48 protein-coding genes and 4 pseudogenes are annotated in these 53,802 nt (G+C 60.2%); 29 read left to right on the forward strand and 23 right to left on the reverse strand.

From position 1 onward, the window contains the following. Positions 1-1,237: 1,237 nt before the first annotated feature. Positions 1,238-1,423 (forward strand): hypothetical protein, encoded by a 186-nt coding sequence (locus tag GV035_RS26655; protein WP_159838735.1) that lies wholly within the window; start codon positions 1,238-1,240, stop codon positions 1,421-1,423. Positions 1,424-3,613: 2,190 nt separating this feature from the next. Here the strand turns inward: GV035_RS26655 and GV035_RS26660 are convergent. The 5 genes from GV035_RS26660 to GV035_RS26680 all read right to left on the reverse strand — a co-directional run bounded on the left by GV035_RS26660 (position 3,614) and on the right by GV035_RS26680 (position 7,757). Beyond that, complete coding sequence (locus tag GV035_RS26660) at positions 3,614-3,985, reverse strand: DUF2471 domain-containing protein (protein WP_159838737.1); 372 nt, start codon at positions 3,983-3,985, stop codon at positions 3,614-3,616. A 376-nt stretch (positions 3,986-4,361) separates the two neighbouring features. Continuing rightward, positions 4,362-4,643, reverse strand: coding sequence for an RNA chaperone Hfq (locus GV035_RS26665; RefSeq protein ID WP_159838739.1), 282 nt, complete (start codon positions 4,641-4,643; stop codon positions 4,362-4,364). Between the two features lie 77 nt (positions 4,644-4,720). Next, a complete protein-coding gene (locus tag GV035_RS26670) occupies positions 4,721-6,709 on the reverse strand; it encodes a phage integrase family protein (protein WP_159838813.1) in 1,989 nt (662 codons plus the stop codon). Positions 6,710-6,799: 90 nt separating this feature from the next. After that, complete coding sequence (locus tag GV035_RS26675) at positions 6,800-7,276, reverse strand: RES family NAD+ phosphorylase (RefSeq protein ID WP_159838741.1); 477 nt, start codon at positions 7,274-7,276, stop codon at positions 6,800-6,802. 52 nt (positions 7,277-7,328) lie between these two features. Continuing rightward, positions 7,329-7,757, reverse strand: coding sequence for an antitoxin Xre/MbcA/ParS toxin-binding domain-containing protein (locus GV035_RS26680; protein WP_159838815.1), 429 nt, complete (start codon positions 7,755-7,757; stop codon positions 7,329-7,331). 242 nt (positions 7,758-7,999) lie between these two features. On the opposite strand from GV035_RS26680, the pseudogene GV035_RS29620 reads away from it, so the two are divergent. Then, positions 8,000-8,466, forward strand: a pseudogene (locus GV035_RS29620) (IS21 family transposase); the annotation flags it as partial. A 443-nt stretch (positions 8,467-8,909) separates the two neighbouring features. Here the strand turns inward: GV035_RS29620 and GV035_RS26685 are convergent. The 3 genes and pseudogenes from GV035_RS26685 to GV035_RS26695 all read right to left on the reverse strand — a co-directional run. Further along, a pseudogene (locus GV035_RS26685) lies at positions 8,910-9,179 on the reverse strand (dihydropyrimidinase); the annotation flags it as partial. A gap of 175 nt (positions 9,180-9,354) precedes the next feature. Continuing rightward, positions 9,355-9,633, reverse strand: a pseudogene (locus tag GV035_RS26690) (amidohydrolase family protein); the annotation flags it as partial. A 463-nt stretch (positions 9,634-10,096) separates the two neighbouring features. Next, a complete protein-coding gene (locus GV035_RS26695) occupies positions 10,097-10,987 on the reverse strand; it encodes a hypothetical protein (protein ID WP_159838743.1) in 891 nt (296 codons plus the stop codon). Between the two features lie 1,111 nt (positions 10,988-12,098). Here GV035_RS26695 and GV035_RS26700 point away from each other — a divergent pair. From GV035_RS26700 to GV035_RS26780, 17 genes and pseudogenes are all read left to right on the forward strand, one after another. Beyond that, positions 12,099-13,313, forward strand: coding sequence for a ParA family protein (locus tag GV035_RS26700; protein ID WP_159838745.1), 1,215 nt, complete (start codon positions 12,099-12,101; stop codon positions 13,311-13,313). After that, complete coding sequence (locus tag GV035_RS26705) at positions 13,306-14,349, forward strand: ParB/RepB/Spo0J family partition protein (protein ID WP_236572853.1); 1,044 nt, start codon at positions 13,306-13,308, stop codon at positions 14,347-14,349. The genes GV035_RS26700 and GV035_RS26705 overlap by 8 nt, the downstream gene beginning before the upstream one ends. Positions 14,350-14,588: 239 nt before the next feature. Next, positions 14,589-15,740 carry a hypothetical protein gene (locus GV035_RS26710; protein ID WP_159838747.1) on the forward strand — a complete coding sequence of 384 codons (1,152 nt, stop codon included), beginning with the start codon at positions 14,589-14,591 and terminating at the stop codon, positions 15,738-15,740. A 911-nt stretch (positions 15,741-16,651) separates the two neighbouring features. Further along, entirely contained in the window at positions 16,652-17,356 is a 705-nt protein-coding gene (locus GV035_RS26715) for a type IV secretion system protein (protein WP_159838749.1), read from the forward strand. 2 nt (positions 17,357-17,358) lie between these two features. Beyond that, entirely contained in the window at positions 17,359-18,231 is an 873-nt protein-coding gene (locus GV035_RS26720; RefSeq protein WP_159838751.1) for a TrbG/VirB9 family P-type conjugative transfer protein, read from the forward strand. A 2-nt stretch (positions 18,232-18,233) separates the two neighbouring features. Further along, positions 18,234-19,484: a TrbI/VirB10 family protein gene (locus GV035_RS26725; RefSeq protein ID WP_159838753.1), complete on the forward strand. Its 1,251-nt coding sequence runs from the start codon at positions 18,234-18,236 to the stop codon at positions 19,482-19,484. Further along, positions 19,477-20,277: a transglycosylase SLT domain-containing protein gene (locus GV035_RS26730; protein WP_159838755.1), complete on the forward strand. Its 801-nt coding sequence runs from the start codon at positions 19,477-19,479 to the stop codon at positions 20,275-20,277. The genes GV035_RS26725 and GV035_RS26730 overlap by 8 nt, the downstream gene beginning before the upstream one ends. Then, positions 20,274-21,536, forward strand: a complete 1,263-nt coding sequence (locus GV035_RS26735; RefSeq protein WP_159838757.1) for a hypothetical protein — start codon at positions 20,274-20,276, stop codon at positions 21,534-21,536. Before GV035_RS26730 ends, GV035_RS26735 begins: the two co-directional genes overlap by 4 nt. Next, positions 21,533-21,955, forward strand: a complete 423-nt coding sequence (locus GV035_RS26740; RefSeq protein ID WP_159838759.1) for a lytic transglycosylase domain-containing protein — start codon at positions 21,533-21,535, stop codon at positions 21,953-21,955. The genes GV035_RS26735 and GV035_RS26740 overlap by 4 nt, the downstream gene beginning before the upstream one ends. A 5-nt stretch (positions 21,956-21,960) precedes the next feature. Further along, entirely contained in the window at positions 21,961-22,629 is a 669-nt protein-coding gene (locus tag GV035_RS26745; protein WP_236572855.1) for a toxin co-regulated pilus biosynthesis Q family protein, read from the forward strand. Positions 22,630-22,634: 5 nt separating this feature from the next. Beyond that, positions 22,635-24,264, forward strand: a pseudogene (locus GV035_RS26750) (type II secretory pathway protein). A 19-nt stretch (positions 24,265-24,283) separates the two neighbouring features. Continuing rightward, positions 24,284-25,564: a hypothetical protein gene (locus GV035_RS26755; RefSeq protein ID WP_159838761.1), complete on the forward strand. Its 1,281-nt coding sequence runs from the start codon at positions 24,284-24,286 to the stop codon at positions 25,562-25,564. Beyond that, positions 25,551-26,159 carry a hypothetical protein gene (locus GV035_RS26760; RefSeq protein ID WP_159838763.1) on the forward strand — a complete coding sequence of 203 codons (609 nt, stop codon included), beginning with the start codon at positions 25,551-25,553 and terminating at the stop codon, positions 26,157-26,159. The genes GV035_RS26755 and GV035_RS26760 overlap by 14 nt, the downstream gene beginning before the upstream one ends. A gap of 3 nt (positions 26,160-26,162) precedes the next feature. Further along, positions 26,163-28,598 (forward strand): ATPase, T2SS/T4P/T4SS family, encoded by a 2,436-nt coding sequence (locus GV035_RS26765; RefSeq protein WP_159838765.1) that lies wholly within the window; start codon positions 26,163-26,165, stop codon positions 28,596-28,598. Between the two features lie 12 nt (positions 28,599-28,610). Beyond that, positions 28,611-29,729, forward strand: a complete 1,119-nt coding sequence (locus GV035_RS26770; RefSeq protein WP_159838767.1) for a type II secretion system protein — start codon at positions 28,611-28,613, stop codon at positions 29,727-29,729. Between the two features lie 12 nt (positions 29,730-29,741). After that, complete coding sequence (locus tag GV035_RS26775; RefSeq protein WP_159838769.1) at positions 29,742-30,386, forward strand: type 4 pilus major pilin; 645 nt, start codon at positions 29,742-29,744, stop codon at positions 30,384-30,386. 15 nt (positions 30,387-30,401) lie between these two features. Then, a complete protein-coding gene (locus GV035_RS26780; RefSeq protein ID WP_159838771.1) occupies positions 30,402-31,718 on the forward strand; it encodes a hypothetical protein in 1,317 nt (438 codons plus the stop codon). Between the two features lie 793 nt (positions 31,719-32,511). On the opposite strand, the gene GV035_RS26785 is transcribed toward GV035_RS26780, so the two are convergent. From GV035_RS26785 to GV035_RS26800, 5 genes are all read right to left on the reverse strand, one after another. Beyond that, positions 32,512-33,345, reverse strand: coding sequence for a CAP domain-containing protein (locus GV035_RS26785; protein WP_442859608.1), 834 nt, complete (start codon positions 33,343-33,345; stop codon positions 32,512-32,514). Between the two features lie 750 nt (positions 33,346-34,095). Further along, positions 34,096-34,266, reverse strand: coding sequence for a hypothetical protein (locus GV035_RS29200; protein WP_201304074.1), 171 nt, complete (start codon positions 34,264-34,266; stop codon positions 34,096-34,098). Positions 34,267-34,286: 20 nt separating this feature from the next. Continuing rightward, a complete protein-coding gene (locus tag GV035_RS26790) occupies positions 34,287-35,486 on the reverse strand; it encodes a FlhC family transcriptional regulator (protein ID WP_159838775.1) in 1,200 nt (399 codons plus the stop codon). Positions 35,487-35,557: 71 nt separating this feature from the next. Then, a complete protein-coding gene (locus tag GV035_RS26795; RefSeq protein ID WP_159838777.1) occupies positions 35,558-36,793 on the reverse strand; it encodes a hypothetical protein in 1,236 nt (411 codons plus the stop codon). 331 nt (positions 36,794-37,124) lie between these two features. Continuing rightward, positions 37,125-37,856, reverse strand: coding sequence for a nuclease-related domain-containing protein (locus GV035_RS26800; RefSeq protein ID WP_159838779.1), 732 nt, complete (start codon positions 37,854-37,856; stop codon positions 37,125-37,127). 386 nt (positions 37,857-38,242) lie between these two features. Here GV035_RS26800 and GV035_RS26805 point away from each other — a divergent pair, with 386 nt between their 5' ends. The 6 genes from GV035_RS26805 to GV035_RS26830 all read left to right on the forward strand — a co-directional run bounded on the left by GV035_RS26805 (position 38,243) and on the right by GV035_RS26830 (position 42,095). Continuing rightward, positions 38,243-38,542 (forward strand): hypothetical protein, encoded by a 300-nt coding sequence (locus tag GV035_RS26805; RefSeq protein WP_159838781.1) that lies wholly within the window; start codon positions 38,243-38,245, stop codon positions 38,540-38,542. A 107-nt stretch (positions 38,543-38,649) separates the two neighbouring features. Beyond that, positions 38,650-39,084, forward strand: coding sequence for a hypothetical protein (locus GV035_RS26810; protein ID WP_201304075.1), 435 nt, complete (start codon positions 38,650-38,652; stop codon positions 39,082-39,084). A gap of 9 nt (positions 39,085-39,093) precedes the next feature. Next, a complete protein-coding gene (locus GV035_RS26815) occupies positions 39,094-39,876 on the forward strand; it encodes a hypothetical protein (RefSeq protein WP_159838783.1) in 783 nt (260 codons plus the stop codon). 11 nt (positions 39,877-39,887) lie between these two features. Beyond that, positions 39,888-40,394, forward strand: coding sequence for a single-stranded DNA-binding protein (locus tag GV035_RS26820; protein WP_159838785.1), 507 nt, complete (start codon positions 39,888-39,890; stop codon positions 40,392-40,394). A 291-nt stretch (positions 40,395-40,685) separates the two neighbouring features. Continuing rightward, a complete protein-coding gene (locus GV035_RS26825; RefSeq protein WP_159838787.1) occupies positions 40,686-41,768 on the forward strand; it encodes a DUF7146 domain-containing protein in 1,083 nt (360 codons plus the stop codon). Positions 41,769-41,870: 102 nt separating this feature from the next. Then, entirely contained in the window at positions 41,871-42,095 is a 225-nt protein-coding gene (locus tag GV035_RS26830; protein ID WP_159838789.1) for a hypothetical protein, read from the forward strand. Positions 42,096-42,164: 69 nt separating this feature from the next. Here GV035_RS26830 and GV035_RS26835 read toward each other — a convergent pair whose 3' ends face one another. The 3 genes from GV035_RS26835 to GV035_RS26845 all read right to left on the reverse strand — a co-directional run bounded on the left by GV035_RS26835 (position 42,165) and on the right by GV035_RS26845 (position 44,072). Beyond that, positions 42,165-42,383, reverse strand: coding sequence for a hypothetical protein (locus tag GV035_RS26835; RefSeq protein WP_159838791.1), 219 nt, complete (start codon positions 42,381-42,383; stop codon positions 42,165-42,167). A gap of 301 nt (positions 42,384-42,684) precedes the next feature. Further along, positions 42,685-43,047 (reverse strand): hypothetical protein, encoded by a 363-nt coding sequence (locus GV035_RS26840; RefSeq protein ID WP_159838793.1) that lies wholly within the window; start codon positions 43,045-43,047, stop codon positions 42,685-42,687. After that, on the reverse strand, positions 43,044-44,072 hold the full coding sequence (locus tag GV035_RS26845) for a PRTRC system protein D (RefSeq protein WP_159838795.1): 1,029 nt from the start codon (positions 44,070-44,072) through the stop codon (positions 43,044-43,046). Before GV035_RS26845 ends, GV035_RS26840 begins: the two co-directional genes overlap by 4 nt. Before the next feature lie 1,371 nt (positions 44,073-45,443). Here GV035_RS26845 and GV035_RS29625 point away from each other — a divergent pair. Both GV035_RS29625 and GV035_RS26850 read left to right on the forward strand, forming a co-directional pair. Then, positions 45,444-45,827 (forward strand): hypothetical protein, encoded by a 384-nt coding sequence (locus GV035_RS29625; RefSeq protein WP_236572857.1) that lies wholly within the window; start codon positions 45,444-45,446, stop codon positions 45,825-45,827. Then, entirely contained in the window at positions 45,824-46,969 is a 1,146-nt protein-coding gene (locus tag GV035_RS26850; RefSeq protein WP_159838797.1) for an integrase domain-containing protein, read from the forward strand. Before GV035_RS29625 ends, GV035_RS26850 begins: the two co-directional genes overlap by 4 nt. Before the next feature lie 117 nt (positions 46,970-47,086). Here GV035_RS26850 and GV035_RS26855 read toward each other — a convergent pair whose 3' ends face one another. From GV035_RS26855 to GV035_RS26885, 7 genes are all read right to left on the reverse strand, one after another. Then, complete coding sequence (locus tag GV035_RS26855; protein ID WP_159838799.1) at positions 47,087-47,227, reverse strand: hypothetical protein; 141 nt, start codon at positions 47,225-47,227, stop codon at positions 47,087-47,089. A gap of 74 nt (positions 47,228-47,301) precedes the next feature. After that, positions 47,302-47,967, reverse strand: a complete 666-nt coding sequence (locus GV035_RS26860; RefSeq protein ID WP_159838801.1) for a Lar family restriction alleviation protein — start codon at positions 47,965-47,967, stop codon at positions 47,302-47,304. Between the two features lie 121 nt (positions 47,968-48,088). Next, positions 48,089-48,481, reverse strand: a complete 393-nt coding sequence (locus GV035_RS26865) for a DUF7682 family zinc-binding protein (RefSeq protein WP_159838803.1) — start codon at positions 48,479-48,481, stop codon at positions 48,089-48,091. A 54-nt stretch (positions 48,482-48,535) separates the two neighbouring features. Further along, a complete protein-coding gene (locus tag GV035_RS26870; protein WP_159838805.1) occupies positions 48,536-48,853 on the reverse strand; it encodes a hypothetical protein in 318 nt (105 codons plus the stop codon). Beyond that, the gene (locus tag GV035_RS26875; protein WP_236572858.1) at positions 48,850-49,338 is read right to left on the reverse strand and encodes a hypothetical protein; all 489 of its coding nucleotides are present in this window, start codon (positions 49,336-49,338) and stop codon (positions 48,850-48,852) included. Before GV035_RS26875 ends, GV035_RS26870 begins: the two co-directional genes overlap by 4 nt. 55 nt (positions 49,339-49,393) lie before the next feature. Beyond that, positions 49,394-50,605, reverse strand: coding sequence for a DUF1173 family protein (locus tag GV035_RS26880; protein ID WP_159838807.1), 1,212 nt, complete (start codon positions 50,603-50,605; stop codon positions 49,394-49,396). Between the two features lie 383 nt (positions 50,606-50,988). Continuing rightward, a complete protein-coding gene (locus GV035_RS26885; RefSeq protein ID WP_159838809.1) occupies positions 50,989-51,426 on the reverse strand; it encodes a hypothetical protein in 438 nt (145 codons plus the stop codon). Positions 51,427-51,953: 527 nt separating this feature from the next. Between GV035_RS26885 and GV035_RS26890 the strand changes: the two genes are divergently transcribed. Together GV035_RS26890 and GV035_RS26895 are read left to right on the forward strand one after the other, a co-directional pair. Continuing rightward, entirely contained in the window at positions 51,954-52,748 is a 795-nt protein-coding gene (locus tag GV035_RS26890; RefSeq protein ID WP_159838811.1) for a hypothetical protein, read from the forward strand. A 62-nt stretch (positions 52,749-52,810) separates the two neighbouring features. Beyond that, complete coding sequence (locus tag GV035_RS26895; RefSeq protein ID WP_236572860.1) at positions 52,811-53,731, forward strand: methyltransferase domain-containing protein; 921 nt, start codon at positions 52,811-52,813, stop codon at positions 53,729-53,731. The last annotated feature ends 71 nt before the right edge of the window (positions 53,732-53,802 follow it).

The following is a 53,802-nucleotide window of genomic DNA, read 5'->3' on the forward strand; positions in this document are numbered from 1 at the left end:
GAAACGTGGCTGGAGGACAGCCGCTATCTGAACATGGCCCTGCTGGCCGAGCAGAAGAAGGAGTTCTTGCGCGCTGCTGCATAGCGGCGTGCGGCGTTCGGCGCTGCGGGCTACGCCCTTCGCACCGCACGCCGCACAGAAGATCAACTGAAACCACCGGCATCCGGTTTCTGCACAACTTGACGCACACAACTCACGTCTGTCCTGCTCGGCGCTGTTCTAGTTGGCCTGTTCGCCTACAGCCTCCTAAGCATCCTTTTCTTTGTGTTACTTACCTTGCATGGCGGGACGGCCTGACCAATGACTCTAGGCGGTCCCCCGCGTTGCGAGAGTTCTTTGTGGATGGTGCGCCGATCTGCTGCGGTCGGTCCCTTGCCATAACGACGCTGTGTCGATCGCCCGATAGGGACGACTTAGTGCCCCATTCCGCCGGGCAGCGCGATTTCGGCGACTGCGGCAACTGGCCCGTTTGGTCATTGAAGGCGGCTCCCCGGAGCGGGGACAGTTCGCCGGTGTTTGTCTCAACTGGCAAATGTTCGATCGCTTGAACTTTTTCCACCCTCGGCCCACGTGTAGGTGGGCGAGTTACATGCATGCGGCAATAACCGACGCGAGCTCAACTGCTGTAACGCCCCTCGGCATCTCATTCTTCGCGCACACGTGGATTGGCTCGTCCTTGCTCAGGCGGGGCGGTTTTTCTTTTGTATTTGTCGTTCGCGGACTAAGCTTCGATTGTGCCCCACTTCGCGTTGCGCGTTGTCTATCACCTTCATCCACACCGCACTGGACGAGCTTGCTTTGGCCTTGTCCGTCGCTATCCCGTGCCCGCCCCACGGCCACGCGGCATCGCGACTTGCGCCCGTTCGTGTTTTGCTTGCGCCGGGAGCTCACGACACACAAACTGAAGCACGCCGCCGCGCTGCGGTCGGTCCATAGCTGCCGGCTGTTTGCATGCTTGAAGTCTTGGGACGGCCGCGGAAGTGGTCTTCAAACAATCGAGCAGGTCTGGCCCGCAATGGACGCTAAACCGGCGCATCGAGCCAATTCCAAGGCGCTGCGGCAGCGGGTTGAGCCGACCATGGCCGAGGAAACGGAGCGAAGGGACCGTTGATCGACTGGCAAGCCATCAGTGCACAGGGTCGAGGCGCTACGGTTCAAGTTCGTGCCGAACCGCAAGGCATATTGTTCGTTTGGTTGACAGGCGTGGTGTACTCCGTGCCACGCTCGAGGAATTTATATGGATCACGACACAGGCGCGGACATCACCCTGCGCATCTACCGCATGCTATCCGGCCAGTGGGCGGGCCGTCTGTTTCTCGGCGAGAAGGAGCTTAGCGGGATAGCGGCCTGCAATAGCCCAGAGGCCGTAGAACAAGCCGCGCGGGAAACGGGCATGTACCCGGACCATATCGAGGTTTACTAGGCCGCTTCGATCCGCCCCTAAGGTTCACTGCGGTAGGGCCGTTGAACAGCCGTCTCTCCCGAACACGTACGTTGTAGACATGGTTCGGTTCATGCCGCTTTCCTACGGGCGGCCTTATTCGTTCTAGTCGCTAGACCCGCCCGCGTAACGGTGTTAACCGCACCGCCGCCGTGCAATAGTGTAGTCGTACCATCTATTCACACCGTGTCTTCGATGGACGCCCTGCTGCGGCCCATCAAAGGGTGCGCCTGCTGCCCGCGCCCATAGCCGCGCCCACCTGCCAGCCTCGGCTTTCTCCATCGGCGTAGTGGCCACAATCAATCGATTCACCGCCTTGTCGAGATGGCGCAACGCGTAGGCTTGTTGCGGGTGTGGAACGCGTCTATGCATGAGCGCCTCTCGATCTGAGTTGCAGGGTTACCAAATCCTTCAAGTTGCTCCGAGTCGTTCCGTCAATGTTCCGCGCTGTCCCCGTCGTTCCAGTTCGAACTGGGCAAGACACGGGAAAGTGAGCCAACGCTACGCTTGCCGCCCGATTCGCGCTACGCGCTCAAGTCAGCTACAGTGTCCAAATGGACAGTCATTCAGCGCAGCCCTTGGAAGCCATCAGGGAACAGATAGCCCGACTAGAAGCGAAGATTGCAACGCTTCACCTGTTGATCGCAAACCGGTCCATGTCCTTAGAGGACTTGCTAAGAGCTTCCGATCTGCTGGGGCTGCTCGGGCATGAGCTGGACCACTGGAGAGACCTTGAGGAGCTTGTCCGTCGTTCTACGCCATAACGCCGCCCTGCCCTTCGATTGGCGGCGCCCTAGCGCAAAAGCGACCAAAAGGAGGATACGATGAAATCTGCGATATGTGGGCGAGGCGGCCCGCCTAAATCACGCACGCCAACTTAGTTACGGATTGGTACTCGATAAACTCGTTCCGGCCAATGCTCATTGAGGTAGCAGTATTCGTCAGTTTCGAAACCGAGGACGTGAAGTAGATATGGCGTCGTTACGCACTCGATAGCACCGCTCAAACCGTACCGCCAATGCGACAAAAAGCTGCGCTCGTCGTGGAACGCATTTCCGCAGGCTACGCATTTAACGAAACGCTCCCGATACTCCGGCACCAGAGCCTTTGAGGCCCTATGGATACGGTCTAGCTCGGCCACCTCTCTGAACAGGGTGGCGCTGGCCGTGCGTTGCATTCCGCCCCCGCTGCGCCATTCTTCGGCGCGCTTTCTTGCCGCCGCTATCCGAGTTCGTACAGCTTCCTCTCGATCCGTTATGTAGCCCATGCCTTGCTCCCTAGGTGATTGTACCGTTTTGCGCATGCGCAGCGCGCGTGAGGCTTGGGCGACACGGAATGGATCCCGGCTACGTACCCATTCGCTCGGTTCCGGGATCACCCTCTAACTCTAAACGGAGCGGCATTCGGAACGCTTCGGTAATGCAGCGGCCTCACAATTTCTCTGCATTCCCTCGACGTGCAACTCCACTATCGTTTTACGCCTTCTGCTCGACGCTAGATAGCGGCCATTCGGCCCGATAGAGCCATACCACCAAGCGCGTTGCGCATCGACCGCCCGGGCCAAGCGGAATCCCTCTCGCAGCTAGGGCAGACGTTGTTAGCGGTAGAGTGGTGCACGGCTAGAACAGGCGCGGCAAACCTGAGATTCTCCCGACTCTCACGAACAAGAACCCTAACGCTCGTGAAAGCGCGGCGGGATCGGCTGCTCGGGATGGAACCTGTTAGGCGGCTAATCTCCCCGTGTTCTGACACGCGGATCGGTCACGCTGCCGTTTTAGTCACAGGCAGCGTCGCAACGTAAACCCCGTCTGCCGTGCGGCCCGCCAGCGCCAATGAGGCCGTCTCGTGTTGTACAGATCGAAACAGTCGCCGATTGAGCGTCGCGCACGGCGGACCGATTCGTAGGCGCGCAGGTAGACTTCTTCCTACTTGATGCTGCGCCACACGCGCTTGACGAACCAGGCGGTCGCCCCAAGGCACCCTAGCCGTCCATCGAAAGACGGACGGCCAACTTAGCACGGCCTCGGTGAATGCACTCGCCGAGAACTGCATGCCCTGATCGTGTAAGACGGAGGACAGGCCGTAACGTGAAAACGCTTAATCCTGCGCATTAACGGCATGCACCGCTTCCGGCCTAGAATGCTTCGCTCTTCCCGTTCACCGATGGACCCGCTACGCGTGACGCGCGCTTCGGTTCTCGTTCGCCGCACTATCCGATGAACTTCGTTCGATGAACGGCAGCGCCGATCCTTTCTCGTCCTCGGCGAGACGCCACGCTTGTTCGATCGCCTGCTGCACGATCGACCCAGCGCAGCACCCCTTAATGGCAGGGTCGTCGTTCTCGCCGTAGTCTGACCGGGGAGTCGTACGGACAAGGTCAAGAACCCGCTTGCTATGCTGACCGGTGAGCGCCAACTGCTTGAGCACATCCGCTTCGATTTGTTGTAGCAAAGACCCCGTCAGGACGCTCGCGGCCCTGTACCGCGCAACGGTAGCTGGAAGCACGTCACGGATCGCTGCGTCAAGCGCGATCAAAGCGTCCATGGCCCCCCAAACCCTGGCGGAGTTTCACCGGACTCAATGATTTGTGAACGGCATAGGCAGAGCGCTTCGCGGTATCTGTCCGGCGTGCGCATTAACGCCAGTGCTGCGGCACCTTCCGCATTGGTCCGAAGCCTGCGTCGCCAGCGGCCAATTCCAACGTAGGCGAGGATGATTGCTGCTAGACCGATTGGGACTAGAGCAATGAAGTAGGACCCTGGCTGTCGAATCGCCTCACTGCCTACGGAAAAGGAAACAGGGAAGATCTGTCTTTTCTCTTCGATGCACTACGTGCGCTCTTAGCAACGAGTGAGCCAAGGTGGCGCATTGTGCAGCGGCGCCGTTGGTGAGTTTTATCATCCTCGGCGATCTACCCCGTTCAACGCTCGTTTCGCCTGGCGAGCGGACGCTCTTGGGACGTCGTCAAACGATCTCGCGTTCGGGGGTGCTCGACTGAGTGCGCTTCGCAGACGGTCGAGACGGCGCTTTTGAACACCGTCTGAATGCCCGTCGGCGACTGCAGCGCAAGGACATATTGGTCGAACGCCACAAGCTGGCCGGTCAATTTGATGCCGTTGACCAGAAATACCCAAACGGCTTTCTGTTCGCGCGTCAGGGCGTTCAAAAAATCCCCTTGAATGTCACTCGCATTGATGGACATGGTGACTACCCGCTGTTTGATTGACAGAACGGGCCGTTTTCGTTCGCGCCGTTCGACGACACTACCCCGACGCGACCCTATCCCGCATCTTCGTCATAGTAGCGCGCAGCGGCTTCGAGCATGCGCCGTCGCTCCGCCCGCACGTAAATCGACGTGGTCTGCAACGAGGCATGTCCGAGGATGGCCTGTACGACGTCGGTCGGCATCTCGCGTGCCACCGCGCGTGTACCGAACGTGTGCCTAAAAGCATGTGCCGACGTGTTCGCCAGCTGCACCAGGTCGTCCGTGCTGAAGTCCGCCAACGCGGCGCTTTCGTTAGCCAGCCGTTGTGCGGCCATGCGAACGAGCCGTCCCAACGCACCGACGGTATAGGGTGCATCGTCGGCGTCCGGGTCATGCCGCTCGAACGCCGCGCGCGTGGCCGGGATCCACTGCGGTGCGATCAGCGGCCCCTGCGCTTGCGGCGCATCAAAGTCGCGGCCCCGATCGTGCCAATGCGCGCGCAGCGCGGCGATGGTGGCGCCGCTCACAGGTACCGTGCGTTGTTTGCGACGCTTGCCAACGATGCTCAACGTCCATACGGCTGAAGCGCCATGGCTAGCGTCAGTCCTGTTACCCGGCTCGACCGGGGTCGTCGTTTCCGAGGTCGTCTTCGCCGTCGGACCCGGCGCGGTGCGGCGCGACGCACGGCGACCCTCGGGAACCTCGGCGATGCGCAAGTCTTCGCGCCGCGCAAGCGCGGCTTCTGCCCGCCGCAGCCCGGAATCGCCCATCAGCAAGATCGCCGCCCGTGCGGCGCGCCACTGCCGCGCCTCCGCATCGGAATCGCCATCAGGAGCGGCATCCGGCTCGCCCGCCTGCTGTCCCTCGCATCGTGCGTCCAGGGCCTGGCGCACCTGCGCCCAGAGTTTCGCCGGCAGCGCCCGGTGCACCTGCACCGATAGTTCCCGGGTGATGGTCGCCGGTTCGTGGACCGCACTCCACGGATTGCCCGCGAGATAGCGAACCTCGACCAGCCACGCAAACGCGGCGCGCAGCACGCGCACTGCATAGGCCTGACTGTCCGCGGACAACCCTTCCGGGGCGAATGGCCGCCAGCGACCGCTTGTGCGCGGGCGCTTGGGTCCGGTGAACGACGCCAACGGCGCCTTCAAAAAATCCTTGTACGCCTCGCAGTCCTCAACGCTGAGCGATGACAGCGCCTTCTTTCGAACCACTACGCTCCACAGGATCAGCCGCTCGAGTTCGCGGGTATAAGCCCGCAAGGTCGTCGGCCGGTCCCGATAGCGATGCAGGTATGCGTGTACCGCCGCCAGATCGTGCTCGGCGCGAATGAACGCGAAACTGATGGCCCGGTTGAAACCGGCTGCGCCCGACAACTCGGCCGGCACCGCGAGGTGCTCGAACGGCGCCAGGCGCGGCGCGCTCGGATCGCCGCCAACCACAATCACGCGATCGTCGCCCTTCCCGGCGCTCGCGCTTGCCGGCACCAGAGAGGCTGTGTCGACGTCGGCCGCGACCTTGGCGCCGAGCGTCGCTTCATGCCGCCGCAGCCAGGCAACGATCGTCCGGGCGCGCAGCGCGCCGATGCGTGGCACCGAGCGCCACCAACTGCCGCCGCGCGCGTTGCAGTACTCAATCAGCGCGCCGAGCGTGCCGATGCCCTCCCCGCTCAGACGCTGGGCGATCAGCGGCCGAAACCACAGGTGTACCGGGTGGGTCGAGAGTGGCACGGCGGCCGCGAGCGTCGACGCCTGCTCGACCATCCGCAACGTCATCGCGGTGAGCTTCGCGCTGCCATGCTGCTTAATCGATGCCTTTAGATGGTCCGCCAGCACCGAGGAGCCGTGCAGCAGCGCGAGCTGGACGAGGTCATCGCGCATCGTGCGCAGAAACCGCTCCATCGCATCGGCGCTCGCCGCGTGCGGCGCGTGTTCCGGATCGTAGTAGAGCCGCGCGATGGTGGCCGCGGGCAGGCGTTGCACGAACGCGCGCAGCGCGGTGAAGTCGGTGCGCGTGTAGGTGCGCGGCGGCGGTAGCGTCAGCTGTTGCGGTTGATTGGCCATCGCGATGTGCTGATTGGTTCGTCCATGGAAGCCAACGGCTCCCCACATGCGGCTCGTTCGGTGAGTCTTTCCAAGGAAACGACGGTGAGCTTATTTGGGCGACGCGTCCCATCCGACTGTGAACAACCGCTGGTCCCAGACGACGGGCTGCGGCGCCGACACGACCAGCCGCCCCGCATCCCGATGTGCAGGATTGACCACGGCATTGCATTCCGCCCGCGCGACCACCGACGGCACGACCAAAATAGCCGAGCGCCCTTCCTCAATCCACCGGTCGCCGAAGCGCCGCGCGACCTGCGCATCGGGGGCATCCCACCCCGCCGGAAGCGCAGCGACGTCCACACGCTCAACGGCTACGTCGCCCGGTACCTCGGCTTCCACCCACACGTGATGCTTCGGGACTTTGCCGATCCGGGCGTGCACCAGCACCTCGAGCATCGCCCCCGCAAAATTCAGCGCCCCATAGATCACCGGCCGTCCCGGACTGTTGAAACGGCCACCGACTAGCATCGCGCCGGTGCCGCTCCAGATCGGGTGACGCCGGTCCGCAATCCGAAAGATCCGCATCAGGCCGGAGCCCGAGCTTCATGCGCGCGCTCACCCTCGTCTACATGGAGCCTCATGCCGGCAGCCCATAAAACAGCTTCCACAACAACTCCTCGACGCGCCGCGCGCCGAGTTCGGTCAACGCGACGTCGACTGGCGTGCGGCCTTCGAGCAGCGGGTGCGCGGTGTTCAGAAACTCCCGCGTATCGGCCTCGTCGTCCCACACGTAGCGGGCGGTCGCGACGATGCGCGCGAGCCGTTCGGTTTTTTCGGACTCGTCGGGGCTGAGCTTGTCGCGGCGGCGTTTAAACGTCGCTTCCGGCACGATGCGCGCGAGCAGCGCGCGGCGCTCCTCGGCGCTGCGCGTCGCGTGTTCAACGCCTTCCTTCAGCGCCGACTTCGGCAAGCCTTCGCGCACCTGCGCATCGAGTTCGGCGACCGTGTGCGGCACGCGGGGCAGCGCCATCACCGCCGCAATCTGTTCGGGCGACACCAGCAACATGGCGGCCTCCATAGGATCATTTGAACTGTCATTATAGTCCAAATGAACCTGCGCCCCGCTCTGCACTGAGCGTAGAGCACAGTACCCGACATTATAGGGATTAAATCCTTCGCTGCTAATAACAACTATCAGACAGACAAGTCGATAGGTCGGCAGAGGACGGCCTTGGCGGCCTGGCACATTGCTGACGGCGCTTCGACGCCGCAAGTGCATGCCAATAGGCACTCAGGCGCGATCCGCTCATGCGGCCGCGTTTGACACGAAGACCGCCTTCGTGCCCGAACGCGGGAAGTCAGCGCAAGATCCACCAGCTCATAGAGATCGACCGTAAGACGATCCGCCGTTGTCAGTCGATCTTCGAACCGCAGCGAGTCTCGGACGAGGCAAATCGCGAGTGGATCGACCAGCACATACGACTGAAGCGCAATGCTCAAGCGATTTACCAGGGATCTGGTCGAACCAGTCCTGCTTTAGTGCGAGCTACGACAGCGTCAAACGCTTTGTGCGCGCCCTCCGGCACGTCGATGCGGAGCAGTTTGACCTTTTGAGCGCGCTCCGGCTGAGGAAGCCCAAGTTAATTATGGTGATGGCGCGCCGAGGCGTGATCCCAGGGACGGGCCGTTATCGGCGCTCGCGCTTGTTCAACATGACGCTACGCTATTCGCGGCGCAGCTTCGGGCAAATGGTCTCGAAGTCCAGCAAGCAGGTTCGGCACAACTAACCGATGGCTTCAACAGGATTCAAGCGATGGCACTCCGGAAATTGCGAGCGCGCCCGGCGCCTAGGTTAGCCTCACCAGTGCCAATTTTGCAATGACGCGATGACGGGGTGACGCGGTGAGACCCGCTGTAGACAGAAAACAGCGACAGCGATTCTTAATGGGCCCGTGCAGTTTATCGGAGTTTAGCGGCACAGACCATTAGTTGCGTTTTATCGCTGCTGAATTGCTCGCGTTCGTTCGGTCCTGGTCACATTAATTTCGCCATAACGCGAGCAAAGCGTACGACGCCAATCGATGGCGCACTGCACTTTCCGCCTCGCGACACTCCCAGAAGAATCACTTGCGTCCATGGGTGATACGTCGCGGTATCAGATCGAAGCGACGAAGCCCCCGCGCAGTCTCGGCGCGGGGGCTTCGTGATCGCATCCGAATCAGACCTTTATGGCGCGCTCCACGGGATGCGGTTCCTTCAGCTTGTTCGCCACGCGTGCGGCCGCGAAATTCGATGGGTTCGGCGGACGCTTCAGATATTGCCCCGCACCGCGCACCGCGCGAAGATCGCCATCGGTCCAAGCGAGCGCGCCGCGTGTGCGCGTGTGCGTCGCCACGCCCTGCACGGTCATGCCCTCGAAGACATTGAAGTCCACCTGCTGATGATGCGTCTTCACCGAAATCGTGCGCGACGCCTGCGGATCCCAGACGATCCCCGTTGCCGCTGAAAAGTTGAGGCACGCCAGCCCAAGCGCGCGGCGGCAATATTGTGTCGGGCGGCCGAGGGAAAAGAACGTGGTTCTCTTAAATCGTGATGCCCGCGCATTCGCCGCCTGGCTCGCGCCATGCTGCTTCGCGTCGGTGGAAAGTGCTCGCCCTCGACGCAACCAGGTCCGCATGGGCGCCGAACCGCACTGCGCCGTTGCGCGGATACAGGTTGAAGATCTGCGCCGCGTTCGTCGAGGTTACGCGCACGAACTCGTTCGGCGTAAGACGTCCCATGTTCACGCCGTGATGCCACAGCACGGCCATGCGATCTTCCACGCCGCCGCAGCCGTTCGGGATCTTGGTGAAGTCCTCGCGTCCCATCGCTTTCTGCGACGCGCAGAAGACGCAGTGATCAGTCGCCGTGGTAAGTTGCAGCCTGCGCGTCAGCCCATGCCGCTGGATCGTTACTTAAAGACCCGACATGTGTGCGATACGAATAGGCGAGATGTGTTGCTGGCAGAGGCGCATGGCGAGAGCCAACGACGCCAGCATGCTCGGTCCTTGTCGGTCGGCGACGATGTTCAGGACAGCTTGTGGCTATCGTCGCGGTCCTCGCCTTTCGAAACTGCGCGTGATCAGCGCGGTCGCGGGGTTCCAAACTCGATGAACAACTGACCGACGTACTGCCAGCAAATGACGTTGAGCCTTTGATGCATCGAGTGTTTTCCGGTCCCTCAGTGAACGACGTCCTCGTGCCTGACCGAAGCACGTGCCCTAACACGACCATTGACCCGGCATAAATGTCCCGCCAGGTAGCAGTGTGGATAACATCCGTTCGTCCTTTAGTCGAAGATAGCGTTCCCTTGTTCGCCGAGGGAGCCAAATCGACTGTATCGCTTTTTGGCGAGGATTCGTCTGTTCAGCGTCGTTTCCTGAGAGATACCGTGCCGATCTGACGCTTGAACCTGACGTTCATCACCGCCACTTGGACGAGAGCGGCTATCTGGTTGGCACTTAGCAGCAGATCGTCAGTCTCCCGCAGATCGACCTTGAATTCGAAGATCATTTTATTGTCCTTCCGCCTTACTGCTAAATCGACTCCCTGCTCCGGCCGAACGTCGAGCAGCGTTGCAATCATTTCATCGATAGTTCGACGCCGCGGGGCGTTCAACATTTTGCTCGCGCGCACGGCCATCTCAGTCTCGCCAATCGACTTTCGGATTTTAAGTAGCGTCGCCCCGAGCTCCCATGTGAAGTGCTTTAGCTCGAATAGTTGCAGGACCGAGGGCGGGAGCTTTGATATTGCTACAGCCCTTGTCAGTCGGTTCAATCCCCATGCAGGCGACGCGGCGACCGCGCTTACCATCGTCGTCCATCGTCCCTGTTGCAACCCTCGTTGATAGTCAGCGGCGAGCGCCAACGGCGAAATGTTCGATACGGTACGCCGCGCCTCATGCGGGCCGTTGCCGTCGAGAAGGTTAGCTATTTCTGACCACGACCGGCCAAGGGGATCTATTTCTAAAGCGCGTAGACAAAGTGCGTCTAATCCGTGCTTGCGTGCCAGTCGTATCAATTCCCGGGCCGTCGACGGCCATACGCCAGCCGTCTCGAATAGCGCCAAGATCTGCGGCGGCAACTTGCACACGGCGATAGCACGGCTCAGTGCTTCAGCAGTGACCTTTGGAGAGAATCGCGCGAACGCAGCTATCGCCTCGCGCTGATTGTTCCAGGTACTCCCGAGTCCCGCATGGTACAGCGCTGCCAACGCAAGAGGATCACGTGCAATAGGGATTCCAGCCAAAGCGGTCATTCTTTTACTTCTCCGTCAGAGGCCCAATTATCCTGCTCACTGGTGTGCCGCGAAACGTCGAAACGCAGTGTTTTTGGGGCCCTTTTCCTCTTTAGCGGATTGGCGGAATGTGCAATTGGTAGCCGGCGCTAACCGCGCGATAACTGCGAAGCGCATCGCGATTTAGACGAAGGGTTGTCGGTCCGTGGCCGACGCGTGACTAAGTGTCGCCGACTTAGAGCCGCACCCCTCCTTTCACGTGATCTCTGAGCGCGGTGGTGCATCTGTGGCGCATAGCACCTAGGCCTGGCGACCGGCGTCATCCCGGTCTCATGATTCCCGCGCCCACCAACCGAATGAGGAGACGCGCATCGCGATCTTGAAAACCGTCACGGTCGAGCACAGCGGCGCGGATCACCGGCCTCAGAAAGAATGGTACCGTCACGCGAAGCAGGGACCTCTCGATCGCTAGCCTTCTGCAGTTGATTATTCATTCGGACCAAACGGCTGAGCACTGTTTCCGCAACGCGCGGGGGCACTGCGGCCCGGGTCGTACATCGTCGATGATCCCATGCCGGTGCCCCTAGATGCGTCGTCGGGCCTTCTTTGCTTGCCCAGGGGTACACGACTGGCCCATGGCGACGTGGTGACATATTCGCTCGGACAAACGCCGACCTGCAGCGAAATCGACGACGTAACACCACAAGCCGTACTTGAATCCAGCAAGACAAGACGCACGCACTATTGCGTGCGATCAACGCTCATCACCGATAGCGTGCTCAATCCGTCGCGACCACGCCCTATTGCGATGGTCTATCAGCAGACGCATTCGCGACGATTCGGGCAAAGCACCCGTGCGCTGGAAGTCAATGGCGCGTTCATTCAACTGCAAGTCCGAAGACCTGTCGCACAAGGTCGGCCGGGCGCAACGTCAGTGACCGATGCTTATGCGCAGGGGCGGGCGTGTGCGTTCAGCAGTGCTTCCAAGACGGGGGAGCCGTGCAAAGTTCACTCCTAAGAGTTTACTTGAAGTAAACCGCGTTTACGAATATGCTCCGTCTGAACCGAATCACCCTTTTTTTGATCGTCTTCATCTCAAAAGCGGGTGACACCCAAAGTTTAGGGGAAACCAATGTCCGAAAGCGACGTCCTTATTTCGAAAACTTTGGCGATCGACGACGCGCCGACCACCATCGCCGATCTGCTATCTATCAAGGAGCGTAGTCAGCGCGCCTTCAGTCATAGGCGCGACTTGCTGCTTGAACCATACCCACGAAAGAAGGCGCCCGTCTTCACATCGAGCGACATCATCTCCCTCTGTGGTCTGTCTCGCGACCAGTTTAAGTATCTGACAAAAAAGGGAGAGCTGCCAACCGGTCATCAGCTGGCACACAAGCGCGCAAAAGAGTACTCGCTGGCCGACGCTATTGCTTGGGTGCGAGGCACGTCCAAGCGCTCGCCGCGTCCTGAAGGCGTTCGAGGCCGGATCATTGCCGTGGCGAACTTCAAGGGCGGTGTCGCGAAGACCTCGACTGCGGTGGCACTTGGCCAGGCCCTGTCGCTCGCTGGCCGCCGAGTTTTGGTGATCGATTGTGATCCGCAAGGGTCCGCAACTCAGCTATGCGGCTACGCGCCGGACGCAGAGATAGAGGAGAAGCACACGATTCTTCCGCTCATATATCGGGAGCATTCGACCCTTGACTACGCCATCAAAGAGACGTACTGGCAGGACTTGGATTTAATTCCCGCGTCGACGATGCTATTCGACGCGGAGTTTGAGATTCCGAAACAGATCGCCGATGCGTTGGAGAAGCGGGTGCATTTCAAGTGGTGGGACATCCTGCGGATTGGGCTAGAACCGGTCGCCGAGGCGTACGACGCGGTCATTATTGATACGCCGCCGTCGCTGAGTTACATCACGCTCAATTCCTTGGTCGCCGCGGATGCAATCTTAATGCCCTGCCCACCCGAGGGATTGGATTTTGCGAGCTCTACGCAATTTTGGGATTTGGCGGCCGAGACATTATCGGGCGTGCCAGGTTTCGAAGAGTCAAAGACTTACGACTTCGTAAGTATTCTGCTCACTAAAGCGCGCAATACGGATCTTTCTAGGAAAGTGCGGCAATGGCTAGCCGATGCATACGGCGAGCGCTTGCTCCCCTTCGTGGTTCCGGAATCTTCTGTCCAAGCTACGGTGGCCGCGGGGCTCTGCACCATCTATGACACGACGAAGTCCGATTGGAGTAGTGGGACCTACGCGCGTATTCGTGAGCCGCTGGATCAGCTAACCGAGTTTGTGAATTCTCATCTCGAGCGCGCTTGGAAACGGGAGGCCCGCAGTGAGTAGGTTCAAGGATCGACTGTTTGAAAAGATGACAGTGCCGGAGACAAAGCCGCAGGCGGCTGCGAGCGATTCGCCTGCTTTTGCCGCAGCTTCCGAACAACCGCGAACCTCGCCTGGGCGACTCCTGGATGCCCAAAATCGGATACTCGAATCTGATTCACGCAGAGTTGTAGCCGAAAGCAAACTTTCGGAAGCGCTGGTGCGCATTCAGAGCCTCGAGGCCGCAAAGGCAACCGGCGAGGCCCTCGAGTTGCCAACAGAGAGACTCCACGAAGTAGCCGGCCGACGCCGATACATGTCGGCGGAGAAGTACGCGGAGCTTCGGGAAAATCTTCGCCACAATAAACTTGTGCACCCGGTGGTGGTCTTGCCACGAGCCGACGGCGAATGGGATATCTGGTCCGGACACCATCGTTGGGATGCACACAAAGATCTTGGTAAGACGATGATCCGCTGTGTTCTCGGCACCGTCGACAACGAGATCGAGGCTCAAGACGGCGCGTTCTTCGCCAACCTGATGCAGTCGGACCTGACGGACTATGAAAAATACGTGGGTTTGAAGCGATTCCATCAAGGCCACCCTGGACTTTCGCAAACGGACGTCGCAGAGCGAACGGGGCTTAGCAAACAGTTCGTCAGCGAACTCTTCGCGTTCGATCGCCTACCGGCGGAGGCGTTGACGATCATCGAGGCTAACAAGGGGATGATCGGTAGTCGCACCGCATCGGAACTTGCGAGCGTCACTGAATCCGGCAAGGCTCGGCGAGTGATTGAAGCGATCCGCCTCCTTTCCGAAAAGAAGCTAGACCAAGGCCAGAGCGTGAAGTTTGCGCGCGCAGTCGAGTCCCCTGCTCGAACCTCCTCCACACCGGAAACGTTCAAGGTCAAAGCAGGCAAGGCTACTTGGTGCAACGTGCGCCGCGTGAAGAACGTGATGCGCCTGGAGTTCAAAGATGAAGCCGAGGCCGCTCAGGCGCAAGAGGCGATACGCCAGCATTTGGAGCAAGTGGCGCAGTCGCGAGCCGGGACAAAAAACTAAGTCTTTGATTTGATTGCTGTCTGCTTTTCGGACAGCAACGGAGGAACTTGGATGTAGACCGTATAAAAGACAAAAGCCTTCGGCGCCAACCGAAGGCTTTTGAATGAGGGCTTGGCTGGAACCGTGCCCCGCGACACTCACCGACTGGAATCGGCAAGAGCCTCAACAACTCCGAGTGTAGCGGATCGCGGCAGTCAGTCAAGAAAAACCAATCCATTTTTTGCGAATGGACGACTGACATGCGCATCGCGCTCGCACCCTGTGCGGCTGGCGAGGGTGAGACTCACCCCTCCGGATTACCGCTCTTTTCTACAGACACCACGAACCTGCCTTGGATCATCCTTCGAGCCGTCCATCGCGCCGCTCGGCTCGAAGGCGTCTCCCCGCGCGCACGGGCGGTTCTCTGCGCCCTCGCCCGCACCGTCGACGCGGCGAATCCCTTTGGGGAGATTTACGCGCGTCGAACACTGCTTACCGAACGCGCTATGCAGTCAGAGCGCACCTTTTATCGAAGCCTGGCCGACCTAGATTCAGCCGGCCTCATCGCGCGAGCGCCCCAACGCCGCTATGTCGAAGCTGGACTGTTTGGGCGCGCCTACCTGCACCTCACTCGTAAAGCGGCTTTGCTGCTGGGTCTGATTGACGAACCGGGCCAACCTGCGGTTAGCAACGAAGGAAAGCAGGGCGGTTGTACAGACGCTCAAGCTTTTCAAAGGCCGTATGCCAAAGTGGCAGACGGTGCTAATACTAAGGATCTAAGCCCTCTAACTTCTCAAGAGAGACAACCGGGGCAAGTTCCGCAGGACCTGCAGCGCCTACGCACCCTAGGTTTTTTGGATTTCCTGATTTTCAAACTGATGCGCCAGGCTCGTGAGGCCGGCAAGCGCCTCTCGGATGTTGTCGAGGTCTGCTGGCAGCACCTGCGTCAAGCTAAACGGCCCATCAACTACCTGCGCGCATTGCTGGCAAGCACCACCGACTTTGGTCATCAACTGAGCGTCAAAATGAACGCGATCACCGCCGTGCAGACTGCAACCCATAAGCGCAACGAGGCCGAGACGCTTGTACGAAAGCTCGACGGGCGGACATTCGCCGACGCTGACGGGACAACGCGCTACACAGTCGCTGATGGGGGCACTGCGCTTCTAGTCTGTCGCGTCGCAGAGCGCGTAACCCGCCGGTCTGCTGGGCATTGGGCTGAAGCGTTTGCAGCAGCTCTTAAAAAGGGGCAGATCGTTCCGGCGGAGCAAGAGGACTTTGCTGCTCGCACGCCCGAGACCGGTCACGACGTCGGGGCAGCCGGACACGTTAAGCCCCACCAGCCGCGTGAACTGACACGTCCAGTCAGTGAACATCTAATTCGACTGCGCGCACTGTGCCGACGCGCGTGAAACATCGGCAAGCGCAGTGGCAATCGCGCAATCCCGTACTAGGCGGCGAGCTGAGGCGGAGTAGCTATGAATGTTTCACGAAAGCGCAGCCACTTTCGGGAGATTTTTTGCCAAAAGGCCGCGGCGGGGCGAAAAGTAACAGCTCTCGTGGACCGCACGGAGTTCGCGTATCGTCCGCTACGGAAAGTGTAGATACCAATATCCTCCCTAGTGGGCGCGTTCATTAGACAGACGAGCGAGACAAGGATCGCGGCCGGATCTTGCATCCATAGGGGGACTTGAAGTCAGGGACGCCATGCGCCCCCTCTGGTAATGGAGTTCGCCTAGAAACGGTCGCCGGCACGCGTCTGCCAGCCAGCGCTGGCGATCATCAACGATCGCGACTCGTGTGCGGCCGCTCTAAGCGAGAAATGATTCACCGACGTTGCGCGGGTGCCTGCCCGCAAAGTGTGTCCGTCGCCAATGAGCGATTGCTTCGGTGGTCTCGTTATTAGCTGTTCAGCCAACACGCGGCCGGACGCGGAGCGCATTCATGCGCTGCTTGATTCAGTGATTGATTCGGTCGCTGACCAAGTAACAGCGCGGTGATTAGCGATGGTCACCGGCAGCAGAGCTTCGGACGCCCGGTATCAACGCTATCCGGATAGCGTTGCAGGATGGACGACAGAATCTGCAAGTGTCTGTTATCAATGCGAAAAGGCCTTGTTACACAGTTTGCCGTTTGTGTTATCCCGCTCCGTTGGCAAAGTTCTCATTTCAAAAAACTGAGACTCAGCTTGTCCGGATATATGACGCCTGGTCGAACGCGGCTGGTCTGTGGATGGTAGTCAAAGACGCACGAAATCGAGCATCTTTCGGAAAAACGGAAGTCGGTCGGTTTGTTCCAATGGTGACCATTTCAAAGGGTTGCCATGCGTCTTTTTAAGAACAAGCGTCGGGCCGCGCTGTCCACGGCCCCCGGCTCGTATGCCGAGGAAGATCCGAGCAAGGTGATTTTCGAGACGAGCACGAGGCTCACGCTCGAAGCTAACCGCTGGATGCTCATCTCGTTCGGCTTGGCCTTGACCGCGGTCGGCGCTGTATGGACGCGCCAGCCGCCGCCTTCGGTAACGCGCGTCGTTGGCGTGTCCGCCGACACCGGCGGCCATCCGATCGTCAGCGAGCTTGTCGCGTACAAGCCCGACTCGCAAGCCGTTCGGACGACGGTCAAGGACATGGCTGTTCGCTGGTTCACCATCGAGCCGGTGCTGTCGGACCGGCTTGAGACGTCGCGCATGACCGCCAACATCAACTCGGTGAAGGCGCAAATGATCGGCGCCGCGACTGGTCAGTTCCGCGACTGGTTGAAGGCTGACGCACCGTTCCAAGCGATCACGGCAAATCCCAAGCTGATCCGTGAAGTGGATGTACGCAACATCGCGCTGCTCCAAGACAACACTGTGCTCGTCGAATTTACGACGACCACCTCGCAAGCTGGCGCGACGGGTAAGCCCGACGTGAAGTCGTACGCACTGACGTTGCGCTACCAGATCGTTGCGCCGACGGCCGAACAGGCACTCACCACGAATCCGTTCGGCATTTTCATTCCGTTCTTCCGCCTCGAGCGGACTGCATAAGCATGACCGCAACCATTCTCAACAAACGGCCGGTCATCGGCATGTGCGTCCTCGCTGCGTGTGCAGCATTGCTTGCCCAACCTGCTATGGCGAAGAAAGCGTCGAGCGACTCGGGCTTTAACGCGGCAATGGTCGCTGGCGACCCGATGAGCCCCATCAACCCGTTCAACGGTGGAGCCGATCCTCTGACCATGCCGGGTGATGCGCGGATCGGCGTGTTCCCGTACAGCCGCGACCAGATCTACCGCGTCCTGACTGCACCGCTGAAGCTCACGACCATCGAGTTGGAGAAGGGCGAGAAGTTGATCGCTGACCCGGCTATGGGAGATAGCGTCCAGTGGGAAATCGACGACGACAAGATGAACCACGTGTTCATCAAGCCGCACAAGGCTGACCTCGTCAACACGTTGCACCTGACGACGAACCTGCGGGAGTACGACTTCACGCTCATCGCGTCACCGGCGGGCGGCATGTTCTATCAGACCGTGCGCTTTCAATATCCACGCGCGCCGATGGCACGCGTTAGTGCGCGCGAGGATGCATCGGCGAGCGGCGACCGTGGTGGTGCGGACTCTGGAAGCATCAGCGTCGCACCGGACAAGCTGAACTGGGATTACAGCGTCGACGGCCGCGCCGAATTCACGCCGGAAACGGTCTTCGATGATGGCCATGCTGTGTGGATGCGAATGCCTGCCAAAGCCCAGGAGTGGCCGGTTCCGTTCGTTCTCGACCACGGTGATCGCGTTGTCGCGAACTTCATCCGCCGCGGCGACTTCCTCGTGCTTCAGCGTCTGGCCGACGAGATCGTGCTGCGTTCTGGCAAGGACGAGGTCACCGTGACGCGCGGCCGTCGGCGCATGTTCGGAGTGTTCTGACCGTGGCGAAGAAACCGGACGCAGCCACGCCGAGCGCGGAACAAGAGGCGCTCGTGAAGGGCAAGACGCCGCGCAACGCGATCATGAGCATCGGCATTATGGCCGCTGTAGTGATCGGCGGGCTCGGCTTCTACTACGAACTGCAAGCCACGAACAAGGCGGACGAAGAGGCGCGCGTGAAAAAGGCGAGCGCACTAAAGTCGAGCACCGAAGCGCCTGCGGCCGCGAACAACAACGACATCGATCAGATGATCCGGCAGCAGCAGGAAGCTGCGGCGTCGGAGGCAGCCGCGCAGGCCGCATCATCAGCGGCAGTCCCCAAGCCTGCCGTCAAGCCGATGCTGACTGGCGCCGATTTCCAAGAAGAGGTCAGGGGCTCTGGCACAGACACGCGCGAGCTCTCCAAGCAAGCCGCGCAGGATGCCATCTATACATCGTCCATCTTCAAGCAGGCCGGCGCGTCACGTTCCGCGAATCAAGCGACCGGTGCACTGCCCGTTGGCGTTCCTTCGTTGGAAGAGGTGAGGGCTGCTCGAGCCGCTGCCAGAGCTAACACCCCCGATGCTATGGCGCTCGCCTTGGCAAAGCAGGGACAGGCTCCTGAAGACCGCGATCGCGCTTTCCTCAAGGAAGCTGCGTCACAAGGGGGCATCGAGCGCACGACCTTCAATGGCCGGTCGACCGGCTGCACGTTGACGCCGCCGCACGTCATCCACGTGAAGACGGTGGAAGGGCTGAACTCCGACAAGCCGGGCCGAGTGTCGCTGATGGTGGACGAGGACGTCTATGACAGCCTGCGCGGCGACTGCTTAATGATCCCGAAGGGTGCCTTCATCAATGGCATGTACAGCGCGGACGTCAAAGTAGGCCAAGAACGTCTGCTCGTCGCATCGACCAGTCTGCGCCTGCCCAACGGCAAGAGCCTGCCGCTGAACGGCATGCAGGGCGCCGATCAGAACGGCTATGCCGGTTTTTCGGGCGACGTGAACAATCACTTCCTCAAGATCTTCGGCGCTGGCTTCATCACCGCGATCTTGCTGAAAGCCTTCGATAGTGGCTCGCAGACCGCAACCACCGCTACGTCCAACGGTGTCACAACATACGGCGGTACGGCAGGGCAGGTTGCTGTGGCAACCGCTCAGACGGTCCTCCAGCGCAACCAAAATATCCCGCCGACCATCACGGTGGATCCTGGCCAGAAGTTCATGGTGCAGGTCACGCAAGACATCGTGATGGAGCCGTACCATGAGTAAGGCTCTTGCGGCGGCATGCCTGTCCGTCATGGCGTTCGGCGCCCATGCCGCAATCATCGACTCGATCATCAGCCCGACGCGCATCGTGCTCGATGACGGCGTGAAGCGCGCAATCGTCGAGTTGCCGGGCGAGCCGGTCTACACCTGCGGGCTGAAGCCGTTCCTCGCATGGGCTAACCGCTTTGAAGGCCAAACAGTCGAAGCTGCTTCCGGCGGCGTCGCCGTGAGCGTCGACGGGTCGCCGGTCAGCCTGGAAAGCCTCTTTGTTAAAGCCGGATGGCTGCGCCCCGCGAATCTCACTGATGACGCACAAGCGAGCATCGCGGAGCGGCGGGGTGGCTGGTCGTGCGCCTCCGCGCAAGCGCCGTTTGACGTATTGCACACGTCAGTCGATCCGAAAATTCTCGCGGGTATCGCGCTCAACGAGTCGGCCTACAACGGTCGCGCATGGCCGTGGACGCTGAACGTTGCCGGTCGCGGCTTTTTCTTTCGCACGCGCGAGGATGCATACCGCGCGATTCGATACCTCATCAGCAATGGCCGATCCGACTTCGACATTGGCCTGATGCAGGTGAACTGGGGCTACCACGGTAAGCGCTTCACGAGTGCTTGGGATGCCCTCGCTCCGGCGACGAACATCCGCGTCGCGGAAGACATTCTCAACGAGAACTACCGCCTCACGCACTCGGCCGTCAAGGCCGTCGCGTATTACCACAGCGCCAACCCCGCCCCGGGCCGCGAATATGTCGCGCGCTTCGTGAAGCACCTTTCTCAAATCGAACGCGGTCTATGAAGCACACGCTCTCTATTCTTACTCTCGCGCTTGCCGCAGTCACGCTTAACGCGGCGGCCGCTGGCACCGACCCGCTCGACTTCGACTACGAGATTGCGGGCAATGTGCTGGAGCGACCGGCGCTCGTCTTCAACGACGGCAGCGACACGTACTTCCAACCGCGTGCCGGTCAGGCGCTGCGCGTCGACGGTGGCCACAGTCAGGGGCCGTACATCGTCGTGCCTGGCACGCCAGAGGTGATCCGTTACTCGGCGGGCGGTTCGAGCGCGACCGCATACTGGAAGAAGGCCAATCGCTTCATCGGCGATAAGGCACGCAGCGACACGCCCTCCGGCTTTTCTGGCTTCTCTGGCCGCCTTGCGTTCATCGGACCGCGCAGCAGCCTTGAAAGTACCCGGCCTTTGAACGCCACGCTGCCGCTCGCGCAACTGGTTAAAGCGCTCGTGCCGCAGGGCTGGACCGGATCGGCACAGAAAGATATCGATCTGACGGCCTCGGCCAGCTTTGGAACGCGTGATGGCGAGAACTGGATGCAATCGCTTGACCGGCTGGTGGCCGCGTCCGACCTTTACGCCGACGTCGATTTCAACTCTCAGCATGTAACCCTTCGCCGTTCGGCTCCGCAGTCGGTGGGCGTCAACTACGTTGCGCCGGTGTCGCAGGTCGCGGGAAGTCCTGTTGCCGCGCCGCCGAGCGTGACTACCGGTGCGGACCCGATCGCAGATATCGCAAAGAAAGCCGACGCCGACGCGGCCGCTGCATCGGGGTCCGTCCTGGCCGCCAAGCTAGGCGCCGTGGCGATCCGCGACGGTGACGATAGCCATATTCAAATCAAGTTCTCGGCGAAGCCCGCTGCGGAGCTCAAGGTAACCGGCCAGGATGGCAAGTCGCTGCGTCCGAAGTGGGATGACGCGACCGACGTTCTGACCTTCAACCGCGCGGAGCGTTTCACGATCGCTAGCGCCACCGACAAGGTTGAAGTCGCCCGTGTTGCCGGAACCGTCTATGAGTTCGACACAGCAAATAAAGCTGCCCTTCAAAGTGTGTTCGACGAGAACGGCTCGACGTTCTTCAAGTTCGCAGACACGGTCGGCAAGGTGACGGTCGCCGACGTGGCGCACATGGGCTCGGGCGAACAGAAGGGCCGCTATTACAAATTCAACGGCACCGCCGACCAGTTCATCGTCAACGCCGACGGCAATGTCGTCAACGTCCTGCGCAAACACGATGTGCGGTTCTTCGATCGGCCCGCGTCATGAACCGGATCGTTCGCTTTTCGACGCTGCTTTGCGCGGCCGTCGCGCTGCAAGCGCGCGCCGATTGTATTGACGATGCCGCGCGTTACCACCGCGTGAGCGTCCAAGTGGTACGCGCCATCGCCCAACAAGAGTCGGGCATGCGCCCGTATGTGACCAGTCGCAATACCGATGGAAGCGAGGACATTGGGTTGATGCAAATCAACTCGTCATGGCTTCCGAAACTGGCGCGCTTTGGCATCAGTCGCCAACACCTGTTCGACGCCTGCGTGAACGCCTACGTGGGGACATGGATCCTCGCATCGAACATTAAGCAGTTCGGTCCGACATGGAAGGCCGTCGGTGCCTACAACGCTGTCTCCTCGAACAGGCAACTCATTTACGCCAACAACATTTACCGCCGCCTGCAACGCGCGAACTGACCGACATGACGCCTACTTTTTCTCTTCAAACGCATCGCACCGCGCGCATGGTGGCTCACTTGTTCGCGTGTCTGGCACTGACGACCGTATCGGGTCTCGCCGCGGCTGATCCTGACCAGTCGCGCCTTGCGCCGCCACCGGGCGACGGTTGGCAACTCCTCGCTGCACCTGCGGCCAAGGCTCCGCTCTCTCAAGTGGCAATGATGACGCCGCCTGCTCATGCGACTGCCGTTGCTCCGGTTACTGCCGCTGCTCCTCCTGCGCCGGCAGCGCCTGCCGCGCCCAAGGCAGTGATCGGCGGGGCCGCACCTTCAGCGCTACCGGGCGCGGCCGCGCCGTCAGCAGTTGGTTCGTTGGACGTTGCCCCGGTCGTTGTGCCGTCGCAAGGCGGTGCAACGGCGCCCGGCGGAATCCTGAGCTTCACCATCACGCCGCAGGACATCAACCTGCGCAACGCGCTCGATCGCTGGCTGCAGCAGCAGGGTTGGCAACTCGCGTGGAAGATCGACGACGACCTGCCGCTGGAGTTCAACGCGACGTTCACGGGTGACTTCAAGTCGGTCCTCACCCAAATGATGCAAGCGACAAACCACATGCGTACGCCCACGCGCGTCTGCAAGCACACCAACAACGTTATCCGCGTCGTCGCACGCGCAGCCAACTGCCAAGAGTAATCGTCATGCGCCTCACGAAAATCAAATCTGCCGTTGCCATTCTCGTCGCTGCATCGCTTACTGGCTGCGCCGTTTCGCAATTCGACGTGAACCACGCCTATGACGCAACGAACGCTGAAGCGGCACGCGCGATGGGCAATGGTCCGGACTCGATGTCTCTCGTTGAAGAAGTGCCTACGGCCTTCCTCGGTGACCGACTGGTGCCGGTCGCATACGAGGCGACGTTGCCGGCGATCTTCCGCGAAAAGACGGTTGTCTTCCCCGGCAACCTCCCGCTGTCGAAGATCGCGACGCTGGTTTCCACGGCTACCGGCTATCCGGTGCATTTGAGCCCGGACGTCTTCATCCCGCGCGACGCGCTGATTCCGAGGACGAACGGCGCTGGCGGCCCGAGCGTACCGACCCAGCCGCAATCGATGGCTAAGTCGAACGTCGAGCCTGTCTACGCCCAGGCGTGCAACTGCAAGGTGGGCGAGTACCTTCGCGGCGTCACTGAGAATCTTGGCCTCGACTGGAATTTCGATGGCACGACCATCGCGATTAGCCGGTTCGTGACCAAGACGTTCACAATCGCCGCCGTCCCGGGCAAGGTGTCGATCAAGTCGACGATGTCGAAGGGCACGGATACGTCGACGGGCAATCAATCGTCCGGCGGCACGACTGGCGGCACCTCGGGCAACACCGGCTCATTCTCGTCGGTCACGTCCACCGGCCGCGACGGCACGTTCGATCAGATTGCCATCATCCAGTCGGAACTGGAAAAGCTGAAGTCGCCGCTAGGCGAAGTCGTGGTGAATCCGCAGAGCCGTCTGGTCATGGTGCGTGACACAAAGGAAGCGGTCGATCGCATGGGCGCGCTGCTCGCGCGAGAGAACGCAATTTCCACCCGGCAGGTCGCGTTGCGCGTGCGTACGTTGCAGGTTGATTTGAGCAACGCATCGCAAGCTGGTGTGAGCGCCGACATCGTCTTCAACCGCATTTCCGATGGCCTGAAACGCTACGCCGTCTCCTTTGCGTCGCCCACTTCGCTGGCGACCGCAGTGGGCGGCACGGTCGGACTCTCGGTCCTGAAGCCGGGCTCGCCGATGGAAGGCACGAACGCGATTATCAGCGGCCTGAACTCGTTTGGTAAGACGGTTCAGGACAACACCCAAACCAAGCTGACGTTGAACGGCTTGCCCGTGTCAGTCGGCTCGTTCGAAACGAAGGGCTACCTCGCCGCGACGACGCCGAGCGTGGGTTCCCTTACGGGCAGCTCCTCTGGGGTCCCGGGCTTGCAGCCGGGATCGGTGACCGTCGGCGACTTCGTGAACATCCTGCCTTCGGTCAACGATCACAACCAGATCATCCTCTCGTACTGGAGCGATAGCTCGAAGCTGAACGGCCCCTTCACGACCATCAGCACAGGTTCAGGCGCCACCTTGCAGCAGATCCAGTTGCCGGACATCCTCGGCAACAAAGACGATCAGACCATCGCGCTGTCGGACGGGCAGACGGTGGTGCTGTACGGCGCGGTGAGCAAATCACTATGACGGCAGCAATAACAACGGTATCGGTGGTCTGTCGGGTGCATGGAACAAGGGCAGGACGTTCCAGGTGATCATGCTGACCGCGACTGTCGTCCCGTCGATGTGAGTGCGAGGTAAGCAGACTCATGCACTTTGAATCGATACCGGGGGAGAAGGGCGCGAGACTAGCCTTTGGGCTGGAATGGCGCGCCTATTCCGCAAAGGGAGCGCGCGCAGAGCGACGGCACTATGCGCAAGAGTCGGGAGCGACGCACTACACCGAGTTCAAGGCCAACGACGAGACGATCGTCGGCTTCTGCGAGCTTGAGGCTTCGCAGCGAAAGGGCGGAAAGCTCTATTCAGCCGCTGCGCGTATTGCTCAGCTTGACCGTGTCCGTCGCCGCCCGGCCGTGCTTGTCCTCATTCAGAACGATGAGCGCGTGCATTTGGTGCTCGTGCAGCGCGGGGCCGTGTCGCTCGATGAGGAAGTCGCTCTTAACGCCCTCGCTGAGCGACGGGAGGAGATCGAGGACAAATGTGCGAAGGCGGGGCTGGAACTCGCCACGCTTGGCCACGGCGCACAACTGCACGCGGTCGATGAGTCTTTCGATATCCGCGAACTGCTTGTTGCCCGCAAGGTCGGGGTCATCAAGAAGATTCCGGTCGCGGTGCCGACGGCTATTCCGCTGCTCGTCATCCTGGCGGCCGCTTTCTTCGGCGGCAAGCAGCTGATCGATGTGCTGAATCCGCCGCCGCCTCCGCCCGCGCCCCCGCCCACGTTTATGCAGGATTACCAGTCCGCAGTGATACGGACGCTCGCGGCGCCCGCGCCGCTGGCAAACCAGCTTGTCCCCGAGCTGCTGGCTGGCTTCGGCGCGCAGGAAACGAACGTAGCCGGCTGGCAGTTTCAAAAAGCGTCCTGCACGATCGCGGGTCCTTGCGTCGTCACCTATAAGCGGCAGGGCGGCACTTTCAAAGAATTCGACGCACGCGCGCCCGAGTCGCTACGACCAATCGTCTTCAATCCCGATGGCCTGCATCTGACCACGCGAGGGCCGCAAGTCGCGGTGGCCGAGCGCGTTGCGCTGGCTCAGGCGAAGACATGGCCCACGCAACAGGCGCTGATCAAAGCGTTGCAGACGGACCCGCAGAGGCTTTCCAGCAAGCCCGAGACGCTAGACAGCCACGGCTACGTCGTTGACATCAAGCCTGCCGAGCGACTGATCCCACGTCAACCAATGCCGGGGGAAGTGCATGGGCCGCTGATTGTGCGGGGCACGTGGCAAATCGACGGATACAAATGGCAGAGCGCGCTGCTAGCGCGCTTGCCCGACAACATGGCACTGGACACCCTCGACGTCGAGCTAAAGGAAGACGGTACCGGGGTGCATTTCACTGCGAAGGGTAAATACTATGTTCTCAACTAAGTGGCCGGTTCGTGCGGCATGCTTCGGCGCGCTCCTGCTTGTGACCGGCGCGGCTCTTTCGCAGGAAAGTCATCTCACGCTGGACGACATCGACAAGCTCGCCCGCGAGAAGCTCGTCGATTCGATGCGCAAAGGTCAGGGCGGGCAAGGCAACTCGCCGGCGCCGTCTGGCAGTGTTGCGCTCGGCGCGCCGGTCGCGGCCCCGCCTGGCCCGGTCGGTGCCGCACCCGTCGCGTCTAAGGTGGTCGAGCGAAAGTTCAGTCCCCCGCCGAAGCGCGTGATCCCCGCCACGTTCGTCGGCGCGTATTCGGACATGTCCGGCTCGTACGTCCTCTACGACTACCAGGGCACGACTTACACCGCACGACGCGGTAGCCGCTTGCTTAACGGCTGGACGGTCGCGTCCATCGACGGCTTCACGGTCAACCTCGTCGACGGCAAACGCCACTGGACGGAAACCATCGCCGCACCGGCCGATGTTCCCGCCGTCATTCCCGACGGCCCGGCCGTTAGGGCGATCACCGATCTTTCGTCTCCGCTTCCGCCGGGCGGGGTCTCCTCGACCGCTTCTACTTTCGTACCGTTCGGGAAATAAGCCATGGGTCTGTTCGCACAAGAAGAGCAAGGCACACCCGAAGCTCGCGGGGGTTTCCTTAAGCGCTTTCGCGCGCCGCGCTCGAGCTTCGTTGAGCCGGGCACAAGTGCGGAGCCGCAATTGAAGATGCCGAAACCGGTCGCGGCGAAAGCTCGCGGGCGCGAGCAAGCGGAGCCGCTGGTTACCCGCGCAGTCAATCCGCAGGTCACGTTCCTTGGGCGCGCGCTCTCAGGCGGTGACATCGAAGACGTCGAGAGCACGGAGCTCGACGATGACCGCTATGCGTCGCAGGCAGCGGCGAAACAAGAGCCGCAGGCACCAGAGGCGATCGACACAGACGAACCGGTGTTCCAGCCGTTTATGCCACCCACGTTTGAACGTCCGACCTACGCGAGCATGCGCGCTGCGATGGCCAACATGGAGGGTGCGGAGTCGGGGACCGTAGAGACCGTCACCGAGGGAGCTACGACGGTCGGTGCGCAACCAGAGCCGATCGCGCCCGGCGTTGCAGCGGCTTTTGCTGCACCCCTCCCGGATGCATCGTCGGACGCGCTGGCCACCGGCGACGCGCAACCTCAAGCCGAGCGCAGCCGATCGAATGAACCTGAGCCGCATGCGCAAGTAGTCACGCAGGCGTCGACAGCCGCGAAAGATGATTCGCGCCTTGAATCGGGTCAGCCAGAAGCACCTCAAGGACGCGGCAAAGCGTCGTGGGCGAACGTCGCCGAATCCGAAGCGGCACCCGACGACGAATCACAGGTCGCGGCCGGCGGCCTTTCGTCGGGGCGGCCGGAACTGGTGTCGCCCGACTCACTTCCTGACTTCAAGCGCATTCTCACGGTCTCCGACGACGACGCTGCACTCCGCATTCCGGCAGCCGCACGCAAGGAATTCGTAGCGGTCGAACTGCAACCGGGCGTTGCCATCACCGTGGCGACCGCCCGGTTTGCCGAGAAGGCTCAATACGCAACGTTCATCAAGGACCTTGGCAATAACGACATTCTCGTGCGCGAGGAGATGGTCGCGACGGAAGCCGTCATTGCCGCGATCTACGCCGGGAAGGCGGCCGCGTCGTCGAATTCGACCGTTCGTGAAGCAAGCCGGGCAATCGGCAACTTCCGCGACATCGTCGAAGCTGCGCACGCGTACGGCGCGAGCGATATCCACTTTGAGCCGCGCGAATTTCACAATGAAGTCGAAGTGCGGTTCCGCGTGAACGGCGACATGTACACGTTCAGCCGCATGCCGAAGGCCATCGTGCGACGCGCGCTGTTCGCGGCTTACAGCGACCTCGTGCAAAAGAACACCAACTCGGGCAATAGCTTCCAGCCGAGCGCGCCGCAGTCCGCGATGATTCCGCTCGTGGTTAAAACCGACACGGTCAATCTTCGTTGGCAGTCGTCGCCGCTCGTTGGCGGCTACGACGTCACGCTGCGTCTGCTGGACGGCAACTTCAAGAACTACTCGGTGCTGTTGCCGAAGGATATGGGGCTGGAGAAAAGCCAGCTCGACCTGATCGAAACGTTGAATTACGTGAGCGGTGGCATCACGGCGCTTACTGGTGAGACCGGCTCCGGAAAGACGACGACGCTTCGGGCGCTGTCCTACATGCTGCCGGACCGCGAACTCAAGAAGCAGTTTGCGGTAAATGAGCCGTCCGAGTACCCGATGCCGTGGCTGTCCGACTACTCCATCATCCGGCGTCCGGACGAGACCGACGATGAGGCGAACCGCAAGTACGCAGAAGTCATCCGCACGCTGATGCGCCAAGACCCTGACGATCTGACCATCGGTGAAGTCCGCGACCGGGTCGTGATGGGGCTGGTGGCGGAGCTTGCGCTGACCGGTCACCCGGTGCGCTTCTCACTGCACGCTGGCGACATCATCGCGGCTGTGATGCGTATGGCAGGCGGCCGGCTGCAGTTGCCGATCGACGAGCTGGCCTCGGAAGGCTTCATTAACGCAGTGGGCAACCAAAAGCTGATCCCGACGCTTTGCGAACACTGCAAGCTCCCGGCTGAAGACGTCATGCCCAAGTCGGACCTGGAACTGCTGCGCACGAAGTTCGGCCTCGACACGTCCCGCATGGCATGCCGGAATTACGACGGCTGCGCGCACTGCCGCCTTGACGGTCTGTTCACACGCAACGGCAAGGTCGCGGGCGGCACGAAGCGCCCATCGCTGGCCGCGGAACTCTATCGGCCGACTCCCGAGTTTCTGGACCGCGTAGCCCAACGCGATTGGGCGGGCGCCCGCCAAGTTTGGCGCGCAGAGCGTCGTACCGGGTTCGGAAATGCCGATATGACTGGAAAGACGCTATATGAACACGCTCTTTTCAAGGCTTCGCGCGGTTTGATTGACCCACAATTCATCAATCGCTCGATGCAGTCGTTCGCGCAGTACCGCGTGATGCCTGGCGTCGATGGTCTGATGGTCTAATTCGCCCGCCCCATGTTCACGACGTTCGTAAAGATGCTGCCGATCCGGCAGCAGTTGGTCGCCGCGCGCTGGCGGTTCCAAAAGGTACGCGAGGATTTCTATCGCGAGACGCGTCTCGACATCGCGGCCAAAGGGCTGCGCAATACCGAGACGCTCTTTGACCGGCTGGAGACATATGAGAAGCGCAGCCGCTCGCGCGGGAAGCTTGAGTGGCGAGTCTTCGCGCGCATTCGCGAGACGATGCAGCGCGGCGAGAGCTTCGCGTTGGCGATCAAGCCGTTTATCCCGGGCGACGAGTATGCACTGCTCGACATCGCCGATGAGTCGTCGCGGGAAGACGCGGTTGTGCGTGGGTTCGAGTTGGCGGAAATGGCGGCAAAGGCGAAGCGTGTACTTTCGTCGACCACCTCGGTGCAGATGGCGTATCCCGCGCTGCTGCTCGTCTATATGTACGCGTACTGCATGCTCTTTGGTGGCGTCATCTTCCCGCAGGTGCTCGACGTGCGGCCGCTGGACCAGTGGCCGGATCTGGGCCGATTCCTCTATCACGTCGACAGCTTCTGCTACGAGTATTGGTGGCTCACGCTGACAGCGATCATCGGCCTGGTGTTCGGCTATTTCTCGAGCTTGAAGCGTTGGACAGGCCCGTTGCGCGACAAATTCGACCGCATGCCGCTGCTTTGGCGCAATCGCCGCGATCTGCGCGCAGCACTGCTCATCGTCTCCCTCGCGGGTCTGTTCGATTCGAACCTGACACTGCGCGCGGCGCTCGAGCGGCTGCTGAAGACAGCCGACCCGTGGCTCCGCTGGCACTTGAAGATCATGGACCGGCGGCTGACAGCACGCTCTGATGAGCCGATGCGCGCGCTCGACACAGGCATCTTTTCGCTCTCGATCGTCGACACCATTACTGACGCCGCCGGTCGCGACCAGTTTGAAGCCGCGATCAAAAGCCTTGGTCGCGAATCGCTCGACCGCGTCGTTGAAGCGGTCAAGCGCAATGCGCGCACGACGCACTACATGCTGCTGGGCTTCGCGGCGGCACTGTTTTTGACTCTTGGCATCGGCTCGTACGTCGTCACCGGTGCCGTCAATCTCACATCGGGAAATCCCGCCGCTACCAGTAACTAAGGAAAACACAAGATGACCAACCAGAAAGAAGAAGCCCTCCAAATGGACCCCATCGAGGTGAGCCCTATCGAGATGGACCCTATCAAGGCGCGCCGCGCACGCATGCTCAAGATGGCGCGTGCGACGCGACAGTCGGGCGAGCTGTCGATGATCGAAGCGGGCGCTGTAATGGCCGGTGCCGCGTTGCTTGCTCTGGCGGTCTATGCGGGCGGTAAGTACGTCCTCGACTTGATTCACTCGTCGCAGTTCAAGAGCGAAGCACAGATGTTCCACACGGGCATCCTGAACGCGACGGAAAGTGACGCCGACTTTTCTGCAGAGACGTTGACTGTCTTGGCTCAGAACCATGCGTTCGACTCCGCCGGCTCCCGCGTCGCTTCGGACAAGTCGTCGGTAAAGGGCATGTTCAACGGCACGGTCAGCGCATCGGTTGGTACGCTCGTCACTTCGAACGACTCGCTGATTCTCACGTATCCGGTGACGTCGACGGTTTGCTCCCTGAGCGCGGCCGCGCTCGTCTCGGTGTACACGCAGGTGACGGTGAACGGCACGACCATCTTTTCGCCGACGACGACGTTCAACCCGCAGACGGTAGCGACCGCCTGCGCGTCGAACGGGGCAATGGCGTCGCTGGCGCTGTGGACCACTCGCACCTGATCGTAGGCCGCCGACATGGGAAGCATTCTCGAGATGTTGATCGTCCTCGTCGGCGCGGCCTTGCTGACGGTACAGGGAATCAAGGAAGACATCGCTGCCGAGCACCAGAACCTGTTGCAAATCGAGGGGCAAAATATCGCCTCGATCAATTCGGCGCTTGGCAGCTACATCACCAACAATTACGCTTTGCTGGTTCCTGCCGGCTTCTCGCAGACGACGTCTACGCCTATCGCCGCGCCGACGCTCGCACAGTTGAGTGCGCAGTCGAATAACAAGGTGTCATTCAAGAACGGGCCGTTTTGGGGTGGGACCTATCAGATAGCGTTGTCCATCGTCCCGGATAACTGTTCAACCGCGTCTGGGAATTGCCACATCGCATCGCAGATCTATCCGAGCTTGCCTCTCATCAGCACGCGAGACAATAAGCCGGATATTGCAGGCGCGGGTGCGCTCGCCGCGGCAGGCGGAGCGCAGTTTGGCTACTCGACAAACAGCGCGCCGGGGACTATCAAGGGTATTCATGGCGCGTGGTCAGTGCCGAACCCCGTCGGCAACAAGGCGGGGATGGTGCTTGCAATCAACGGGTTCGGCGCGGACGGCAATTCGCCGTATTACCGTCGTGATGGCTCACTGCCGTTGACGGGCACAATGAACGCGAACAATCAGGACATGCAGAACGTCGGCAATGTCACGTTGAGCGCGGGCAAGGTGATGAAGCTGCAAGGGGGCAACAGCCTTCAGATCGACAACGGCGCCATGTACTACGGCGACCCGATGAACGCGGCGGTACGTACGAAAGGCACTTTCTATGTCCAGAACTATCAGGGAACCGGGCCTGCGCCGATCAACGTAGGCGACGTCAACTCCAGTGGTACCTTGAACGGCAACACGTTGACAGTGAATACCGCTAACGCGAATGTGGCAAACATAAACGCGAGTGCTGGCAACTGTGGCTGGAACGGCGTGACGATCCGCAACAACCTCATGTATGTCTGCAACAAGTGGGGAAACTGGGTCGGCGTCAGTTCGCTGGTAACGAATCAGTCGGCAGATTCGCAGTACAGCGGCTGGTACAACGGATGGGGCGTTGCACCGCCCGCCTGCGGGCCGGGTGGCTCCGCGTGGTATCGGATCACTCCGCAATCGCTGACAACCGACTATTCGAACCACAACCCTCCGATTGCTGGTGCTCGATTTTCGATGGGTTGGAACGGCTCGCAATGGATTGTCCAGATATACGACGTTCTAGCCGATGGCGCCAACACTCTCGTGGCCGACCAGCTCGGGCTCCAAGTGCAGGTGGACGTTGGTTGCAACTACTCAAACCAATAACAAGATGAAGCGATTCATAACGGCGATCTCGCTGACATTGCTTGCGACGCTTGGCGGCACGTTGGCCGCCCCGACGCCCTCAAACGCGGAGTGGGTGCAAAACGGCATCGGCGTTCCGCGCGCTCCTGGCTGCGATCCGGGGTATTCGTGGCAGAGAATGGCTGTGCGGTATCAGTGCGCCACACCGCAGCCCTCCTGCGCCTATGGATTTGCGAGCGGCCCTGCTTGGAACGGCAGTACATGGGTGTATTCCTGTAATGCGCCGCCCCCACCACCGCCGCCGCCTACGTGCCAGACCGGGTATAGCCAGGCGGCAGCGCCGTCGTGGAACGGCTCGGCGTGGGTTGGACAGGTGTGCACACCGAACGGGCAGCAGGTGCCGCCCCCGAGCCCTCAGTCTCTATGTGCCGCCCGCGCCAAGCAAGACGGCATCACGTTGGGGCCTCTGTATATGACACGAACGAACATCAACGAAGGCATGGGAAAGGGTACGCAGTACTACTACATGCCTTCGCCGGGACCGTTCTGGCAGCAAGACCCCTATTCGGGAAATAACTGGGAAATTATGTGTTTCTTCGATAACGCCACGGGCAACTGGGTTCTGTCACAAGACCAGCCATACATGCGATGGATCGATTCGCCCTACACTGATCCGGGAGGCGGTTAAGCCGCAACTGCGTCGAGTCTCCAAAGTAGAACGCCTCACTGCAATGGTGAGGCGTTTTTTCAACCCACAAAAAAAGCCGCGTAGATCAACTAGCGGCTTTTTCTTACCCACTACGCGTAATTCGATTTAGCCGACCACGTTGCCGGTCGTGAAGCTGAAGGTGCGCGAGAACGCAACACCGTTGATCGTACCCGTCAGCGAGACCGTGTATTGCGAGTTCGGGGACAATGGCGTAGTCGGGTACGCGACGCCCTGATTCGGCAGCAACTCCTTGTTCGGGTCTTTGGCAGAATCGAGAACCTGCAAGGGGATCACGTGCGATGAAGAATCTGTCATCGTACCTGTCAACATGACGATGGTGTCGGTCGGATTGCCAACGACCGCGACCGGCGTGCCCCAGTTGCCGGACGTTGCGGGAGGGGTCGGGATTTCTCCGAATGACGTGTATGCAACGCCAGTAGTCCCTTGGCAAGGGAAGGTCAGCGGAGCGCTTGTTACCTGCTGATAGTTCGTCAGATTCAACGAAAACTGCTCTTGCGGGAAGCCGTTGTACGTCGTTGCGACCTTACCGATACCGACCGTGTTCGCGGTCGAGGCCGCAATGCTGATGTGATAGACGCCCGACTCGAACTCATAGATGGCGTTCTGACCATATTGCGTTTCCGTCAACGCGGCGTTCGTGTAATAGCCACCCGACACGCCGATGGAACCGTTGTTCGCTGTATATCCAAAATGGGCTGCGCGGTCAACGAAAGTCGCGCCTGTGAAGCCGGGCTTGCCTTCCACTTCGGTATCGGTAATCACACTGTTCGATGCAAGGTACTGCGCATGTGCCGCCGTCGCCTGATCGAGCGCGGTGTTCTCCTGCAGCGCCGGAAAGCCGCATTGCTGGCGGTGTTGGTTGAGCAGGTCGAACGCTGCCAGATGGAAGCTGTCAGCCGGGTACTGAGGCGTCGTCAAATTCGCCGGGTTCGTGGTTGCGGGCGTGCTCGCACCGCTTGCGGGGGCCGCAGGCGATGCACTGCTGCTGCCGCCACCGCCACCGCCGCCGCAAGCCGCGACCAAGAGCGATGCAGCGATCGCGGACATCGAGAGTTTCAAGTTGCTGGTAGTCGTCATTTGTTGTTTTCCGATCTAGTGATTTGCAGTCGCCCCCGCGATCTGCTTACTTTCATCTTATCGAGCGGTGTTCGAAGTCAAGTCGTCTTGGAAGCTCGCTCTGAAACCGCTTCCCTCGTTGGCAAAAATGCCGTTGGCCAAACGGCTGCGCAGGCATTGTAATACTGGGTAAGGGCGCTGAATCTCGGACCGTTGCGAGCCCGCAACCGTTTGCGTTTACCGTTGCGCGCGGGCGCGGAAACGCCTAACGCGCAAGGCGACGAAGACCATTGCGAGCACCGCAGCGACGGCGACAGGCTGTTTCGCGCCGACTGAACAGAGGAGTGCGGTGCCGCCCCAAAGGAGAATGAGAAAAGTCGCGAGCGCGCCGAATGCTTTGCTTTTCGACACGGCCGCGAATTGCCGCCGGCCTGAGCCAAAACTTTGCGCGAAGCGAATGTTGCTTTGCTCAAGGTCGAATGCCTCATGAGACTGAACCGTTGCGCGATCTGCGCGGTAGTGCCTTTCGTACCGTTGGAATCGCGCGTCGCCGCGGCCGTCGAGCCATGCGGCGACGCTGTCGCGAAAGAGGTAAGCGAAGTCCTGCATGGCTCAGTGGGTCACGTCGGAGTGAAATTCGATCGCACCAATTGCGTCCGGAATGCAGCGTCCGTCGGACTCGGCGTAGTACGCGCCGGTCTCTAAGTCGAGCCAGCCGAACTGCGGACGGCCGTTGCTCGAAAAGACCACTAGACCGGCCTCGACATTGAATTCATGAGCCATCAATCTACCTCCGCAAATTGTTATTGCTTGGACTTACGGCTGGACTTGCCCTTACTTCTCGGATCCGCGCCGCGCGCCTTCAGGTGGTACTCGCAGCCGGGACAAACGAAGTCTTTTGCCAACTCGATTTTCCCTTCGTCGTTAGAGAGGATGTAGTCGGTGCCGCAGCTTCTACAAGGCGCAACATTCAGCCTCGAATCCATCGCCATGGAACGGGTCAAGTGATTAGCCCGGTCGGCCGATACGATCAGGCGAGTTCCGAACATCTTGCCCAGCACGTCGTTGGAAACGATCAGCGCTTCAGGAATGTTGGCGCCGTTCTTAAGGGCGCATCGATACAGCCAGACCAACATCGTGGCTTGCAACCGGTGCACAGCGCGCTCGACGTACCACGTCAGAGAACTTGCGCTGTTACCACACGGCGAACTGACGCCATGAATCTGCCGATAGGTGTTTCGCGTAATGGCTGAGTTGAGCGCAAACAGATTCGTAGCAGTGGAGGCGCGACAACCCTGCGTCATGAGCAGCCGCGCGTAGACTTCGCGCTTCGCGCGTTCAAGTCTAAGATCGGACCACAGGTTCTTGTAGGGCAGGGTGCCCGCCCGGAGGTTGGACGTGCGCATGATGTAGTGCGCAACCGTCTCCTCGGTAAGGTACTCGGCGGCGTACTCGATCCAAAATAGCTTGTCGTCAAACCGCCATCTGTAAAGGGGGAAGCGGATCGCGCCAACCGCCGCTTCCAGACGTCCGATCGGCAATCTAATCAAATAGTCGGCCAGCTCAAACGAAATGCCCAGAAGCGGAGCGGCCAGAAGATTCTGGTGCAGTACGTCCTTCAGTAGGGAAACGTAGGTGCAGTTGTAGTGGAAGATGTCCCGTTCGGTCACATCGTCAACGGCGGGCATGGCCGAAGTCAATTTCTCAACGGTCGGCGACAGCATGATCCCGTCGACGAACGTCTCCCAGTCGCGCGGATCTTGCAGGGCGGGAGAAAGCGCAAGGAACGGCATGTTCATGAGCTTGCCCATCGACACGGGGTGAGCCTTGAACGTTTCCATGTTCTCCAGCGAGACGCCGAAAAATTTGTCCGCGTCGCTGTAACGCGCCAGCACTTTGTGCATGACAGCGGTGAGGGAATAGTTCGTCCGCTCGATCTTCTCGGCGAGGTACTTCGGCAGAGCGATGTTGGTCTCAACCGCGTCTAGAATGTTGGTCGACATAATTTTTATATTTGCTTGAGTTTCAGGCGGGCGCGACCACGTTCGCGTTCCGCCTCTGCATTCGCTGCTTCTTACTTACGCAAAGCGGTTTCGACTTCCGTCAGGTATTTGCGCATCATCGCCGCGAGCGTCTCGATCATCGGGTGGTGCTGGTCGGGAGCATCACAAGCCTGCACAGCGACCTGTGCGGTCGTCAGCTTTCCGGCAAATGTCTCAAATGCCGCAACGGCGTCGACCATCGCAGCCTGCACGCAATTGGCGGCTTCGACCGCTTCGGTCTCTTTTTGACGATCCGCCTGAAGCTGCTCCAGCTCTGCCCGCTTCTCGACCAACTTCGCCTCGATGTCTTCCAGCTCGGCATTCCGCTTCTGCAGCGATTCGGAGAGGGTCTTGTAGCCTTCAGGAATAGCAGGAACTTCCTTCACCTGGACTTCCGGTTTTCGATTGAGAAGGGCGGTGCGCTCCGCAGTCAGCGCGGCGATCTCCTTGTCCTTGTCTGCAAGGTCCTTTTCGAGGTTGGCGAGTCCCGCCTGTCGGCCGGTGTAGTAACTGTCCATGCGCTTTAACTGCGCTTCCTTGTCGGAGATGATCTTGGCCGACGCCTCGAGCTGCTGTTGGAGGCGGTGAGCTTCATCCTCAGCGACTTTTTGAGCCAGCTTGCTGTCTTCCAACAGGCTGGCATAGTTGTCGACTTGAAGCTGTCGGTCCGCAAGCGCCTCTTCCTGCTTCTTCAAGGTAGCAAGCATCTTGCGAATGTCCTCGCGCTTCATCTGCGGGTTCGCCTTCTTCGCCTCAAGAATCGTGGCGACTTCGTCGTCGGTCACGTGGTCCGCGGCGAGAATGTCCAACTCGCCGACGTTGAAGATCCGGATTGCTTCGGTATTGTCAGCAAAGACTTCGTAGCAGCGCATGTACTGGCGGGCTGCCGCTTTCTTTACACCGAGCGCCAGGTTGAAAAACGCAAAACCCATGGTCGCTGCCTTGCGTTGCGTGCTCACCTTGTCGCCCATCTTGCTGATCATGACGTTCTTGATCAGGTACCTGGAGTTGATAAGCTGGCCTCCGATCGTCTGCAGGTCGCCCGAAATTCGGGCGCGCGCCTCGGCGACGGTCAGCATGTTCTCGACGAGCTGTACGATGAGTTCCGTGAACTCGGCGCTATCGCCGAAAATCTGGCGGGCGACCGCTTCAATCTTCGACCGCTCGGCTCCGCTCGGATTGATAATGCCGAAAAAGTCGTCCGACGGATCTTCGTTATCCATCTTCGTCAGGTCGAATTTCTTCTTAGAATCGTCGTTGCTGGACATTGCCTATCTTCTCCATAACAGCAGCGCGCCCTGAGCGCTGCGTGGCCGCAAGGGCGCCGGCCCCTGCAAATTAAAGTGAGTTGCGGTCGCAGAGCGTGGGTACCTTCGCGGTACCGCGCATCAGCGGTTGTGTCGCCCTTGACACCGTTTCCTCGCGCTTCAACGTCGGCTCATCCACCGTTGTAAGCGATCGTAACGGGCCGGTTACACTCACAAGACCGCAAAGACGCTGTTTTTTACCCGTCTTTCGCCGAGACCACACGCGAAAGGCGCTACTTTTACGACTGCTTTGCAAACGTTTAACGGTTCGTTTCTGTAACACTTAAGCAGTTCAGTGGAAGAACTTTCCTAGAATCGCCTCTTGATGCCGGTTCAATTTTCTGCTTTTGTCCACCCGCGCCGTATGCGCAGCGAGCGCGTTTGTTGAGCTATCTGCGTACATGAGCACGGCGGTCTTGGCCCGCGCGACGTCGACCTGTGCCGGGCCTTTGAACGTGTCGCGCTTCACGCGCATCCAGTGCAGCAGATCGTCGAGCGATACCAGGTCGCTTGGCAGCTCCGGGTCAAGAACCGCCTCCGGCGACGTAAATAGGCCCGCTCCGGACACGGGCCAGATCGGCGGAAGTTGATCACGAAGGAATCGAACCTTCGTGCGGTGCTGCGCAATGGGCGAGCGCCTGATTTCGGTCGTGCCGTTGCCTGCCGTCCGGGTCAGGTTTGCAGGCGTAGCCGACGGTGGGATCCGTCCGGACCAGTTCTTCGTCTCGAAGACAAAGACGCCGAACGGCGTAATTGAAAGGTGATCGATTTCGGCCGTCGGGAAGGCCGTTCCTGGCGCGTGTTCGATAACCAGTGGGCCATCGTGCAGATAGAAGTCGTCGCCGCAGACTGAGCGAAGGGTCGTGCGGAGCTTTGCCTGAGCCGCAGCCTCACCAGCAGCGCCGATCTCTTTTGATGAACGCTGTTCCGTGCGCGCCTGACGCGGGGTGCGATGAGGGCGTCGTCCGTTAAGGCGTTTATATAGGTAGAAGCCGACGACTGCGATTACGATCTTGATAAACATCTGCTGCCTCCCTGGTATGCATGTTTCAAGCATGTCAGGACCTGCGGGAAGTCAAGGAAGCCACGCTCGCCGACTCGCACCGGCGCAGGAAAATCAAAAGGCGGTGTGAAATCGCTAGCTTTCCGAGGTGAGCGCTTGGCGAGCAGCGCGTAAATTTGCATCTATCCCCGCGTCCACGACGCATCGACCTGAGTTGCGCACAGCGGCATTCCGCGCGCTCACATCCCTTTTCCTCCCGCTGCGAGTTGCTCCCGCCACGCCTTGAGCGAGCCGTGACGAAAGCGTCTCTCCGCGCGCCATTTTTTCCCTGCTCACCTGAGCATCGAAAATCATCCAGCGCTGTATTGGCTGGACATCCCCTAGTGCGTCTTTTTCTGGAGAGAAAAATGCCGAAGCAGTTGGTTATGAAGGCGATGAAATCGCCCGGCTGGTTGGTCGCTGTTTGCTTTGCCCTGTGGTTTGCAGCGCATTCGTTCTTCGCCTTTCTGTTTGTTTCTGCCACCGTCGCCGTCTGGATCAAGAGATCCATCAAGGCGGCGCTGAAAGAGGAGAAAGCTGAGGATTCGAAGGCGCCCGCGCACACCGTTGTCGCTCCGGCTCCCGCCGACGCCAACGTCACGCCCATCAAACGTCAGTACGCCAAGTCCGCAGTGGTCGTTCCACTTAAGACAGGCACCGACGACTAGTCGCTACGCCTGAATGTCAAGACTGCCCGCACGGGCGGTCTTGACCCCAACCCCAACGGGAAACCATCCCGTTGCGGGCATGGGTTCCCGTTCATCCGGAGATTCCCATGCAAGCAGAAGTAGCCGCATGGCAACTGGACATGTTCGGCGCTCCCGAAGCGCCGGTCACACGTGCCCAGCCCAAGCCCGATCCGCTGCCCGATCCGCACCTGTGGAGCGAGGCGGTCAAAGACAAAATGGTCGACGCGTTGATCAGTCTGGCGACTGACAGCAGGCGCGGCGACAACATGCCCGAGTCGTTGATGGACTGCGCTGTACTGTTCAGCGAGCGACTCAAAAACAGAAAGAAGATGGAACTCGAAGACTACCGAGCGACGCTCGGCTGGGTCATGGAGTTTTGGAACGGGGCGCTGCCGTATCGGTTTGTCTGCCAGATCAACGGCGTCGATCCCGAGATCTTGCAAGACGTCATCCTGAGCAACCCTTTGCTCAAGCGCGACATGGAAGAAGTGCGTCGCGAGTGCTTCGGCACGCTGATCTAGGAGGCCGAGATGAGCACATCAACATTCGGCCGGCTGCTGGGAACGCTCTTCGGAGTGCAGCCCGCGACGCAGCCTCGGAATCGCTACCCCGCAAATCAATCATCCCCCGTCGAAGTTGGAAAAGGCGGAGCCAACGAGCGGCACATCGCGATCGCTGGTGAACCGATGCTCTTTCGCGACGAGGGCGATGTGGTCGTGCAGTTTCGCCCGGCGTTCGACTATGAGCTACGGCCAACCGCCGTCGGAATGAAGCTGATACCGGCGCTCGCTCCGCACTGGGAAGTGCTGCGTGAGCACAGGGGGCCACTGACAGAGGCGATAGCTGCTGCCGTCAGGGACGCTCACCCGACAGAGGCGCATCCCGAGCGTTCACTTGCGGCAACCATCTCAACCGCCGCAAGCGACGCGCGACCGACAAGACAAATCGTCGAGAGCGTAGCGTCGTCGCCAGCGCGGGCCGCCGAGCCATCGCATCGGCCCAGTGAGCGCGCGCGGTATGGCGTGCTGAAAGAGTGGGGCGAGAAGGAGTTCCCCGACGGCAAACGACCGGGGCGAACCTATGAATCGTTCTGCATCACGCTCGAGCACCGTACAGGTGTGGACGTGCTGCAAGGCGAGGGTCTTCGCGACGCGATCGCAGAAGCACACTGCAAAGTTGGCGATCGCATAGAGGTTAGGCGCCTTGGCAAGATCAAGGTGCCTGCCGTCGATAAACGTGGCCGACCCAAGCTCGATACCAGCGGCGCGCAAGTGCTGTGGGACAAGTGGCTTTGGTCTATCAAGAAATCTTAAAGGAGCTTTTTATGGCATCAGTAAACAAGGTCATCCTCGTGGGCAACCTCGGAGCCGACCCGGAAACGCGTCACCTGCCGAGCGGCGATGCGGTGGCCAACATTCGATTGGCAACGACAGATCGCTACAAGGACAAGTCCTCGGGCGAGATGAAAGAGCAAACCGAGTGGCATCGTGTTTCGTTCTTCGGCCGATTGGCCGAGATCGTCAACGAGTACCTGAAGAAGGGCTCGTCGGTCTACATCGAAGGCAGAATCCGCACGCGCAAGTGGACGGACCAAGCCGGGCAAGAACGGTATTCGACCGAGATCGTGGCTGAGCAGATGCAGATGCTTGGCGGCCGGGCTTCTGGCGACCGTTCGTCGAACGACAGTTTCGAGAGTCAGCGCCCCGCCCGTCAGGAACGGTCGCAGGAGCCGCGATCGAATAACCCTGCGCCGGCGAATCGCGAACCGCAATCGACGTCGTATGGAGGAGGCGGTGGCTTCTCGGACATGGACGACGACATCCCGTTTTGACCATTCTTGAAGGGTCGTGAGTGGGCTGCCATCTGATCCTGTAAGAGCTCACCTCGCTTCCTGTTTTTCCCCACCTTTGTGGCTACGCCGAACCGGAAACGGTCGGCGAAGCCACGAAGCGTGTCTTTCCCGCGGCCGGTCCTTCTACCGTCGCAATCCCCGCTTTCCGATTTCCCTGCTGAAAAAAGCCGCCCGTCGCTTTCGCCTACGCGCGAAACGGACGGCTTTTTTGAGCACGGTTTCACCGCCTGTTCAGGCATCGACCTCAACCACCCCAAACTGGAGTGAACAATGAATGTAAAGGACATCAAGCTGTCCCCGGAACAGTGGCTTGCGTTGCTCCAGAAGTACGGAGTGCCCGCGAGTTCGCTGACCGGGAAAGGCGCGCCTTGTCCCATCTGCGGCGGAAACGACCGCTTTACCTATGACAACAACCGTGGCCGCGGCGACTGGGTTTGCCGCAAGTGCAACGACGGCGACCGTAAGGCCGGCGACGGTTTCGAGTTGATCTGCAAGTCCGCGGGACTGACGTTCCGCGAGCTGATGGTCGAACTCGAAGGAGGGAGCCTTGCGGACGCTCGCAGAACTCGCGAACGTCGAGACGCGCCCGCGCCGGGGCGAAAGGTCGATCCCCAGTGGGCGAAGAAGCGCCTTGACTCGATGTGGGATCGGGCGACGCTCGTCGGATCCGATGGCCTCGTGCCGCGCTACCTGCGCGAACGGGTGCCGGGTCTGACGGCACCGCCGTCGTCGGCGCTGCGCATGGGGATGCTCGACTACTGGCACGACAAGAAGGTCGTCGGACAGTGGCCGGGCATCATCGCGCGCTTCACGCTGCCGGACGGCCGTCTAGGAACGCTGCATCGCACGTTTCTTGAACGCTCGAAGCCAGTGAAGGCGTCCATCGTTACTAGCGATGGCGAGATCCTTCCTGCCAAGCTGAACGACGTGACGCTTCATAAGCTCAACGGTGGCGCAGTCCGGCTGATGGACCCGGTCGATGGGGAGATCGGCGTCGCGGAAGGTCTGGAGACGGCATACGCCGCGCACATGCTGTTTGGTGTGCCCGTCTGGTATTGCCTGAACCGCATCCTTCTTGCCGATTTCGTTGTGCCAGAAGGCCTTGGCATTCGTGTGGTTCATATCTACGCCGACTTCGATGCTGTCGATCCACGTACCGGGAAGTCACCGGGCGTCGACGCGGCGTTGAAGCTGGCCAAGCGCCTCCGCGCTGAAGGGTACACGGCTATGGTTCATCGGCCGAAAAAGCGGGAAACCGACTTTGCAGATGAGTGGTGTGCGTCTCACCGCGCGCACGCCCCGACGTCTGCAGTGGTAGTGCGCCGCGATTTGCGCGAAGCACTGCATGTTTGATTCTTGGCGGCGTCTAGTCCGCTAACAGTAACTTTTGCCCGGTGGGGATTCGTCCCCACTGGGGCCGCAATCCGCCCGAGCTTTTCCAATGGAGAAGAGGAAATGAGCTTTAGCATGATTGTTGGCCGGTACGAAATCGTCGCAACGTCCGGTGTTGAGAACGGCTCGGTCAGAGTAGGGAAGTCCGAGGCGGAAGCCTACGACGTGATTGACCGCAGACGAGGTGGTCATGCCCGGCTGAAGAAGCAGGGCGTCACGCTGGACACTGCTTGGTTTTACTGCATTCGTCGACAGGCGAGCGCACAAGGTGTATCTCTGCTGCATTGATACCCCCTGAAGACAAAAGCCCCGACCGTTTGGTCGGGGCTTTTTTTTTGGCGGCCAGTAGTCAGCGACTTACTTGTAGCGCACGACGTACCACAAACGCCACCTTAGGACGAAAAACGTGATCTTCAGGAACGGAACGAGGATACCAGTTGCCCAACAAATAATGAACGCACTGGACCCGATCACCACCTGGCTGAAGCCGCCCTTCGGCAGGTAGGCGCAAACCCACATCACGAAGAAAGACGCCATCACGATGATGATGCGTCGTGTGAAAAACGGCAGCGCCATGAACCTAGCGTACATCATCGGCTCCTTCGGCTGAGCGGGGCCAGGCGCGATGAAACAGATAAGCCGCCTCCCACGCAGCCAGCGCGGCGGCCACCAAAATCCACATGCGAACGCCGCGCATCCAGTCGACCTGCATCAAGGTATCAAGTATTGTCATTTCGTTCTCTCACGGTGCTTTGCGGCCGCTTCCGGCCTTATGAGCAATAATGCCACGAGACGTCCATAGTCAAGGCGCGGGGATCGTGACACGGGCGGCGACAGTAGGCCGCCGCTCCGCGGCTCATTCGAACTTCTGCGCTGCCTATGCAAAAGCCGAGAGGCTGTCTGCAAGATAATTCAGGTGCTCGTCATCGGTGGTCTCAGACGGCTGCTCCGCGCTCTCTACAGGTTTCTGCGGCTTTCGTTCCTCGACCGACGCAGGCTTTGCTTGCGTTTCGGCAGGCGTTGCTCCAATGTCGGCAACGTCTGCCTGCTGCACGACGGTGCGCCGTGGCTCGGCCGTATAGACAAGACCAGCGGTTCCGCTGCTACGCAGTGCTTCGTCAGCGAGACGCTTCAGCAGCGCCGCACGTTGTCTTGGATTCGAGACCGCCATTAATGCAGCAAACAAAGCGGGCGTGACAACTTCGCTGACTGTCAGCTTGATCTCGATAGTCCCGGTCATGCGGTGATAGCCTCCTTCCGCTTCTTATCGCGTTCGCGCATTTGTGTGGCCTCGCCTGCCGCAAAGAACCCACGAACGTTCGAGAAGCACGCGTTCTTCATGACCTCGATGCGGTTGCGGGGAAAGAACGCGCGGATTGCATGCTCGTAGAGTGGCGCACCCCCGCCCGTAAGAAAAATGCAGCGGATGTCATTGGTGCTACCGACCGAGTTACCGATCGCATTGACCGCAGCTTCCGGCACCGACTGGGCCTGTGCCGCATAGTGCTCAAGATTAATCTCTTCGTTGAACACGTAGTAGGGCGTCCCTTCGCGAACTGCTTCGTCGATTTCTTCAATCGCCAGGGCTGACTCCTTGGTCGCCGCACCGATGAGCTCGGCCATCTTTTGATAGAAGTGCGATGCGCCGCTCTGGTGTCCGCCGCTACGACGCTCCTCCATCGTAAGTCCCTTGGCGACTACCCAGTCGGTCGTGTAGTAACCGACGTCGATGATCATATTCCGTTGCGACGGGTTGAAGTCCGGGTGCTGTGAGAAATGAACCAGCGCGCCCAACGGTTGAGGTAGCACCATCAGATTTCCGACGCGAACTTCCTCATCGCCGAACTGGAGCTTCCCCGAAAATTTGCTGCGCAAGGCCTCGGCGTGTTGTTGGAATGTCTGCACCGGCAGTCCGAGCACAAGGCGGTCTACCGACGATACGTTGGCGAAGTGGAAGGCTCCTCCGAGGAGTGCCTCATAGCTATCTGTAGTGCAGTAGTTGCCGACGAGCGTGCGCCCGGGGTCACCGTTACGAGAGGTCAGCGGCACTTCCGGTCCCACTTCGTACTGCTTTCCGTTGACTTCAATTCCAACGGTCCTGATTGCCTTTAGCACGCCGTTACTTTGCTTGGTCATGGTTCGGGCCTGATAGTCCGGAGTCAGCGACGGAAACATGAACGTTGACACTTCTGAGCCGTTGCGGACTGCAACCTTGGTGTTTCCATATCCGACGTCAACGGCAAGGACGGATGCATGCGTTTTCATTCTCTCTCCAGAGCATTTTCGGTTGGTGCACTTATCTGCCACTTAACTGACAGAAAACGGGCAGATTCGAATCGGCAACGGCTCATTCTTCCAATACGTCCGGATAAGTGTCAGTTATCGGCACCTTAACGGTGAGATGATGAGTCGGCGCACATAGCGCGCCCCTATCTGTCAGTTATCGGGACGAATGCGGTGAGAAAAGTCACCGTCGCACAGGTCCAACTCTACAGAGAGCCGCGGAATGTCAAGGAAGGAAAAGCTCGCTACATTTAGGCAGCTTTTGCGCAACGCGCTTCCGTTCAAGCCTCTAATATTCCAATCACCAACCGCGCGACCAGCGCATCGAGCCTCCTTAATGGACCATCGAGGGGAGCGCTTTGCCTAGCGAAAACCCCTCTGTCACAGGCCGCAAAATGAAGCGGCCTTTTTCTGAATCTAATCAAGTTCAAGGCGACCCAAGTTGAGGACGCTGGACACGCGATATCCATTGGGTTTGCGGGCTGTTTTGCCCGAATTGCCGAGTTGAGACAGATTGGGAGCGAACACGGACACGGTCCAGGTTGCTGCTTTCGAAGTCTCGATGACGGTGGACGCATCCCTACAGCACACGACGCTGGGTACGTTGCATGAGGTCCGACACACCGCGGCCGATTGAACGCGCTTTGGGATGGGGGATGAGCGAGCCACGGAAGGCGGACTTATCTCTGTACGGAAGACGAACGGTCGGCGCAACCGGAGAAAAAACAGCGCATAACGATTACCGAGCAAATGGCCAAGGTCGTGCTGTCGAAAGACGGGGCACGCGGGCGCGCGAGAGCGTGCTCTGGCCGGCGCGGTAGCCGTAGCAGCGGCACAGCCGAGTCGCGCAGCGAAAAGCGCGCGATTGGACTGCTGACAGCAGCGGGAAAAGCACTCAACGACGAGAGGTGCCGCGAAGCGGGCCCGCGTTGATGCGCACCGGCAACTAATCAGTGGCGGTCACCACGCGAAGCGTGAAACTGGCAGCACGCGGCAATACGGACGGTCGATGCATGTTTCTTCCACGTGCGGGGCTATCGAATGGAATCGCTAAAGGACAGGAAGGAAAGACCCGGCGGGGATACGCAGCGTGCAACGCAGGCAGCACTCGGGGATAGGCTCCCAAGGGCATTCGGCGCGGCGGCAAACGGAGGCGCACCGCGCAAAGGCAGCGCACGGTCGTCAAATCGGTTTCACAAGAGGACAAGGCGGTGCTGAAGGCATCAAACAACTGCGTGCGTTCTCTGCGACCCGGCGTTAGAGGCAAGGATGGAACTTGATGTCATCGTGGCAATTCGTACCAGCGACTGCGCGGCGGTGCCTAGTCCTACGGAACTCCCGCGGCGAGCGGCCTTGAACTCGGTAACCACGAAGGTTGCCCCGGACAACGCTGAAGGCCGGCGAGCGAACGTCGGTCGGTCACTTTCGGAGACGGGTTACAGGAAAGGTGGGCGATACAAAAGGATCTTCACGGGCATCGACCATATGTTCGAAGCCGAGGTCGCGTGGTCGATGTGGCGACTTGCTGCGAGATACGGATTTGACGATGCACGCTCGAGGCGAAGAGCGTTGCGGCACGCGGCTATTGCTGGCTGGGCCGCCGGATCGTGGCCGCCGAGCGAATTGCTGCTTTGCCTCGCCGCGCTGAACAGCGAGTTTGCAAGCGCGTTTGCGAGGGGCCGGAACATGTACTTAGCGGCGCGAGAAAAGCAGAAGAAAACGGGGATTAAAGAATGACGGTGACTGTTTACGTGAAAGGGATTCTGGCTGACTACCCGGGGCTCCGTGCCGATTTCAAATCGGCGCTCGACCTGCTGTTCACCGCCAATGTGAACCGCGTCCATAGCCGTACGCGAATCAGCAGCAAGCCCCTGTCGGTCAAGACGCAGGACTATCGCCTGCGCAAGCTTTGCCGGTCGTTCGTCGAGCTGCGCGAAAACGGATTCGCGCTCCAGTCGCCACATGCCCTCAAGGAGAAGCACATCGAGTTCCTCGTCACGCTCTGGCACAAGAAAGGCCAGAGCCCAGGGACGATCGAAAACAAGTTGACGTACTTCCGCGCGTTCGCACAGTGGATCGGCAAGCCGAACCTAGTCAGAAAGCTATCGGACTATATCGATAGGGACGAGCACGACTTCCACCGGTCCTATGTTGCGACGGAGGACAAATCGTGGGAAGGCAACGGCCTCGACGCCGCATCAATCATCGACGGCATCGCGAAGACCGATCCGGTGGTTGCCGTGCAGATGAAGTTGCAGTCGGCATTCGGGCTGAGGGTCGAGGAAAGCTTCCTGCTGAGGCCAATAGACGCAGTGCGCAAGGACGGCCGGCTCAATGTAGTTCATGGCACGAAGGGAGGTCGAGGACGCACAGTCCCCATCGATTTCAAGCTCGATGTTCTGCGAGAAGCGGCAAACTACGTCAACAGCACAACGGGATCAACGATCCCGGATGGCTATACCAAGACCCAATGGAAGGACCACTTCTACACGGTGCTCAAACGACACGGAGTGACGAAAGCCGGTCTGGGCGTTACCAGCCATGGCCTCAGGCACGAGTACCTGCAACAGATGTTTGCGAAGTACGCCGGTGTTCCTGCGCCGATTAAAGGAAGCGACGAAAGGGCGGACAAACTGATTCACTGTGAAGCAATGCAAGCGGTGGTTGAGGCGGCCGGCCACAGCCGCAAGCAAAAGGCAAGTGCTTACCTGTCGAGCTATTCCGTCCAGAAGAAGCTGAAAGCGCCTAAGGTAACGATCGAGCAGGTCAACGATGCGCTCGCTGCAAACAACGGCGAGAAGAAGGCTGCTGCCGCCGCTCTCGGCATCTCAAGGACGGCGTTATATCGAATTTTGCAATGTGAAAAGCTTGCCTGCTAAGGGGGGTATGAATAAATGGCAAGCTTTGTAACAGCCAACTTGCTCAATAGAATCAGCGGCTTATTGTTATGACACTTCGCGCGACAACGCTATCCGGATAGCGTTGTCGTGGAGGTTTCAGCCTAAAAGCCAGCTGAGCTGAGGACTTGTGATCGCGTGGTACGTGAGGATTGCGCCGAGTGCGAGCACGGTAGCGATCTGCGGCGCGAGCTTGCTTCGCAGGCGGTAGGCGGCAACGATGTATTCGATGGGTGACATGATTCTTCCTTAGGAGCCTCGGATCGGATGAAACGAGTTAAGCCCCAGTATGACCGGCGTCCGACGAAGTCAAGTCACCAGCGGTTGCGATCCGGCAAGTCGTCCACTGCAAGGTTGACGCTGTTCTCGAAGTTGCCTTCATCGCCGCCCGTGGCTGGAATGCGAGGAAACTGGATGGATGCTATCCCGTCAATGTACACGCGCTTCGCGAGTTGCTGAAGCTTCCGATACCGTGCCGCATCGTTGAGCACGGTATCGACCGGCCAAAAATCGCTCAGCGTGATTTTGCTGTCCACGATCTTTCGGGCAAGCATGGCAAAAACGGGACCGCGCTTTTCCCAATCACCCTCGGTTCTCGCCAGTAGGTCAATCAGAAACGGTGCATCCACCGCGCTGATTTCCTTCCGAACCAGCTTCAGCAAGTCACCTTCCTTAGCGGCTGGGCGCCGAGTGCGTGCGTTCCAGATCTCTCCTGCCTTTTGCAGGGCGGCATGCCGGTCGTTCCCGATCGGGATCCACGGCGTCTGCATTCCGCACTCTTCGCAGAAGACGCAGCAGACTTTTTCCTGCGGGATCGCATAGAGCGAGCGCGCCTCCAGATCGTTCATGTCCGGGGCGACGCTTGCGTCGGCGTCGAGGTAGTCAATCGCGGGTGCAGAAGGGCGTTTGAGCAGCCGGTGAGAGTAGCCGAAGGACCATTTTCCGCCGCAATGGTCGCAGGGAAAGAGCTCGTCAGTCATGGCAGCGTGGTCCAGGGCGCTCGCCGATGGCCGGCGAATAAGGTGTAGGCGGGGAGCATTATAGCGACGGACGCTTTCGCTAAATTAATGGCAAACCCTGATCTTACAAAAAGGTTTCAGGCTATGCTGCCACGCGATTCGCCGCGATTGCGTTGTATTGCTCGTGACTGACGAGGCGCAAGGGCGTAAGCGAGGGCGCGTCAAAGAGGAGGCGGTACGAGCGGCCGACCGGAACCGATAGAACTTTGCCGGCTGACGATTTCAGGTACTTGCCGTCAAGCGAGAACGGGTGCACGCCGCTACTGACCTTGCCGAGTAGCTCCCTCGCTTCTCGTTGGACTGCGGATAAGTGCCGGACGATGGACAGGTCTATCGGATCGTCGGCACGGGACTGCTTTGCCGCGCGCTTTTGCTCAAGGGCCGCCCGTTGTTCAGCTTTTTGCTTTTCAGCGGCTGCGCACGCGTGGCAATACTTCCCCTTGCCGGTGTGCCCGCACGAAAACGTCTGTTTCATGATGCTTCTAGATGAGTTGCCGATGAGGCTATTGCACCATCATTTCGTGCCCGGTCAAGGCTCGGTAGATGATGGTTTTGAGGGCCTTTCGTCCCCGGCCAGCGCGTCGAGCTGGGCTGACAGATCAAGCAGTCGCGCGTCGGCGAGCGACAGTCGCGCGGACAGCCGCTCGATCTGCGACATAGCGAGGCTGTACTGCTCGGAGAGCATAGACAGCGCCCAGAAAGGCGCCAATGTGGCGTTGCAATCGGTGCACGTCACGACGCCATCATGTTGGTCTAGTCTGATGCGGCGATGAGCGCAGCCACCCGCGCGCGAGTCGCTCTTCTCAGCGGTGACCGAAACACGTTTGAAGGGGATGACGCGGTTCATTCGGGCAGTGAAGTTTCCGGGCGGTGAATGCTATCCGGAAATAGTACCTGCGAGATCGTCACGTCGCGACGGTAATGCGACTCCACGACGTCCAGATAGCGACGGAACGATGCAGTGTCAGTCGGTCCGCCGTCAAGGTCCCTGTTCGCGAAACGCAGGTCGGTCGGCGCGAATGCATTGTTTTCGATCCAGTGCGCATCGGTGACGCTCGGCAGCCACCACCGATTCCAACGAATCGTGAATGCCAGCCAGCCACGCGCGCTCGCATCGATTTCTTTCCACGAAGCCTGGAAATCGAGGATGGCGCCCAGAGAGCTGAAGAACACCATGCGCAGGTCGGTCTCATCGGCGGCTGCGACAACGATCTGCTTGCGCCGTTCGTCGACCGCGTCAATGGCGCTTGCCATCGACAGCGCCGGATAGCTCACCTGCCAGTCGGCATCACGCGCGACTGCGCGCTTGAGGAAGAAGGAGTTGGAGTCCATGGGAGAGATTTTCGCAGTTGGTTATGCGCTGAAGCTATCGCGGGAACGTGCCGTGTCAAGCCGCGGCCGGAAGTCGAACTGAAGCTAGATCGACGGGCGGCATCCATTCCACGCATGGCACGCCTTCGCGCGCGTACAACGCCTGCTTTTCCGCTTTGCGCGCCATGTATTGAGCGTTGCCTTGCATGCCGTACACCTCGATTGTTGTGGGTACGGCCGTATCGGTCAGCCTGAAGTCGGGCAACATCGCGTCTCCCTGCTCAAGCCGCGTGGGCTTTACAAATCGTCGCCGCTCCGCGACGAGGCGGTTCGCCATCGCGACCTCAAAGCTTGAGTCGCAAGGCAGAAAGGTGCTGTTGCATAGTTGCAGCGCCAAGTCGATGATCCGGAGGTTGTCCTCTTTCGTCCGTTCGATGACGGCCAGCGCCACTACCCGAGCGCTCGCGTCACCGATCATGGCCCAGGCCGGTCTAAACGAATCGGCGGCAGACTCGATCACTGCTTTTGACGCGAAGAACGTCTCATAGGTCTGGCGCAGCTTGACGACGAACCCGTATCTCGACGGTTCGACGCTGCGAAGTTCGGCGATCAGAAGTCCGCGCTCCGACTTGGCAGGCGTGGTCGTTATACGATCGAGGAATGAGCGGAACTCCGCAAGCACGCAAGAACCGTCAGCATCATCGTATCGGCGCATGACGTGAAGCACGTCCTGCATCGGTTTGCCGTTCAGCTTTCCATCGCCAAGCGCCGAAACGAGCTGGGCGTTGCAGGTTCCCCAGCCGCGAGAGGGCGCACCCGCCCACTCGTTGAGGCCGGCCTCTTCCCATACTCGTTGAAGGAAGCCGAGAAGCGGTGCTGCGCGGCGCGACGCTGCCCCCGATGTGCCGCCAGATGATTTCCGCGTCGATTGATCGACGGTGCGGACCGACAGCGAGGTGCTCAGCTTGACGTCTAGCCCACCGGCGACGGTGCTAATCGCCGCGTGCGTATCCTTGCTGTTTCGAGTTGGCTGAGACGCCGCCCGATAGAAGGTGCAAGATTTTGGGTTATGCCGGTGACCATCGTCCGGCCACCGTGCGAGATGAAAAAGCGACCCGTAACGACGGATCACTAGACGTAAGGGCGCGTTGGTTGGTGCGGGTAGGCAGCGACAGACGGCGTAACCGGGAGTCTTCTTGGCTCGCTCGAGCGCTCGCGCGTACGTCGCAGGGTTGTCCTGGACCTCTGTGAGCGCGACGGTTAGCGCGTCAAACGATACGAGCGTCATACCTCTTCACCCCGCCAGGTTGAATGCGCTTGCTCGATCGGAACCTTGTGAATGTGGGCCCGCGTGCCGAGGCGACTCGCCGCTTCGCGAACGCTGAGACAAAACTGCTCGGCGTGGTCGCTGCTCGGGAAGTGCAGTCCAACGGTGGATAGGGCACCGGGTGCCGCGTAATCGCGTGAGAAGACAGCGCCTGTTCCGACCAACGCGTCGAGCCAACTGTCCGGGGAACCCGGCGGCGGGCGTTGCGTCAGCGCGGGCGCTGGCAGGGTCAAGGGTGAAATCTTCGAAGCTGACAACAATCACGTTCATCGTTCGATTCACAAGGCAAGGTTTCTCCGAAGCGCGCGGCGGCACGAAGCCCTCAATGAGGGCTGGCCAGTGCTTCATGCCGAGGCAACAGCGCGTGACAGCGGCCGACGGCTCGCTGCGCCGCAAAGCGCGAGGGCGCCGACGATGGAGACAACTGCAGCGAGGGCGCAGGCAGCCAGCACGGCTGCTAATCTCTCGTCGCCACGGGAGAGTTCGGTTGCGCGCCTGCTCAACGCACGGTTGAGATCGCCACGCTGCCGCCTCAGTGCGTCATCGAAGGACTGCCGGCTCGAATAACCGTAAGCAGTCAGCAACGCTTGTCTCTTGTCGTCTGGAATGTAGTTAATGGCATCAGCGACGCTCTCCATACGCTCCACGATCGCCGTATCAACGACGACCTCGCCCGCGCTGCGCTCAACGAAGAACTGCTGGCCGACGAGCCCGATGGCGGCGGCCGAGCAGGCAGCGGAAACACACATGATGGCGACGGTGGGGATGTGACTAAGCTTCATGGCATCCGGTGGGCAATGTCAGTGCACGTTCGTGCGGTCTGCCAATTCTCGTCTGGCACCGATCGCGCGGCACTCCGAAAGATGGCTTGAAACAGTGGTCTTTTCCCGGCGAATCGAGCCGAGCAGGCGTCATTTGGAAAGCCTCATGTAAAGCGACTTGGCGAAAGCTACATGTTTTTATGCGTCATTCCTCAAAACGGACGCTATCCGGATAGCGTTGATGTCGAATCGGCCCAGTGCCGACGTCCATCGCGAAGGGGGCGACGCGGCTCAGTTATCCCCAGGCTTAACCACAGAAAATGTGGATAAGAGAAACAGGCTCGTGGCGAGAGGCGCTATCAAAAGCTCGTCTTTCGCGTGCGATCGCAAGTGCCCTGACGAGTATCGTCTTGCAATCACCCGCGCGACTTGCGCATCGACCATCAGGCGCATAGCAGTCTGCCGCCGACAATCACCACTTTTCTTTTCACCCGCAGGGGCATGTCCCCGATCGCGGGCGTGCGCCTGCTCATTTCATGGAGCAACGCATGTACACGCAATTGATTGAGCAGTTCAAGACGGCACAGACCACCGCAGCCGAGGCCTATCGCACTATCGTTCAAGCGGAGCGCGACGTCTTCGCGGACGGGCTGACCGAGTATTCGGCGATGGAAGTCCGAAGCGAATACAAAGTCGAGCGCGAGCTCAACACGTTCTGCCGACGGCTGCTCTCGCGGCTTGTGATGGAGGCGAGCCGCATGTTCGCGCCCCCCGGCGGCAGAATCGAGATTGACCAGAGTCGCGAACTCGACCGGTGCGGCCTCGATATCGAAGAGGAGCTTCGGAAGAACAACGTCCCTGACTTGGACGGCTTCTGGCAACACCTCGAGCGAACGTTCGGCGGTGAAGCTGGCGAGCGCGTCGGGTTCGAGCAGGCAGCCAAGGCCATCATCGACGGCTTCTGGCTTAAGCCGGATACCGAGATCAAGCGCACCAGCAGCGCCGTCATCCTCGAGAAGCGCGTCACCTCTCAAGGTTCGTACCATTCGAAGGGGCAGCGCGAAGTCTATTACTCGTCGCAGCAGACCGTCGTCTCGACCTTCGATGGGCTGGCGACGTTCGCTAAGAAGCACCAGTTCACCGCGCTCGCGATGCAGCTGCGCAACTTCAACATTCACCGCCTCACTTTTTCCACCCGCGACAAGTTGAGCTTCCCGGGTTTGGAAATCGTGATGTTCAACGACAAGTGGCAGTTCAAGTTTGCCCACGACGTGGGCGACGCTTTGTCCCTCTTCATCAGCGAGTTCGGCGCGCAGTACCTCGCCTCGCGCGACCGGTATTGATCCACCACCGTTCTTCATCCTGACCCGCTTCGGCGGGTCTTCTTATTTCTAGGAGCAAATCCGTGCAGAGAGATCTGTTTTCGTTTGAGCGCGACTGGTATGAGCCGTTGCGTGCGATCCGAAGCCTTGGGTCGCAGGCGCCGTCGATCGCTCATCAGGGCGAGCTGGCAGCGGCACGCCGGCAGCACCTTGGGCAGTTCTTCACCCCCGACGCGATCGCTGCGTTCATGTGGAGCTTCGTGAGCGGCTGGCGAATCGATCGGCGCATCCGCATCCTGGATAACTCGGTAGGCTCCGGCAGGCTATTGCAGTACGCTGACCCGGAACGCCATGCCGTGTACGGAATCGACGTCCATGCCGAGGTTATCGAGCAATGTCAGAAGGTATTCGAAGAGGCCGGGTTTCACTGCGAGTTCCGGCGAGCCGGCATGGAAGAGATCCATCCGGCGCGCTTCGATATCGCGTTGCTCAATCCGCCATTCTCGATTCACCTTGAGTCGCCGCATCTTCAGCCGCTCGCATGCACCACGTGGGGGCGGTATGGCGCGTACACCAGCGCCCTCAGCCACGACTACGCGGTACATCAGGCGTTGGAAGCGGCGAACATCGTCGTTGCGCTCTTGCCGCTCACGACGGCCGAAGCGATGGCCGCCGGCGAGCAGGGTGACAGTCTGAAGCGTCGCGCCGCGGGCTTGTTCGAGCTGCCGGGCGACGCGTTCAAGCTGGAAGGTGCGAACGTGCGCACAGCGGTCGTGGTGTTCGACCGCTACCGCGATCGCCCGTCCGACTTCGTCCGCGCGGTAGTTCAGGACCTCGCGGAGCCGGGCCCGAATCTCGGGCTGCATTTCGAGGAACGGTCCTATGGCGAAGCGCGGCTGCGACTGCAGAAGCTCGATGACAGCGTGCCGTTCATCACGCGTGCCGTTACTGGGCGGCGACAATTAGCTTGGCCGGTCGTTGACGTTTGTTTTGGCCGGTGGTGAGGAGTCGGAGGCGGCGTAGCCGCCGGAGGCGGCGTAGCCGCCGGAGACGACGAACCACCGGCGGCGCCGCG

The sequence above is a fragment of the Burkholderia sp. 8Y genome, from assembly GCF_902506145.1.
Lineage (GTDB): Bacteria > Pseudomonadota > Gammaproteobacteria > Burkholderiales > Burkholderiaceae > Caballeronia.

Coding starts and splice junctions, on each gene's coding strand:
- GV035_RS26655 (WP_159838735.1), top strand. CDS start 1,238: ATGGATCACGACACAGGCGCGGACATCACCCTGCGCATCTACCGCATG.
- GV035_RS26660 (WP_159838737.1), bottom strand. CDS start 3,985: ATGGACGCTTTGATCGCGCTTGACGCAGCGATCCGTGACGTGCTTCCA.
- GV035_RS26665 (WP_159838739.1), bottom strand. CDS start 4,643: ATGTCCATCAATGCGAGTGACATTCAAGGGGATTTTTTGAACGCCCTG.
- GV035_RS26670 (WP_159838813.1), bottom strand. CDS start 6,709: ATGGCCAATCAACCGCAACAGCTGACGCTACCGCCGCCGCGCACCTAC.
- GV035_RS26675 (WP_159838741.1), bottom strand. CDS start 7,276: ATGCGGATCTTTCGGATTGCGGACCGGCGTCACCCGATCTGGAGCGGC.
- GV035_RS26680 (WP_159838815.1), bottom strand. CDS start 7,757: ATGTTGCTGGTGTCGCCCGAACAGATTGCGGCGGTGATGGCGCTGCCC.
- GV035_RS26695 (WP_159838743.1), bottom strand. CDS start 10,987: ATGACCGCTTTGGCTGGAATCCCTATTGCACGTGATCCTCTTGCGTTG.
- GV035_RS26700 (WP_159838745.1), top strand. CDS start 12,099: ATGTCCGAAAGCGACGTCCTTATTTCGAAAACTTTGGCGATCGACGAC.
- GV035_RS26710 (WP_159838747.1), top strand. CDS start 14,589: ATGCGCATCGCGCTCGCACCCTGTGCGGCTGGCGAGGGTGAGACTCAC.
- GV035_RS26715 (WP_159838749.1), top strand. CDS start 16,652: ATGCGTCTTTTTAAGAACAAGCGTCGGGCCGCGCTGTCCACGGCCCCC.
- GV035_RS26720 (WP_159838751.1), top strand. CDS start 17,359: ATGACCGCAACCATTCTCAACAAACGGCCGGTCATCGGCATGTGCGTC.
- GV035_RS26730 (WP_159838755.1), top strand. CDS start 19,477: ATGAGTAAGGCTCTTGCGGCGGCATGCCTGTCCGTCATGGCGTTCGGC.
- GV035_RS26735 (WP_159838757.1), top strand. CDS start 20,274: ATGAAGCACACGCTCTCTATTCTTACTCTCGCGCTTGCCGCAGTCACG.
- GV035_RS26740 (WP_159838759.1), top strand. CDS start 21,533: ATGAACCGGATCGTTCGCTTTTCGACGCTGCTTTGCGCGGCCGTCGCG.
- GV035_RS26745 (WP_236572855.1), top strand. CDS start 21,961: ATGACGCCTACTTTTTCTCTTCAAACGCATCGCACCGCGCGCATGGTG.
- GV035_RS26755 (WP_159838761.1), top strand. CDS start 24,284: ATGCACTTTGAATCGATACCGGGGGAGAAGGGCGCGAGACTAGCCTTT.
- GV035_RS26760 (WP_159838763.1), top strand. CDS start 25,551: ATGTTCTCAACTAAGTGGCCGGTTCGTGCGGCATGCTTCGGCGCGCTC.
- GV035_RS26765 (WP_159838765.1), top strand. CDS start 26,163: ATGGGTCTGTTCGCACAAGAAGAGCAAGGCACACCCGAAGCTCGCGGG.
- GV035_RS26770 (WP_159838767.1), top strand. CDS start 28,611: ATGTTCACGACGTTCGTAAAGATGCTGCCGATCCGGCAGCAGTTGGTC.
- GV035_RS26775 (WP_159838769.1), top strand. CDS start 29,742: ATGACCAACCAGAAAGAAGAAGCCCTCCAAATGGACCCCATCGAGGTG.
- GV035_RS26780 (WP_159838771.1), top strand. CDS start 30,402: ATGGGAAGCATTCTCGAGATGTTGATCGTCCTCGTCGGCGCGGCCTTG.
- GV035_RS29200 (WP_201304074.1), bottom strand. CDS start 34,266: ATGGCTCATGAATTCAATGTCGAGGCCGGTCTAGTGGTCTTTTCGAGC.
- GV035_RS26790 (WP_159838775.1), bottom strand. CDS start 35,486: ATGTCGACCAACATTCTAGACGCGGTTGAGACCAACATCGCTCTGCCG.
- GV035_RS26795 (WP_159838777.1), bottom strand. CDS start 36,793: ATGTCCAGCAACGACGATTCTAAGAAGAAATTCGACCTGACGAAGATG.
- GV035_RS26800 (WP_159838779.1), bottom strand. CDS start 37,856: ATGTTTATCAAGATCGTAATCGCAGTCGTCGGCTTCTACCTATATAAA.
- GV035_RS26805 (WP_159838781.1), top strand. CDS start 38,243: ATGCCGAAGCAGTTGGTTATGAAGGCGATGAAATCGCCCGGCTGGTTG.
- GV035_RS26810 (WP_201304075.1), top strand. CDS start 38,650: ATGCAAGCAGAAGTAGCCGCATGGCAACTGGACATGTTCGGCGCTCCC.
- GV035_RS26815 (WP_159838783.1), top strand. CDS start 39,094: ATGAGCACATCAACATTCGGCCGGCTGCTGGGAACGCTCTTCGGAGTG.
- GV035_RS26820 (WP_159838785.1), top strand. CDS start 39,888: ATGGCATCAGTAAACAAGGTCATCCTCGTGGGCAACCTCGGAGCCGAC.
- GV035_RS26825 (WP_159838787.1), top strand. CDS start 40,686: ATGAATGTAAAGGACATCAAGCTGTCCCCGGAACAGTGGCTTGCGTTG.
- GV035_RS26830 (WP_159838789.1), top strand. CDS start 41,871: ATGAGCTTTAGCATGATTGTTGGCCGGTACGAAATCGTCGCAACGTCC.
- GV035_RS26835 (WP_159838791.1), bottom strand. CDS start 42,383: ATGGCGCTGCCGTTTTTCACACGACGCATCATCATCGTGATGGCGTCT.
- GV035_RS26840 (WP_159838793.1), bottom strand. CDS start 43,047: ATGACCGGGACTATCGAGATCAAGCTGACAGTCAGCGAAGTTGTCACG.
- GV035_RS26845 (WP_159838795.1), bottom strand. CDS start 44,072: ATGAAAACGCATGCATCCGTCCTTGCCGTTGACGTCGGATATGGAAAC.
- GV035_RS26850 (WP_159838797.1), top strand. CDS start 45,824: ATGACGGTGACTGTTTACGTGAAAGGGATTCTGGCTGACTACCCGGGG.
- GV035_RS26855 (WP_159838799.1), bottom strand. CDS start 47,227: ATGTCACCCATCGAATACATCGTTGCCGCCTACCGCCTGCGAAGCAAG.
- GV035_RS26860 (WP_159838801.1), bottom strand. CDS start 47,967: ATGACTGACGAGCTCTTTCCCTGCGACCATTGCGGCGGAAAATGGTCC.
- GV035_RS26865 (WP_159838803.1), bottom strand. CDS start 48,481: ATGAAACAGACGTTTTCGTGCGGGCACACCGGCAAGGGGAAGTATTGC.
- GV035_RS26870 (WP_159838805.1), bottom strand. CDS start 48,853: ATGAACCGCGTCATCCCCTTCAAACGTGTTTCGGTCACCGCTGAGAAG.
- GV035_RS26875 (WP_236572858.1), bottom strand. CDS start 49,338: ATGGACTCCAACTCCTTCTTCCTCAAGCGCGCAGTCGCGCGTGATGCC.
- GV035_RS26880 (WP_159838807.1), bottom strand. CDS start 50,605: ATGACGCTCGTATCGTTTGACGCGCTAACCGTCGCGCTCACAGAGGTC.
- GV035_RS26885 (WP_159838809.1), bottom strand. CDS start 51,426: ATGAAGCTTAGTCACATCCCCACCGTCGCCATCATGTGTGTTTCCGCT.
- GV035_RS26890 (WP_159838811.1), top strand. CDS start 51,954: ATGTACACGCAATTGATTGAGCAGTTCAAGACGGCACAGACCACCGCA.